The 56,933-nt window shown below is 68.9% G+C and carries 52 protein-coding genes and 1 tRNA gene (1 of these 53 cut by a window edge); 31 read left to right on the forward strand and 22 right to left on the reverse strand.

The features are described from left to right. Positions 1–103: 103 nt before the first annotated feature. The 8 genes from AVR91_RS07870 (at position 104) to AVR91_RS07905 (ending at position 8,637) form a co-directional block, all read left to right on the forward strand. Complete coding sequence (locus tag AVR91_RS07870; protein ID WP_063274612.1) at positions 104–1,027, forward strand: ABC transporter ATP-binding protein; 924 nt, start codon at positions 104–106, stop codon at positions 1,025–1,027. Next, positions 1,024–1,752 carry an ABC transporter permease gene (locus tag AVR91_RS07875; protein WP_063274611.1) on the forward strand — a complete coding sequence of 243 codons (729 nt, stop codon included), beginning with the start codon at positions 1,024–1,026 and terminating at the stop codon, positions 1,750–1,752. The genes AVR91_RS07870 and AVR91_RS07875 overlap by 4 nt, the downstream gene beginning before the upstream one ends. Positions 1,753–1,767: 15 nt before the next feature. Then, the gene (locus AVR91_RS07880) at positions 1,768–2,964 is read left to right on the forward strand and encodes a sensor histidine kinase (RefSeq protein ID WP_063274637.1); all 1,197 of its coding nucleotides are present in this window, start codon (positions 1,768–1,770) and stop codon (positions 2,962–2,964) included. Beyond that, positions 2,961–3,566 (forward strand): response regulator transcription factor, encoded by a 606-nt coding sequence (locus AVR91_RS07885; RefSeq protein WP_063274610.1) that lies wholly within the window; start codon positions 2,961–2,963, stop codon positions 3,564–3,566. The genes AVR91_RS07880 and AVR91_RS07885 overlap by 4 nt, the downstream gene beginning before the upstream one ends. 32 nt (positions 3,567–3,598) lie before the next feature. After that, on the forward strand, positions 3,599–4,231 hold the full coding sequence (locus AVR91_RS07890; protein WP_016332486.1) for a YdcF family protein: 633 nt from the start codon (positions 3,599–3,601) through the stop codon (positions 4,229–4,231). A gap of 38 nt (positions 4,232–4,269) precedes the next feature. Further along, on the forward strand, positions 4,270–5,541 hold the full coding sequence (locus tag AVR91_RS07895) for a deoxyguanosinetriphosphate triphosphohydrolase (protein WP_063274609.1): 1,272 nt from the start codon (positions 4,270–4,272) through the stop codon (positions 5,539–5,541). Between the two features lie 207 nt (positions 5,542–5,748). After that, a complete protein-coding gene (locus AVR91_RS07900) occupies positions 5,749–6,825 on the forward strand; it encodes a serpin family protein (RefSeq protein ID WP_063274608.1) in 1,077 nt (358 codons plus the stop codon). Positions 6,826–6,834: 9 nt separating this feature from the next. Beyond that, entirely contained in the window at positions 6,835–8,637 is a 1,803-nt protein-coding gene (locus AVR91_RS07905) for a hypothetical protein (RefSeq protein ID WP_063274607.1), read from the forward strand. Here AVR91_RS07905 and AVR91_RS07910 read toward each other — a convergent pair. Beyond that, positions 8,627–9,868 carry an aldehyde dehydrogenase family protein gene (locus AVR91_RS07910; protein ID WP_063274606.1) on the reverse strand — a complete coding sequence of 414 codons (1,242 nt, stop codon included), beginning with the start codon at positions 9,866–9,868 and terminating at the stop codon, positions 8,627–8,629. The genes AVR91_RS07905 and AVR91_RS07910 overlap by 11 nt on opposite strands. A gap of 183 nt (positions 9,869–10,051) precedes the next feature. On the opposite strand from AVR91_RS07910, the gene AVR91_RS07915 reads away from it, so the two are divergent. Continuing rightward, positions 10,052–10,618: a carboxymuconolactone decarboxylase family protein gene (locus AVR91_RS07915; RefSeq protein ID WP_037342876.1), complete on the forward strand. Its 567-nt coding sequence runs from the start codon at positions 10,052–10,054 to the stop codon at positions 10,616–10,618. A 49-nt stretch (positions 10,619–10,667) separates the two neighbouring features. On the opposite strand, the gene AVR91_RS07920 is transcribed toward AVR91_RS07915, so the two are convergent. Continuing rightward, positions 10,668–11,606: a sigma-70 family RNA polymerase sigma factor gene (locus AVR91_RS07920; protein WP_063274605.1), complete on the reverse strand. Its 939-nt coding sequence runs from the start codon at positions 11,604–11,606 to the stop codon at positions 10,668–10,670. A gap of 45 nt (positions 11,607–11,651) precedes the next feature. Here AVR91_RS07920 and dnaG point away from each other — a divergent pair, with 45 nt between their 5' ends. The 3 genes from dnaG to AVR91_RS07935 are packed head-to-tail and all read left to right on the forward strand — an operon-like array spanning position 11,652 to position 14,851. Beyond that, positions 11,652–13,556: a DNA primase gene (gene dnaG / locus AVR91_RS07925; RefSeq protein WP_063274604.1), complete on the forward strand. Its 1,905-nt coding sequence runs from the start codon at positions 11,652–11,654 to the stop codon at positions 13,554–13,556. 2 nt (positions 13,557–13,558) lie between these two features. Continuing rightward, positions 13,559–14,071, forward strand: a complete 513-nt coding sequence (locus AVR91_RS07930) for a hypothetical protein (protein WP_063274603.1) — start codon at positions 13,559–13,561, stop codon at positions 14,069–14,071. Between the two features lie 15 nt (positions 14,072–14,086). After that, positions 14,087–14,851 carry a trans-aconitate 2-methyltransferase gene (locus AVR91_RS07935; protein ID WP_063274602.1) on the forward strand — a complete coding sequence of 255 codons (765 nt, stop codon included), beginning with the start codon at positions 14,087–14,089 and terminating at the stop codon, positions 14,849–14,851. 12 nt (positions 14,852–14,863) lie between these two features. On the opposite strand, the gene AVR91_RS07940 is transcribed toward AVR91_RS07935, so the two are convergent. Then, entirely contained in the window at positions 14,864–15,094 is a 231-nt protein-coding gene (locus AVR91_RS07940; protein WP_228688334.1) for a hypothetical protein, read from the reverse strand. 113 nt (positions 15,095–15,207) lie between these two features. On the opposite strand from AVR91_RS07940, the gene AVR91_RS07945 reads away from it, so the two are divergent. The 4 genes from AVR91_RS07945 (at position 15,208) to AVR91_RS07955 (ending at position 17,239) form a co-directional block, all read left to right on the forward strand. Continuing rightward, positions 15,208–15,280, forward strand: a tRNA-Asn gene (locus tag AVR91_RS07945). A 122-nt stretch (positions 15,281–15,402) separates the two neighbouring features. Further along, a complete protein-coding gene (locus tag AVR91_RS42740) occupies positions 15,403–15,708 on the forward strand; it encodes a hypothetical protein (RefSeq protein WP_143253930.1) in 306 nt (101 codons plus the stop codon). 208 nt (positions 15,709–15,916) lie between these two features. Then, on the forward strand, positions 15,917–16,438 hold the full coding sequence (locus AVR91_RS07950) for an RICIN domain-containing protein (RefSeq protein WP_063274601.1): 522 nt from the start codon (positions 15,917–15,919) through the stop codon (positions 16,436–16,438). Between the two features lie 48 nt (positions 16,439–16,486). Next, the gene (locus AVR91_RS07955; RefSeq protein WP_083737454.1) at positions 16,487–17,239 is read left to right on the forward strand and encodes a tyrosine-protein phosphatase; all 753 of its coding nucleotides are present in this window, start codon (positions 16,487–16,489) and stop codon (positions 17,237–17,239) included. A gap of 17 nt (positions 17,240–17,256) precedes the next feature. Here the strand turns inward: AVR91_RS07955 and AVR91_RS07960 are convergent, their stop codons facing one another. Further along, positions 17,257–17,883 (reverse strand): winged helix-turn-helix transcriptional regulator, encoded by a 627-nt coding sequence (locus AVR91_RS07960; protein WP_063274599.1) that lies wholly within the window; start codon positions 17,881–17,883, stop codon positions 17,257–17,259. Positions 17,884–17,949: 66 nt separating this feature from the next. Between AVR91_RS07960 and AVR91_RS07965 the strand changes: the two genes are divergently transcribed. Next, positions 17,950–18,831, forward strand: coding sequence for an alpha/beta fold hydrolase (locus AVR91_RS07965; protein WP_063274598.1), 882 nt, complete (start codon positions 17,950–17,952; stop codon positions 18,829–18,831). Here the strand turns inward: AVR91_RS07965 and AVR91_RS07970 are convergent. The 3 genes from AVR91_RS07970 to AVR91_RS07980 form a co-directional block, all read right to left on the reverse strand. After that, entirely contained in the window at positions 18,828–19,196 is a 369-nt protein-coding gene (locus tag AVR91_RS07970; protein ID WP_063274597.1) for a VOC family protein, read from the reverse strand. The two genes, AVR91_RS07965 and AVR91_RS07970, sit on opposite strands and share 4 nt — an antisense overlap. A gap of 248 nt (positions 19,197–19,444) precedes the next feature. Further along, positions 19,445–20,260: a serine hydrolase gene (locus AVR91_RS07975; RefSeq protein WP_063273810.1), complete on the reverse strand. Its 816-nt coding sequence runs from the start codon at positions 20,258–20,260 to the stop codon at positions 19,445–19,447. Positions 20,261–20,356: 96 nt separating this feature from the next. Next, positions 20,357–21,151 (reverse strand): helix-turn-helix domain-containing protein, encoded by a 795-nt coding sequence (locus AVR91_RS07980; RefSeq protein ID WP_323807888.1) that lies wholly within the window; start codon positions 21,149–21,151, stop codon positions 20,357–20,359. Between AVR91_RS07980 and AVR91_RS07985 the strand changes: the two genes are divergently transcribed. Continuing rightward, positions 21,138–22,016, forward strand: a complete 879-nt coding sequence (locus tag AVR91_RS07985) for an FG-GAP-like repeat-containing protein (RefSeq protein ID WP_063273812.1) — start codon at positions 21,138–21,140, stop codon at positions 22,014–22,016. The genes AVR91_RS07980 and AVR91_RS07985 overlap by 14 nt on opposite strands. A gap of 383 nt (positions 22,017–22,399) precedes the next feature. Next, on the forward strand, positions 22,400–22,546 hold the full coding sequence (locus AVR91_RS43120; protein ID WP_158077390.1) for a hypothetical protein: 147 nt from the start codon (positions 22,400–22,402) through the stop codon (positions 22,544–22,546). Here the strand turns inward: AVR91_RS43120 and AVR91_RS07990 are convergent. Next, a complete protein-coding gene (locus AVR91_RS07990) occupies positions 22,536–25,226 on the reverse strand; it encodes an AAA family ATPase (RefSeq protein ID WP_063272636.1) in 2,691 nt (896 codons plus the stop codon). The genes AVR91_RS43120 and AVR91_RS07990 overlap by 11 nt on opposite strands. A gap of 76 nt (positions 25,227–25,302) precedes the next feature. Here AVR91_RS07990 and AVR91_RS07995 point away from each other — a divergent pair, with 76 nt between their 5' ends. The 4 genes from AVR91_RS07995 to AVR91_RS08010 all read left to right on the forward strand — a co-directional run bounded on the left by AVR91_RS07995 (position 25,303) and on the right by AVR91_RS08010 (position 29,376). After that, positions 25,303–26,667 carry an MFS transporter gene (locus AVR91_RS07995; RefSeq protein WP_063823116.1) on the forward strand — a complete coding sequence of 455 codons (1,365 nt, stop codon included), beginning with the start codon at positions 25,303–25,305 and terminating at the stop codon, positions 26,665–26,667. Between the two features lie 26 nt (positions 26,668–26,693). Continuing rightward, a complete protein-coding gene (locus tag AVR91_RS08000) occupies positions 26,694–27,545 on the forward strand; it encodes an SDR family oxidoreductase (RefSeq protein ID WP_063272637.1) in 852 nt (283 codons plus the stop codon). Next, positions 27,542–27,958, forward strand: a complete 417-nt coding sequence (locus AVR91_RS08005) for a Dabb family protein (protein ID WP_063272638.1) — start codon at positions 27,542–27,544, stop codon at positions 27,956–27,958. The genes AVR91_RS08000 and AVR91_RS08005 overlap by 4 nt, the downstream gene beginning before the upstream one ends. Before the next feature lie 164 nt (positions 27,959–28,122). Then, positions 28,123–29,376, forward strand: coding sequence for an HNH endonuclease signature motif containing protein (locus AVR91_RS08010; RefSeq protein ID WP_076857289.1), 1,254 nt, complete (start codon positions 28,123–28,125; stop codon positions 29,374–29,376). Between the two features lie 83 nt (positions 29,377–29,459). On the opposite strand, the gene AVR91_RS08015 is transcribed toward AVR91_RS08010, so the two are convergent. The 3 genes from AVR91_RS08015 to AVR91_RS08030 all read right to left on the reverse strand — a co-directional run bounded on the left by AVR91_RS08015 (position 29,460) and on the right by AVR91_RS08030 (position 33,945). Further along, positions 29,460–29,870, reverse strand: coding sequence for an IS5/IS1182 family transposase (locus AVR91_RS08015; RefSeq protein WP_063272639.1), 411 nt, complete (start codon positions 29,868–29,870; stop codon positions 29,460–29,462). A gap of 691 nt (positions 29,871–30,561) precedes the next feature. After that, positions 30,562–32,931: an ATP-binding protein gene (locus AVR91_RS08025; protein WP_063272640.1), complete on the reverse strand. Its 2,370-nt coding sequence runs from the start codon at positions 32,929–32,931 to the stop codon at positions 30,562–30,564. A 30-nt stretch (positions 32,932–32,961) separates the two neighbouring features. Beyond that, complete coding sequence (locus AVR91_RS08030) at positions 32,962–33,945, reverse strand: helix-turn-helix transcriptional regulator (RefSeq protein ID WP_063272641.1); 984 nt, start codon at positions 33,943–33,945, stop codon at positions 32,962–32,964. Between the two features lie 75 nt (positions 33,946–34,020). Here AVR91_RS08030 and AVR91_RS08035 point away from each other — a divergent pair, with 75 nt between their 5' ends. Further along, complete coding sequence (locus tag AVR91_RS08035; RefSeq protein ID WP_063272642.1) at positions 34,021–34,359, forward strand: YybH family protein; 339 nt, start codon at positions 34,021–34,023, stop codon at positions 34,357–34,359. A gap of 52 nt (positions 34,360–34,411) precedes the next feature. Here the strand turns inward: AVR91_RS08035 and AVR91_RS08040 are convergent, their stop codons facing one another. The 4 genes from AVR91_RS08040 to AVR91_RS08055 all read right to left on the reverse strand — a co-directional run bounded on the left by AVR91_RS08040 (position 34,412) and on the right by AVR91_RS08055 (position 38,329). Continuing rightward, entirely contained in the window at positions 34,412–35,146 is a 735-nt protein-coding gene (locus AVR91_RS08040) for a hypothetical protein (RefSeq protein WP_063273434.1), read from the reverse strand. A gap of 314 nt (positions 35,147–35,460) precedes the next feature. Further along, positions 35,461–36,858 (reverse strand): amino acid permease, encoded by a 1,398-nt coding sequence (locus AVR91_RS08045; RefSeq protein ID WP_063273433.1) that lies wholly within the window; start codon positions 36,856–36,858, stop codon positions 35,461–35,463. 42 nt (positions 36,859–36,900) lie between these two features. Then, a complete protein-coding gene (locus tag AVR91_RS08050; protein ID WP_063273432.1) occupies positions 36,901–37,515 on the reverse strand; it encodes a DUF2238 domain-containing protein in 615 nt (204 codons plus the stop codon). Positions 37,516–37,549: 34 nt separating this feature from the next. Beyond that, positions 37,550–38,329, reverse strand: coding sequence for an isocitrate lyase/PEP mutase family protein (locus tag AVR91_RS08055; protein WP_063273431.1), 780 nt, complete (start codon positions 38,327–38,329; stop codon positions 37,550–37,552). A gap of 114 nt (positions 38,330–38,443) precedes the next feature. On the opposite strand from AVR91_RS08055, the gene AVR91_RS08060 reads away from it, so the two are divergent. After that, complete coding sequence (locus AVR91_RS08060; RefSeq protein WP_063273430.1) at positions 38,444–38,749, forward strand: effector-associated constant component EACC1; 306 nt, start codon at positions 38,444–38,446, stop codon at positions 38,747–38,749. Between the two features lie 4 nt (positions 38,750–38,753). Here AVR91_RS08060 and AVR91_RS08065 read toward each other — a convergent pair whose 3' ends face one another. Beyond that, positions 38,754–39,998: a PucR family transcriptional regulator gene (locus tag AVR91_RS08065; RefSeq protein ID WP_063273429.1), complete on the reverse strand. Its 1,245-nt coding sequence runs from the start codon at positions 39,996–39,998 to the stop codon at positions 38,754–38,756. Between the two features lie 89 nt (positions 39,999–40,087). Here AVR91_RS08065 and AVR91_RS08070 point away from each other — a divergent pair, with 89 nt between their 5' ends. Genes AVR91_RS08070 through AVR91_RS08080 form a run of 3 tightly spaced genes read left to right on the forward strand, consistent with a single transcriptional unit; the run spans position 40,088 to position 43,322 of the window. After that, the gene (locus tag AVR91_RS08070) at positions 40,088–41,581 is read left to right on the forward strand and encodes a flavin-containing monooxygenase (protein ID WP_063273428.1); all 1,494 of its coding nucleotides are present in this window, start codon (positions 40,088–40,090) and stop codon (positions 41,579–41,581) included. Continuing rightward, positions 41,578–42,477, forward strand: coding sequence for an alpha/beta fold hydrolase (locus AVR91_RS08075; RefSeq protein ID WP_063273427.1), 900 nt, complete (start codon positions 41,578–41,580; stop codon positions 42,475–42,477). The genes AVR91_RS08070 and AVR91_RS08075 overlap by 4 nt, the downstream gene beginning before the upstream one ends. Continuing rightward, the gene (locus AVR91_RS08080) at positions 42,474–43,322 is read left to right on the forward strand and encodes an SDR family NAD(P)-dependent oxidoreductase (protein WP_063273426.1); all 849 of its coding nucleotides are present in this window, start codon (positions 42,474–42,476) and stop codon (positions 43,320–43,322) included. Before AVR91_RS08075 ends, AVR91_RS08080 begins: the two co-directional genes overlap by 4 nt. Here the strand turns inward: AVR91_RS08080 and AVR91_RS08085 are convergent. The 3 genes from AVR91_RS08085 to AVR91_RS08095 all read right to left on the reverse strand — a co-directional run bounded on the left by AVR91_RS08085 (position 43,319) and on the right by AVR91_RS08095 (position 46,625). Continuing rightward, the gene (locus AVR91_RS08085; protein ID WP_228708346.1) at positions 43,319–43,963 is read right to left on the reverse strand and encodes a TetR/AcrR family transcriptional regulator; all 645 of its coding nucleotides are present in this window, start codon (positions 43,961–43,963) and stop codon (positions 43,319–43,321) included. The two genes, AVR91_RS08080 and AVR91_RS08085, sit on opposite strands and share 4 nt — an antisense overlap. Before the next feature lie 87 nt (positions 43,964–44,050). Next, positions 44,051–45,361 carry a lipase family protein gene (locus AVR91_RS08090; RefSeq protein WP_063273424.1) on the reverse strand — a complete coding sequence of 437 codons (1,311 nt, stop codon included), beginning with the start codon at positions 45,359–45,361 and terminating at the stop codon, positions 44,051–44,053. A gap of 88 nt (positions 45,362–45,449) precedes the next feature. Continuing rightward, positions 45,450–46,625, reverse strand: coding sequence for an MFS transporter (locus tag AVR91_RS08095; RefSeq protein ID WP_063273423.1), 1,176 nt, complete (start codon positions 46,623–46,625; stop codon positions 45,450–45,452). Between the two features lie 54 nt (positions 46,626–46,679). On the opposite strand from AVR91_RS08095, the gene AVR91_RS08100 reads away from it, so the two are divergent. Beyond that, positions 46,680–47,423, forward strand: a complete 744-nt coding sequence (locus AVR91_RS08100) for an AraC family transcriptional regulator (RefSeq protein WP_063273422.1) — start codon at positions 46,680–46,682, stop codon at positions 47,421–47,423. 52 nt (positions 47,424–47,475) lie between these two features. Here AVR91_RS08100 and AVR91_RS08105 read toward each other — a convergent pair whose 3' ends face one another. After that, on the reverse strand, positions 47,476–48,630 hold the full coding sequence (locus AVR91_RS08105) for a thioester domain-containing protein (RefSeq protein ID WP_063272686.1): 1,155 nt from the start codon (positions 48,628–48,630) through the stop codon (positions 47,476–47,478). 711 nt (positions 48,631–49,341) lie between these two features. Between AVR91_RS08105 and AVR91_RS08110 the strand changes: the two genes are divergently transcribed. Further along, positions 49,342–51,432 (forward strand): tetratricopeptide repeat protein, encoded by a 2,091-nt coding sequence (locus AVR91_RS08110; RefSeq protein ID WP_063272687.1) that lies wholly within the window; start codon positions 49,342–49,344, stop codon positions 51,430–51,432. Positions 51,433–51,689: 257 nt separating this feature from the next. On the opposite strand, the gene AVR91_RS08115 is transcribed toward AVR91_RS08110, so the two are convergent. Continuing rightward, complete coding sequence (locus AVR91_RS08115) at positions 51,690–52,907, reverse strand: hypothetical protein (protein WP_063272688.1); 1,218 nt, start codon at positions 52,905–52,907, stop codon at positions 51,690–51,692. Between the two features lie 222 nt (positions 52,908–53,129). Between AVR91_RS08115 and AVR91_RS08120 the strand changes: the two genes are divergently transcribed. Beyond that, positions 53,130–56,153: an AfsR/SARP family transcriptional regulator gene (locus AVR91_RS08120; RefSeq protein ID WP_063823117.1), complete on the forward strand. Its 3,024-nt coding sequence runs from the start codon at positions 53,130–53,132 to the stop codon at positions 56,151–56,153. 639 nt (positions 56,154–56,792) lie between these two features. Here AVR91_RS08120 and AVR91_RS42745 read toward each other — a convergent pair. Next, positions 56,793–56,933, reverse strand: the end of a protein-coding gene (locus AVR91_RS42745) for a helix-turn-helix domain-containing protein (protein WP_076857281.1). The gene runs 198 nt beyond the window's last position; 141 of the gene's 339 nt are visible here — the last part of the coding sequence; its start codon lies off the right edge, out of view; its stop codon occupies positions 56,793–56,795.

The raw sequence follows: 56,933 nt of genomic DNA on the forward strand, positions 1-56,933 counted from the left end.
ACCGTTCATGGCATTCGGCAGCGGCGCACCCCTGACAACTGTCACCCTCAGGTCATGACGCGCGGCCCACGGCCGCGACGCCCCCGCGCGACATGCTCGAAGCATGCGAGAACAAGACATCACCGCGGGGGCGGCGGTCCGGCTTTCCGGGTTGCGTAAGCACTATGGCGACGTTCACGCCGTCGACGGCGTGAACCTGACGATCGCGCCGGGCGAGGTGGTCGCGCTCCTCGGCCCCAACGGCGCGGGCAAATCCACCACCGTCGACATGATCCTGGGCCTGAGCGTGCCCGACAGCGGCACGGTGACCGTGTTCGGCCGCGAGCCGGGGGACGCGGTCGGCGACGGGATGATCGGCGCGATGCTGCAGGGCGGCGCGCTCGTCGAAGATCTCACGGTCGCCGAGACCGTCGGCATGGTCGCGGCACTGCACCGCGAGCCGATGCCCGTGCGGGAGGCGTTGCGCCGCGCCGGGATCGAGGACCTCGCGAACCGCCGCTCCACCAGGCTTTCCGGCGGGCAGAAGCAGCGCGTGCGGTTCGCCGTCGCGCTGGTGAGCGACCCCGATCTGCTGATCCTCGACGAGCCGACCGCCGCGATGGACGTCGGCACGCGCCGCGAGTTCTGGAAGTCCATGTACGAGTACACGAACACCGGCCGCACGGTCCTGTTCGCCACCCACTATCTCGAAGAGGCCGAAGAATTCGCCGACCGTGTGGTGCTGATGCGGTCGGGGCGGATCGTCGCGGACGGTTCGGTCGCGCAGGTCCGTGCGCTGGCCGGGGGACGCACGATCCGCGCGGTCGTGCCCGCGGCGGCGGAACCGGTGATCGAGGGGCTGCCCGCGGTCACCGGGTTCGAACTCCGCGGTGGCCGCGCCGCGATCTCCAGTTCCGATTCCGACGCCACGCTGCGCGCGCTGCTGGCCGAGATCCCCGGAGCGCGCGACATCGAGATCAGCGCCGTCGGCCTCGAAGGCGCGTTCCTGTCCCTGACCACCAAAGCCACCGAGGAAACCGTCCGATGAACCCGACCTATCTCAAGACCGAGATCGTCCGCACCTTCCGCTCCACCCGGTTCGTGCTCTTCGCCGTCGCCTTCCCGGTGCTGATGTTCCTGTTGCAGGCCAACGTTTTCGCCTCGGGGCAGCTGAACATCTCCGGCGTGATCATGGTCAACATGATGGCCTTCGGCGCCTTCTCCGCCGCCATGACGAGCGGCGCGAAACTGGCCATCGAGCGGTCCACGGGCTGGCAGCGCCAGCTGCGGCTGACCCCGCTGACCGGCGCCGGCTACCTCGGCGGCAAGGCGCTCTCGGCGATGCTCGTCGCACTCCCGTCACTGTTCCTCGTCCCGCTGGTCGGCGTCCTGGTCCAGGGTGTCCACCTCGACGCCGCGGGCTGGCTGCGGCTGGTGCTCGGCATCTGGCTGGGCGCGATCCCGCTGGTACTGCTCGGCCTGCTGCTGGGCCAGTTCGGCACGCCGGAGTCGATGCAGCCGCTGAACATGATCGTCATGATGGGCATGGGTTTCCTGGGCGGCCTCTGGATCCCGATCGACGGGATGCCGTCGTGGATGGCCGATCTCGCCCAGGTGACGCCGACGTACTGGCTGATCCAGCTGGTCCGCCCGGTGGTCACCGACCAGCACACGGTGAGCCTCCCGGCCGCGCTGGGCGTGCTGGCGGCGTGGACCGCGGTCCTCGGGGCGCTGGTGATCAGGCGTTACCGTAAGGACAGTGCGCGGGTCTGAGAAATGGGTGAACCGGTGAGCGACTACCCGGGCAGGGTCGAAACGGGCTTGAACACCCGGGAGAACTGGTGGGCGGACATGCCGCCGCGAACCGGCCGGGGGCCCCGGCCGAGGCGGTGGGTGTTCTTCGGCCTCGCCTTCATCGTGCCCGGCTGCGTCCCCGCGGCGGTCGATCTGGCCACGGACGGGGCGACCGCGAAAGAGCTGGTGATCGCCGCTCTCCTGCTCTTCTACGGCGCCTGCTACGTGCTGTTCCCGCTCAGCCTGCGGCCTTCGCGCCGGAAGCTGACCTACGTCTTCTCCGCGCTGATGCTGCTCGTCGGTCTCACCCTGGTGTTCCTGCACGACAACAACCCGTACATCCTGATCTACGCGACGGCGGTGCTGGCCTTCACGCTGCCGCCGGCGTGGGCGCTGATCCTGGACGGCGGCGCGCTGCTGCTGGTGCTGGGTGTCCACCTCGCCATCGGGAAGGACGACTTCGGTGACCTCGTGGCGGTCGCCTCGATCACGGCGGCGATGTTCTTCATGGCGAACCTGGTCCGCGCGGTGCGGAAACTTGAAGCGGCCAACCGGGAGATCGCCACGCTCGCGGTGGCGGGTGAACGTGAGCGGCTGGCGCGGGATCTGCACGACATCCTCGGCCACAGCCTCACCACCATCACGGTCAAGGCCGGGCTCGCCCGCCGCATCCTGGAGAGCGGCAAAGACGACTCCCGCGCGCTGCAGGAGATCCGCGAGGTCGAGAGCCTGACCCGCAGCGCGCTTTCGGACATCCGCGCCACGGTGTCCGAATATCGCGAGGTGTCGCTGTCGGCGGAGGTCGCCGGGGCGCGGGCGGCGTTGCGGGCGGCGGAGATCGACGCGGATCTGCCGCACGCGGTGGACAACGTCGACCCGGCCCTGCAGCGCACTTTCGGTTACGTACTGCGGGAAGCGGTCACGAACGTGCTCCGGCATTCCGGCGCGAAGCACGTGAAAGTCCGTCTCGGCAAGACCTGGCTGGAAGTCGAGGACGACGGCGAAGGCGGCGAGGCGATGGCGGGGAACGGTCTGCAGGGCCTCACCGAACGGCTGGACGCGGTCGGCGGGACCTTGACCGCCACCACGCCGCCTGGGGGAGGATGGCTCGTCCGCGCGGACGTACCCGAGTCCGCCCTGCGGAGCGACGCGACCGCGCCGCTCTCCGAACCCGCTGGAGGCTGCGCGTGATCCGGGTCCTGCTCGCCGACGACCAGGCGATGGTGCGCGGGGCGTTGGCCACCGTGCTCGGCCTCGAAGCCGACATCGAGGTGGTCGCCCAGGTCGGCTCGGGCGACGAGGTGCTTCAGCGGGCGAAGGAGACCGCCCCGGACGTCGCGCTGCTCGACGTCCAGATGCCGGGCAAGGACGGGCTCGAAGCCGCCGCCGAACTGCACGGCGCGCTCCCGTTGTGCCGGATCATCATCTGCACCACCTTCGGGCGGCCCGGCTACCTGTCGCGGGCGATGGCGGCCGGTGCCGCGGGATTCGTGGTCAAGGACGCCCCGCCGGAGCAGCTCGTCGACGCCGTCCGCAGGGTCCACGGCGGGCTCCGCGTGGTCGATCCCGCGCTCGCCGCCGAATCGCTCGCGACCGGCGCGAGCCCGCTCACCGGACGCGAACACGACGTCCTGAAAGCCGCCAAGGACGGCAGCACGGTGGCCGACATCGCCCGCTCGCTGCACCTTTCCGAAGGCACCGTGCGCAACCATCTTTCTGCCGCGATGGGCAAGACCGGGGCGAGGACGAGGGCCGAGGCGGTGCGGCTCGCGGAAGAGCACGGCTGGCTCTGAGATCACCCCGCCGCTCTGCGAGAATCATCCCCGTGAGTACCGCCGAACGGACCAAACCCACCCGTGCGAACTGGGTGCGCCGGACCTTGGCGGGATTCCTGCTGATCGTCGTCGCGCTGATCGGCGGAACGGCGTTCCGGGTCTGGCAGGTGGCGCGGGAGGACGTGCGCGACCGGGCCGACGTCATCGTGGTGCTCGGCGCGGCCCAGTACAACGGCAGGCCGTCGGAGATCTTCCGAGCCCGGCTGGAGAAGGCGAAGGCGCTGTACGACCGGGGCGTCGCCGAGGTGATCGTCACCGCGGGCGGCAAGAAGGCCGACGACAACTACACCGAGGCGCACGCGGGAGCGCAGTGGCTGCGCAAACGGGGTGTGCCCGTGTCGGCGACCCTGCCGGTCGGTGAGGGCAGCGACACCCTGCGCAGCCTCCGCGCGGTCGCCGAGCAGGTGCAGCAGCGGGGCTGGAAGACCGCCGTGCTGGTCAGCGACCCGTGGCATTCGTTCCGGGCGCGGGTGATGGCCGACGACCTCGGGCTCGACGCCTGGACGTCGCCCACGCACCGCGGCCCGATCGTGCAGGCCCGTGAGACGCAGGCGCGCTACATCGTCCGCGAGACCGGCGCGCTGCTGTACTACCGCCTCACCAGGTTCCCCGCGGAGGTCTGAACCCGATAAGTGTCGGTGATCGCGCTTAAGCTTGGCTGGTGAGCGACACCTACACCGAGGCCGACAGGGCGCGCCTGCTGCCCGAGCGGCCCAAGGGCGCGGCGCTGGAGGGCGCGGAAGACGGGCGGAGCGCCTTCGCCCGTGATCGCGCACGCGTGCTGCACTCGGCGGCCCTGCGGCGGCTGGCCGGCAAGACCCAGGTGGTCGGCCCGGGTGAAGGTGCCGAGGTCAGCGGCGTCCCGCGCACGCGGCTGACGCATTCGCTGGAGGTCGCCCAGATCGGCAGGGGGATCGCGGACGAACTGGGCGCGGACCCGGATCTGGTGGACACCGCCGGTCTCGCGCACGACATCGGGCATCCGCCGTTCGGGCACAACGGCGAGCGCGCGCTGGACGAGGTCGCGCAGCCGTGCGGTGGTTTCGAGGGCAACGCGCAGACCTTGCGCATCCTGACCAGGCTGGAGCCCAAGGTCCTGCTCGAAGGCGGGGCGGCCGGCGGGCTGAACCTCACCCGCGCCTGTCTCGACGCCTCGACGAAGTACCCGTGGCTCCGTGAAGAGGGCAATCCGAAGTACGGCGTGTACGCCGACGACGCCGAGGTCTTCGCGTGGGTCCGGCAAGGCGCGCCGGAGCGTCGCACCAGCCTGGAAGCACAGATCATGGACTGGTCCGACGACGTCGCGTATTCCGTGCACGACGTAGAGGACGGGGTGCTGGCGGGCCGGATCTCGTTGCGGGTACTGGCCGACGCGGAGGAACGCGCGGCGGTGGCCGAGGCGGCGCGCAGGTTTTCGCACCAGTCGCAGTCCACTTTGGAAGGTGCGGCGAAGGAACTGCTCGACCTGCCCGTGGTCGCGGAACTCACCGAACCGGGGCTCGACGGATCGCTCAAGGCGCAGGTCGCGTTGAAACGGCTGACGAGTGAGCTGGTCGGCCGGTTCGCGACGGCGGTGGTCGGCGCGACGAGGGAGGTGTACGGCGAAGGACCGCTGAGCCGCTACGCCGCGCGTCTGGTCATCCCGGAGCAGGTCGCGGCCGAGGTCGCGTTGTTCAAGGCGCTCGCGCTGCGGTACGTGATGAGCGACAAACGACGCCTCGCGATGCAGGACGGTCAGCGTCAGACGCTCGCCGAACTGGTCGGCGCGCTGTGCCGCCGCGCGCCGGACGCGCTGGACGGCCTGTTCCTGCCCGCCTGGGAGGCCGCCGCGGACGACGCGGCCCGCCTGCGCGTGGTCGTCGACCAGGTGGCGTCGCTCACGGACGCGCAGGCGTACGCGTGGCACGCCTGGCACACCGGCCGCCACGGCTGAAGTCCTCGTGAGTGGTAAGGAAGCGGTAGGGCTCGGCCGTCGCCGAGGGGGTTGTGAAAGCCACTTTCGCAACGTCGGCTGTGGCCGGGCAGCGGCCGGAAGCCGGTAGGTGGCCAAGACACCCTCGGTCAGAACCGTCCTTACCGCTCACGAGGACCTACCTTCGGACAGGAGACGGACGGGCCCGTGCACGGTACGGTCTGCGGCATGGGAGCTGTCGAAAGCCACCTCCGGTTTGGTCTGGACCTCTATCGGGTGCTGGCGAGCCGCGCGGAGAACGCGTGCTTCTCGCCGTACTCGATCGCGAGCGCGCTCGGCCTGGTGATCCAGGCCGCCAAGGGGAAGACCCGCGAGGAACTGATCGCGCTGCTCGGCGACCCGGACGAGCTCGCCGACCTGCTGGGCAAGGCCTCGTCACTGCTCGAAGACGGTCCCGAACTCGCGGTCGCGAACACGCTCTGGGCCTGGGACGGGCTCCCGCTCGAAGACTCCTTCCGCGAGGAACTCGCCACCTGGCCGGGCGGGAAGGTCGAGAGCGCCCCGTTCGGCGACGATCCGGAGGCCGCGCGGCGGCTGATCAACGCCGACGTCGCGCAGGCCACCCGCGAGCTGATCCCCGAACTCCTGAAGCCGGGGACGGTCGCGCAGGACACCGTCGCCGCGATCGTCAACGCCCTGTATCTCAAAACCGCCTGGACCAATCCGTTCTCGCGTGACAACACCGCGCCCGCGGACTTCCACGCGCCGTCGGGCACCCGTACGGTGCCGACGATGTGGCTCGAAAAACAGCTCGACCACACCCACGAGGACGGCTGGCAGGTCGTCCGCCTCGGCGCCGAGGGCGGGGTGGAGGCGATCGTCCTGCTGCCGGACGGCGACCTCGACGACGCCGACCTCGACGCGGGGAAGCTCTCGGGCCTGCTGGAGAACACGCGGTCCAAGACGATCGCGCTGTCCCTGCCGAAACTCGACCTCGACGTCGACAGCCCGCTGACGGCGAAACTCCAGGAGCTCGGCGTGCGGACGATGTTCACCGCCGACGCCGACCTCACCGGTCTCGCCGACGACGACCGGCTCGAAGTCTCCGAGGTGCTCCACCAGTCCGTGCTCCGCATCGACGAACAGGGCCTCGAAGGCGCCGCCGCGACGGCGGTGCTGATGCGGCTGACGTCGCTCATCGTCGACGAGCCCCTCGAAGTCGCCGTCGATCGCCCCTTCCTTCTGCTCGTCAGGCATGCCTCGACGGGTGTGATCTACTTTCTCGCCCGCGTAGTCGAGCCGTGAGGACGGTCAGTGAGTCTTTTCCAGGCTGAGACGGCGGAGACGGACGCCGGGAAGACTCCCACGAGACCCCGCCGGTTCGCCGCCGCCGACGCCGCCATCATGGGCGGCTTCCTGCTGTTCGCCTTCCTGCTCTACAACGGGCTCTGGCTCGACCTCGAGGAAGGCTATCTCTGGAACAGCGCGTCGGATCAGAACCTGTGGGAGTGGTTCTTCTCCGTCACCGCGGACAACGTGCTGCACCTGAGGAACCCGCTCAGTTCGCACTACCAGAACCATCCGCTCGGCGTGAACCTGATGGCCAACACGGCCATGCTCGGCATCGGCATCCCGCTTTCGCCGATCACGCTCACCTTCGGCCCGACGCTCACCTGGGCCATCGCCCTCACCGGCGGTCTCGCCGGCACGGCGGCGGCCTGGTACTGGGTCTTCTCGCGGCATCTGGTCACCCATCGGGTCGGCGCGGCCATCGGCGGCGCGTTCGCCGGTTTCGCCCCGCCGATGATCTCGCACGGCAACGCGCACCCGAACTTCGTCGCGTGGTTCGTCCTGCCGTTCATCGCGCTGAAGGTCTTCAAGATCGCGCGCGGCGAACGCCCGGTCCGCAACGGGATCTTCCTCGGCCTGCTGGCGGCGTACCAGATCTTCCTCGGCGAAGAACCGCTGCTGATCTTCGCGATGGCGTTCGCGATCTTCGCCATCGCCTACTTCGCGACGAACTACCGCGAGTTCCCGCCGATGGCGAAACCGCTGGGGATCGGTGTCGGCATCGGGGTGCTCGTGGCGCTCGTGCTGTGCGCTTTCCCGCTGTGGTGGCAGTTCTTCGGCCCGCAGAGCTATCAGGCGATCGAGCACGGCCCGGTCGGGAACGACACCGCCGCGTTCACCCGCTTCGCGACGCAGTCCGTCGCCGGGCAGCCGCAGGCCGCCGCGGACGTGTCGATGAACCGCACCGAAGAGAACGCCTTCTTCGGCTGGCCGCTGATCGTGCTGATGGTGGTCATCACCGCCTGGCTGTGGCGCGAGGTGTTCGCGCGGGCGCTGGCGATCTCGATGTTCGTGATGGCCTGGCTTTCCCTTGGCGTGCAACTGATCGTGGTGCACGAGGAGACCGGGATCCCCGGGCCGTGGAAGCTGTTCTCGGAACTGCCGTTGTTCGAGTCGCTGCTGGAATCGCGGCTGGCGATGGGCTGCATCCCGCTCATCGCCGCCCTGCTCGCACTGGCGACCGAACGCGTCTACACGGTCGCGTCGAAACTGCCCGAAGTGCCGGGGGAGCGGCGGTTCCCGTTGCGGCTGGTGTGGATCGGCGTGGTCATCGCGGTCCTGCTGCCGATCGCGCCGACCCAGCTGATCGTCAAGGACCGGCCGCCCACGCCGAGGTTCCTCGCCGACGGCACCTGGCGGAGCTACGTCGCGCCCGGCGGGACCGTGGTGCCCGTGCCGTTGCCGAGTTCCGGCGAATCCGAGCCGCTGCACTGGCAGATCGACGCGGGGCTCGGCTATTCGATGCCGGAGGGCTACTTCGTGGGCCCGAGCGGGCCCGACGACAAACGCGGCCGCTACGGCGCCATCCAGCGGCCGACGTCGGTCATCTTCGACCAGATCAAGCAAACCGGCGTACCGGCGACGATCACCGAATCGCAGCGGGTGCAGGCGCTGGCGGATCTGCGGTACTGGAACGCCGACGTGCTCGTGCTGATCCCGCGCGAACACCAGGACGCTTTCCGGACCACGGTGGATCTTCTGCTGCGCAAGCCCGCCGAATTCGTCGACGGCGTCTGGGTGTGGGACGTCCGCACGATCACTCCGTGAGCCCGGCCCGGCTCGCGGACCACCGCGAGCCGGCGAACGGCTCGCCGGCGCGGTGTTCGTTGACCCGGACCGTCGCGCAGGCGAGCCGTGCCGCGACTTCGGCGGCGTGTTCCTCGTCCGCGCCCCACACCGATCCGCACAAGCCGGGCGCCGTGGCGTTCGCGAGCCCGACGGCTTCGTCCACTGTGGAGCATCGGACGACCGGAAGCACCGGCCCGAACTGCTCCTCGGTCACCACCCGCATCCCGTCGTGCGCCTCGGCGAGGATCGCCGGTGCGAAGAAGTACCCCGGCCCGTCGAGCGGTCCGCCGGTGACGATCCGCGCGCCGCTCGCCCGTGCCTCGTCGGTGAGACCGATGACGCGGTCGTGGCGTGGCCGGTTGTTCACCGGCCCGATCTGCGTTCCCGGCGTCCTTCCGTCGCCCACCACGACTTCCGCCGCCATGGCCGCCAGCGCCTCGACGACGCCGTCGTAGACCGGCCCGACGGCGTAGACCCGCTCGACCGCCACACCGATCTGGCCGCAGTTGGCGAAGGCGCTCCAGAAGAGCCGTTCCGCGATGGCGGCCGGGTCGGTGCCGGGCAGGACGATCGCGGGGTCGTTGCCGCCCAGTTCGAGCGCCAGCTGCCGCCATTCCGGCGCGGCCGCCATCCGCTTCCCGGTTTCGGCCGAGCCGGTGAAGGCGACCTGCCGGATCGCGGGATGGGCGATGAGGAGCTCGCCGAGGGGATCCTGGCCGGTGAGCACGGTCAGCACGCCCGGCGGCAGCACCTCCGCCAGCATCCGCCCGAGGTGCAGCGTGGTCAGCGGCGTGCGCGGCGAAGGCTTGAGCACCACCGTGTTCCCCGCGGCGAACGCCGATGCGAGCATCGCGACGGCCAGCTGCACGGGGAAGTTCCACGACGTGATCGCGGCGACCGGCCCTTCGGCCGCGACTCGGGATTCGGTCCGAGACCCGGCGAAATGCCGGAACCGCGCCGCCGCTCCGGCGAACTCGGCTTCGGCTTCGCGAAGCGGTTTCCCTTGCTCCTCGGTGAGAACGGGGGCCAGCACGGGCGCGGCCTCCTCGACGACGACCGCGCACGACATCAAGGCCGCGCGCCGGTCCGCCGCGCGCCAAGCGGGGGAGGCGACCTCCGCCGCGCGTACCGCTTTGTCGACCTCGGCGGGCCCGCAGTCGGGGACGGTCGTGATCCGTTGTCCGGTGGCGGGATCCTCGACGGCGAGCATGGTCCTCCTCGGTGGAAGGAAAAGTGCCGGCTCACCAGCGTAGCGTCGATGATCGACTGGCGGTTCCGGCGAAAAGGCGAAAGACGGCCCTCCCGCCGCGTGGCGCACGTCACCGACAGTGCTGTCACGTCCGCGCGGGCCGCCTCGTCCAGTCGGTGAACGCACTCGCACGAGGAGGACACCATGCCGCGCATTCCCGCCGTGAAGACCGCCGAAGCCGGTTTCCTGCTGAAGCTGTTCTACAAGTTCGCAGGCAAGCGTTTCGGCGCCGTGCCCGAGCCGATGGCCGTCTACGCGCACCACCCGGCCCTGCTGCGGGCGAACGGCATGCACGAGATGATGGCGGAGAAGGCCAGCAAGACACTGCCGTCGAACGTGCGCGAGCTGGCCGTGTACCGCGTCGCGACCCAGCTCGGCTGCTCGTGGTGCATCGACTTCGGGACCATGCTGCAGCTGCACGAGGGTCTCGACATCGAACGGCTGAAGAACATCGACGACTACGCGAAGTCGCCCGCTTTCACCGACCAGGAACGGCTCGCGCTCGCATACGCCGACGCGATGACCGCGAGCCCGGTGACCGCCACCGACGAGCAGGTCGCCGAACTGGAACGCGAATTCGGCCGCAAGGGCGTCATCGAGCTGACCTACCAGATCGGCCTCGAGAACATGCGTGCCCGGATGAACAGCGCGCTGGACATCACCGCGCAGGGCTTCACCTCGGGCGATGCCTGCAAGATCCCGCTTCCCTGAGATTCCCGCGTTTGGTCCTCTGAATGCGCATTCAGAGGACCAAACGCGGTCAGAGGCCGGCGCGGGTCCGCGCGGTGGTGAGCTTGTCCGGGTTCGCCATGTCGTAGATCGCCACGATCTTCCCGTCGCGGATGACGAACGCGTCGACGTGCTCGTCCAGCGCCCGGTACCGCTCGGAACCGGGCTGCGGCGGCAGATAGACCCCGAGGTCGCCGTTGACCAGCGCGAGCCTCGCCTTGTCCATCCCCGCCGGGTCGTACATCCGCATGAGGCCCTGGAACAGCCGGGTGACCTTGTCGAACCCGGCGACCGTGCGCACCGCGGTGCGTGCCTTGCCGCCACCGTCGCCGACGAGGACGACGTCGGGATGCAGGACCTCCGCCACCGCCTGGATGTCCCCGGTGAGCATCGCCGTCATGAACTTCTCGATGATCTGCTGCTGCTCGGCGAGCGCCGTCCGGGGCGGCGGATCGGCGTCGGCGACCGCGCGCCTGCCGCGGGAACCGTGCTGGCGGGCGGCGTCCGTCGTGCAGCCGAGGATCTCGGCGATCTCGCCGAACGGCACCGAAAACGCGTCGTGCAGGACGAACGCGACCCGCTGCTCCGGCGTCAGCCGGTCGAGGACCACCATCGCGGCCATGCGCATGCCGTCGTCGCGGACGGCGACGGCCAGCGGGTCCTCCGACGAAGGGGTGCCCAGCGGGCCGAGGACCGGTTCGGGCAGCCATTCCCCGACGTACCGTTCGCGGCGCACCACCGCCGACCGCAGCCGGTCGAGGCAGATCCGGCTGACGACGGTGGTCAGCCAGCCCTTGTGGTCTTCGATGGCCGCGCGGCGGCGTTCGTCCATGCCGCTCAGGCGCAGCCACGACTCCTGGACCGCGTCCTCGGCGTCGGACAGCGTGCCGGTGAGCCGGTAGGCGACCGACACCAGATGAGGCCGCAGCGCGGCGAAGTTCCCGGCGAGTTCGTCCAGGGCGGTGCTCATTCCCCGAGTGTGCCGCACAGCGCTCGGGGAGCGGGAACTAGAGTGATGAGCGTGGCAGGACGGATTCGGGAGAGCGACATCGCGGAGGTGCGCGAGCGCAACCGGATCGACGAGGTCATCGGTGATTACGTGGCGCTGCGCAGCGCGGGCGGGGGCAGCCTGAAAGGGCTTTGCCCGTTTCACAACGAGAAGACCCCGTCGTTCAACGTGCGCCCCACGCACGGCACCTTCCACTGCTTCGGCTGTGGCGAAGGCGGTGACGTGATCAAGTTCATCCAGAAGATGGACCTGATCTCGTTCGTGGAGGCCGTCGAGCGGCTCGCGGATCGCGTGGGTTTCCGGCTGACCTACGAGGGCGGTGGCGGAAGCGTCCAGCGTGATCGCGGCACCCGCGCCCGGCTGATCGAGGCACACCGCGCGGCCCAGGAGTTCTACGCCGAGCAGCTGCTCACCCCGGACGCGCGTGCGGCGCGGGACTTCCTGTCGGAACGGGGTTTCGACTCCGCCGCCGCGCAGACGTTCGGCTGCGGGTACGCGCCGGCGGGCTGGGACAAGCTCACCAAACATCTGCTCAACCGCGGGTTCGAGGTCAAGGAACTGCTCACGGCCGGGCTGGCCAAGGAGGGGCAGCGCGGGCCGATGGACCGGTTCAACCGGCGGCTGCTGTGGCCCATCCGCGACGTCGGCAACGAGGTGGTCGGGTTCGGCGCGCGGCGCCTGTACGACGACGACCGCGTCTCGGCGAAGTACCTGAACACCGCGGAATCGCCGATCTACAAGAAGTCGCAGGTGATGTTCGGCCTCGACCTGGCCAAACGCGAGATCGCGAAGCGGCACCAGGTCGTCGTCGTCGAGGGCTACACCGACGTGATGGCGATGCACGCCGCCGGGGTCCCGACGGCCGTCGCGTCGTCGGGGACGGCGTTCGGCGAGGACCACATGAAGGTCCTCCGGCGGCTGATGATGGACGACGACGCCTTCCGCGGCGAAGTGATCTTCACCTTCGACGGTGACGAAGCCGGCCAGAAGGCGGCGTTGAAGGCCTTCGAAGGCGACCAGACCTTCGCCGGGCAGACCTACATCGCGGTCGCCCCCGACGGCATGGACCCGTGCGAACTGCGGCTCGCGAAGGGCGACACCGCGGTGCGCGACCTGGTCGCGCGGCGGATCCCGCTGTTCGAGTTCGCGATCAAGAGCATGCTCAAGGCCTTCGACCTCGACTCCGTCGACGGCCAGGTCGCCGCCCTGCAGAAAACCGTCCCGCTGGTGGCGGGGATCAAGGACCGTGCCAGCCGGGACGGTTACGCGTCGAAACTCGCCTGGTGGGTGGGCTGGCAGGACGCGGCGCAGGTGGTGAACCGGGTGCGCGGCAGCGCCGGGGCGGCGGCGAAACGCTCCGCCACCGTCGAGGTCCGGCGGCCCGCCGCCGCGACCACCGCCACCGCCGAAGAGGACCTGCCCCGGCCCGCGCCCGGCGACCCGCGGTTCATCGCGCAGCGCGAGGCGCTCAAGGCGGCCCTGCAGCAGCCGATGCTCGCCGGAGCCGAGTACGACGCACTGCCCGAGGACGCGTTCACCCATCCGGTTTACGTCGCCATCCACAAGGCGCTGCTGTCCGCCGGGGGAGCGGGCTCCGGGCTGACCGGGCCCGCCCTGCTCGACGCGGCCGCCCCGCACTGCCCGCAGGGCACGGTGCGGCGGGTGCTGAGCGAGCTTTCGGTGGAACCGTTGCGCGCCAAGGGCGAAGTCGACTCGCGCTACATCTCCGCGCAGCTCGCGGCGGTACAGGAAAGCCTGGTCGGCCGCCAGATCAACGAGATCAAGTCGAAGCTCCAGCGGCTTTCCCCGGTCGAGGCGCCGGACGACTACCGCGCGCTGTTCGGCGACCTCGTCGCGCTCGAGCAGTACCGGAAGGCGCTGAAGGAACAGGCCATCGGCGGATTGGACTGAGCATGGGCTGGCTGCGTCACCTGCTGGGTGACCGTGTCCCGGCGGATTTCGACGGCTCGCTGGACGACGGCGAGCACGTCGTCGGGAGCGCGGCTGTCGAAGGCGGCGGATATCTGCTGGTCACGCCGCTGGGACTGTGGATCCCGGGCCCGCGCCGGGTCGGCTGGCATCTGGTCGGCAAGGCGGCGTGGTCCAGCGGGGTGCTGACCCTGACCGAATCCGAGGAGACCGGCATGGCGGGGGACGCCGTGCTGCTGGCCGACAAGACCCCGGTCCGGTTCGAGCTCGGCCGGCCCGGCAAGGTCCCGATCCTCGTGCGGCAGCGGGTCGACGGCTCGGTCCGCGGGCGGTACCGCAAGGACCTCGGGACCGGGGGAGCGTGGTTCGTCGAACGCAAGGTCCCCGGTCAGGACGGCACGGTGCTGCAGGTGCGGCCCGATCCGGGCACCGACGTCGACCTGGTCAAGGCGATCGCCGAGGAAGCGGCCAGGAAGCTGGCGAAGCCGGACAGCTAGCAGTACGCTCGTACTGTGTGGGATCCGGTCAAGTACCTCGACTACGCCGACCTACGGGCCCGGCCGTTCCACGACCTCGTCGCGCGGATACCGGCCGAGGCGCCCCGTCGCGTCGTCGACCTCGGCTGCGGCCCGGGGAATCTGACCGCCGGCCTGGCGGAACGCTGGCCGGACGCGATCATCGAGGCGAGCGACAGTTCACCCGAAATGGTCGAAGCCGCGCGATCACGAGGTGTCGACGCGCGAGTACTGGACGTCAACGACTGGGTGCCCGAGCCGGACACCGACGTGGTCATCTCGAACGCCGTGCTCCAGTGGGTCCCGGAACACCGTGAGCTGCTCCGCCGCTGGGTGGACCTCCTGCCGTCCGGGGCGACCCTCGCGTTCCAGGTCCCCGGCAACTTCGACGCCCCTTCGCACGCCCTGACCCGTGCCCTCGCGCGCACCGGCGAGTGGGCTCCGCGCCTCGCCGGCGTCGTCCTGCGCGAGAACGAGGCCGTCGACAGCCCGCTCGGCTACGGGACCCTACTCGCCGACGCGGGCTGCGCCGTCGACGCCTGGGAGACGACGTACCTGCAGCGGCTGTCCGGGGAGGACGCCGTACTCGAATGGATCACCGGCACCGCGCTGCGACCGGTCAAGGAGGTCCTCCACGGGGAGGACTGGGACCGCTTCCGCGCCCAGCTCGCACGCAAGCTGGACGAGGCCTACCCGCCGCGCCCCGACGGGACCACCTGGTTCGAGTTCCGGCGGATCTTCGTGGTCGCCGTCGTGGCCTGACGCGGCGGAGGGTCAGCGCTGAGGCCGCCCGAACCGCTCACCGACCTTGGCGCGAGCGACCCCGGCGGCGCCCTGCACCATGGGGTGGTCGGCGACCTTGCGGTAGGTCCGCACGATCTGCTCGTACCGCCCGCGGCCGGCCTTCGCGCCCAGCACATAGCCCGCGGCCGCACCCAGCAGGAACATCTTCATCCGAGTCCACGCCTCCCGTTCGATCTTGCTCCGGCTGTCATTGTCCCTCAAAACGCGAGCTTGACGAGGTGATGTCGAAAGTGGGGGGTGGGTGCACGGCCGCCGGAGGGCATGGGCTAAAGTTCTCTCATCGGTCGGAGCGATCCGGCCGGTACGGAGCACGATCCCCTGTAGCTCAACTGGCAGAGCATTCGGCTGTTAACCGGAGGGTTCTTGGTTCGAGTCCAAGCGGGGGAGCACAAGGCCCAGGTCATCGACCTGGGCCTTCTTCGTGTCCGGACGGGGCGCTCGCAGACCGTCAACCGCCGCGGCTTCAGCGCAACGAGCCGTGCAGCGTGACGGCGGATCGGGAGTACTTGGTGGACAGCTTCCGGACGGGATCGGATGCCGAGCAGTCGTTCTGCTGGAGCATCGAATTACCTGAGCTGACTGCTGAAGAGGCATCGCAAGCGGTCTCGGCCATCAAGGGTGCAGGGTTGGCTTCTGATCCACTACTTGTCGACCCGGCTGTCTTCCTGACCCTTCATCTGGATCGTGAATCAGTCGAAACTCTTTTGGCTGGCTTGGCCGTAGGTCCTGCCAACGCGGTCAGCGACAGTCTGAAGGAATCGTTCGAAGAGTGGTTGGCTTGGCGCGGCGCGGACCCGGCCAGTGACGGTGAATAGTTCGGTTGGGTGATGGAGGCCGTGGTCGCCTGGTATCGGCGCCGTCGTCGTGAGACGACAGAGGACACCCGAATGACTGATTCTCTTGGGAACTATCGCTATTCGGCGACTCTGGAAATCAAAATAGGGGCTGCGGGTTTCGCAACGGCCGGAAACCGACCCAGTCGCCTACCGGAAGGCCCGAAAAGACGTGTCCAACCTCCGCGTAATGGCCACTCTCTGCTCGGCAGCGCTGGTCGCCGGCCTGCTGACCGCCCAGCCGGCCTCGGCGGCGATCGAGTCGCCCATTGTCAGCGCGCTGAACGGCCAGTGCCTCGACGCGCACGGCAACGGGGCCAAGGTCACTCCCAATGGCGCGCCGGCGATCCAGTGGCCCTGCCATGGGGACACCAACCAGCTCTGGCACTTCTCCCAGGACTTCAACCGGGAGAACACCTTCCGGCTCCAGGTCGGAAGCGGGAACTCCAAGTGCCTTGACGTACCCGGCAAGAGCAGCGCGGCCGGGGCCGAACTCCACCTCTGGGACTGCCAATCCGACTCCGGCGGCAGCCAGTTGTGGCAGTTCCGCCACATCCGTTCCGAGAACGGCTGGCACTACCACTACATCCAGAACATTCGGTCCGGTAAGTGCCTGGACATCCCTGGCGGCTCCGTTCGTAGCGGGGTCCAGCTCATCCAGTGGCCGTGCAGCCTCGCGGCGCGCAACCAGGTCTGGCGCAACCGGGCCTGACCAGAGCCCGCCCTACCCGTCCTCATCAGAATGAGCACAAGCAGAGCAGTGACCTGGGAAGGCTTCTTCAACACCAGGGACCTCGGCGGACTGCCCACCACCTCCGGCGACATGACCGGCTATGGAGCCTTCTTCAGGGCAGCGGACCTTCGTTTCGTCACCGGGACAGGCTGGGCACAAGCGCGTGAGTCCGGCGTCCGCACGGTTATCGACCTCCGCAACCCGGACGAGATCCGGCCCGCTGAAACTCCGTTGACCGCACAGGCGGGCTCGGCGCAATTCGCTGCCGCCTCAACAGGGCCTGCCATACCGACCGGCGTCGACCGGCTCGAAGTCCCGCTCGACGACATCGACGACGTCGAGTTCTGGCAGCACGTCAACCGTGAGCGGCTCAACGGCACGCCGCTCTACTATCCGGTCTTCCTGCAGCGGAAGGCCGAGCGTTGCGCAGCCGTCATCAAGGCGATGGCCCACGCCGATCCCGGTGGGATTCTGTTCCACTGCGGCGCCGGCCGAGACCGAACCGGGGTGATCGCGCTGCTGTTGCTTGCGCTTGCCGATGTCGAACCCCAGGCAATCGCCGCGGACTACGCCCTGTCCGCCGAAGCCCTCAAGGCCCTGTTCGCCGCGACGGGAACTGCCGACCAAGAGCCGCTGATCCAGGCTGTCCTCGCGGACCGGGGCACCACGGTCGAAGAGGGCGTCTTGGCGACCCTCGAAGGCTTCGATGTCGAGCAGTACTTGCGCGCAGCCGGCGTTACCGGCAGAGAACTCCACGACGTTCGCAGCAGACTCTCTTGAGACTGGTCGCCGGCGGTTCAGGCGGCGAAGACGGTGCGGACGACGGACTCGTCCCCGTCGATCTCGACCAGGCCGAGCGCGCGGGCGTCTTCGAGGGTGAGGGCGCCGGCGGCCAGGCCGAGGACACAGGCGGGGACGGCGCGAACGGTGGCGTCGAGTTCGCGGCCGTCGTGCGGATCGACCTCGAAGCCGGAGCGTGTCGCGCGGAGCTGGTAGGGCGGGCCGCCGATCTCGAGGCCGATCGTCATCGCGGAGCGGACCTTCACCCGGGCGCCGAGCAAGGCGGGGACGGCGAGTGCGAGCCACTCCGGCCGGAACGAGTCGTCGCCGGGGCCTCGGGTCATCAGCGGGGTGGACCAGCGGATCAGGCTCTCGATCGGCTCGCGAAGTTCGGCGCCCCATGGCGTGAGGGCGTACTCGACCACGCTGCCCGAGCCGGCCAGCCGCCGCTCGACCACGCCCGCGGACTCCAGGTCGCGGAGCCGGTCGGCGAGGAGGTTGGTCGCGATGCCGGGCAAGCCGTCGAGCAGCTCCCGGTAGCGGGCGGGGCCGATGAGGAGCTGCCGGACGATGAGCAGATTCCACCGATCGCCCACGACTTCGAGGGAACGGGCGAGCCCGCAGTACTGGCCGTAGCTCCGCATGGAATCCCTCAGCTTGTTTTTCTCAAGTGTGCGTGACAAGCTCAAGTCTACCGGAAAGGGGTCGCCATGTCGGATGTCACCGCGAACGTGAGGCCCTCCTGGGTCGACGACGACTTGTTCCCGTTCGAGAGCCGTTTCGCCGACATCGACGGGAACACCGTGCATTACCTCGACGAGGGATCAGGTCCCACGCTTCTGTTCCTGCACGGCAACCCGACCTGGTCGTTCCTCTGGCGCGACGTGATCCGCGCGCTGCGTGAAGATTTCCGGTGCGTCGCCCTCGACTACCCGGGCTTCGGTCTGTCGACACCGAAGCCCGGATACCGCTACTGGCCCGAGGAGCACGCCGACGTGGTCACCGCGTTCGTCGACGCGCTCGGCCTCGAGGACGTCACTCTGGTCGGCCAGGATTGGGGCGGCCTGATCGGCCTGGCCACCGTGCAGCGACGGCCGGACGTCTTCACTTGCCTGGTGCTCGCCAACACCTGGGCCTGGCCGGTCAACGGCGTCTTCCACTTCGAGTACTTCTCCCGGATCTTCGGCGGCCCGCCCGGCCGTTTTCTGGCCAGGCGGCTGAACTTCGTCGTCAACATGTTCGTCCCCTTGGGGCATCGGCGACGCAAGCCGACGGCACTCGAAATGACCCATTACCGGCGGCCCATGGACAACCCTGAGCGACGCCGGGCCTCCGCCATGTTCCCTCACCGGGTCCTCGCCAGCCGAGCCTTCTTCGCCGAGATCGAGGCGGGGCTTCCGGGTATCGCCCACTTCCCGACGCTGATCGTGTGGGGAGACAAGGACATCGCTTTCCGCCCGCAGGAACGAGAACGCCTGGAAGCCACCTTCGACGACCACACGACCGTGATCGTCGAAGGTGCCGGCACCTACGTGGAATCCGACGCGCCCGAGGAGTTCGTCACCGCGTTCCGCGATTGGGCGGCGTCTTAAACACGGTCGTGGAGGGTGATCCGGTAGCCGTCGGGGTCGGCGAAGGTGAACGTCCGGCCGAAGGGCCCGTCGATCGGCGCGGAGACGATGGTGCGCCCGTCGGCGACGAGGGCGTCGTGAATGGCTTGGACGTCCGTGGCGTGCAGCCAGATCGCGGCACCGATGCCGGGCTGCGGGACGGAGTCGAGGTCGGTGCCGGGGATGACCTCGCGGAGCGCGAAAGCGATCGGCTTCGTCTCGAAGACGACGGCGTGCGGAGGTCCGGCCGGTGAGCGGACGAGGCCGAGGTACTGCTCGTAGAACGCCTGCGAAGCGTCGAGGTCACGCGCCTGCAGTGAGATGAAGTCCGGGCCGGTGGCGGGCAAGGTCGTGCTCCTTTTCGTCGTGTCAGCATCCTGACATAGGCGAGAGTATGTCAGGATGCTGACACGAGTCAAGGTGGTTGACCTCCAGCCGGGTCGAGGTTGGGGCCATGACACTCGAAGCGGACGAAATGCTCCTGTTCCGGAACACCATGCGGATCACCGACGGCCACCTGGAGGAGTTCACCGCCGCGGTCCTCGAGCACTGGCGGATTTCCGAGGATCAGATCAGGGTTTCGTGCGCGCCGCGGTCAGCCCTTGAAATAGCCCTCGAACAGGATCTCGCTGATCTTGGTGGTGGTCTCCTGGCCGGTTTCGTAGCCGTTCTGGATGACCTTGGTGTTGTTCATCAGCGCGAGGGTGTACCGCTCGTGCGGCCCGACGAAGCCGACCGAGTTCATGATCCAGGAGCCGTCGTCGTTGTCGTCGGACCAGCCGTTCTTGTTGCCTGGGCGAGCGGCGGGGCCGGCACCCCAGACGCCCCACTGCTGGTTGACGTCGACGGTGCGCATCTCGTGGACGATGTAGTCGCGGTGATGACGGGGCAGCTTCGTCAGGACGTAGTTCACCAGCCGGTCCAGGTCGTTCGCGGTGGTCAGGATCCAGCCCCAGTGATGCGGGTGCTGGTCGGTGAAGCGCATGTCGGTCATCCCGTAGGACGGGAAGCGTTTCGCGAACTCGGCCTCCCCGCCGTAGCGGGTCCAGAGGGTGTGGGCGGCGGCGTCGTCGCTGGAGTCGAGCATGCGGCGCATCAGGTCGCGGTCCTCCGCGGTCAGCCGGACGGCGCCGGAGTCGTTGCGCAGCAACAGATCGACCACCATGGCCAGTTTCGGCGTGGAGCAGGCCCAGATGAGCGTCCCGGCGTCCGCGCTCCGGTAGACGGCGCCGGTCCAGCGGTCCCGCAGGACGATCCCGGTGTCACCGGGCCTGCTGTCGGCGTAGGCCTGGGCGCGGGCGATGCGGGCTTCGAGCTCCCGGCCGAAGCGGGTCGTCGCGCCGGCGGGCGTGGCGGGTGTCAAGGCGAGCATCACCAGTATCGCGGTCAGGATGGCGGAAAGTCTCTTCATGCGTTCCCCAGGTTTTCCAGTGGTTCTTCCTGAGGTGCAAGACGTTCGCGGGCGGCGGAGGTTGTCATGAACAGGCGTTCGGTCACGGGCGGGCGCTCAGAGGGACATCGGCGACACGGGGTCGGCCTTGCGCACCAGTGCCGCGCCGAGGGTGCGGGCGGCGCGGGCGACGGTGTCGGACAGCGCGGCGAGTGGCCGCGGCGGTGCGAGGACGGCCGCGATCGAACCGACCGTCCGGCCGGTCGGCAACGTGATGGCCGCTTCGGCGGTGACGAGTTCGTGTTCCGCCTGCCATATCGGGCAGAAGCGGCCGATGCGTTGCGGCACGGTCGATCCGGGGCGGAAAAGGCGGTGATCCTCCGGCCGGGTGAGGCTGGCGGCGGCGATCAGGATGTGCCCGTCGCAGGGCACGGCGAGCACCGAACTGGCGCGCGTGGCCGCGGTCAGGCGCCGGAGCTCGCCGCGGGCAAGCTCCAGCAGGCGCGGATAAGGCTGCCACGATTGGCCGAGCCGGAAAGCCTGCGCGCCGACGCGATAGCGGCTTTCGCTGCGCTGGACAACCTCCAGTTCGGTCAATTGCTCGAGTAATCGATGTGCCGTCGCTTTCGGTATCGAGCACGAATTCGCCAGCTGGGTCAATCCCGCTTCACCTTGATGCCGTACCAAGGCATCCAATAGGGTGAAAGCACCTTCGAGGACGCTTCTCGGTCTTCTCTTGGTCTCCATTGAAATCCCCTCGCGCGGTCCACTGGACGGAAACCTTGCTGACAAGGCCATCCCGTCGGTGTCAGGGTGGAACGGTCCCGGTGCGTATCTTCGGTCAAAAAGCGCGAACTGGGAAGAGTGCATCCACCGAACGGAAAGAGGTTCGAGCAAAATGCGAAGATCCATTCGGCTGGGGACGGCGTTGGCCGGTCTGCTCGCCGGTCTGCTCGTGGCGCCCGGGGCGGCGGCGGACGAGGGCGATTTCCGTATCGCCGCCTCGCCCTCGTCGCAGAAGACCGCCGCGGACTTCGACGGCGACGGGTTCGCCGACAAGGCGGTTTGGCGCCCTGGTAACGGTGTCTGGTATGTGATCCGCAGCAGCAACGGCAGCGTGGTGACGCAGCAGTGGGGTGTCTCGGGCGACGTTCCGGTCGCCGCCGACTACGACGGTGACCACCGGGCCGACTTCGCCGTTTGGCGGCCGGGTAACGGTATTTGGTACATCATCCAGAGCAGCAACGGCGCGGTGGTGACCCAGCAGTGGGGTGTGGCCGGCGACGTTCCGCTGACCGGCGATTTCAATGGTGACGGCCGCTCCGATTTCGTCGTCTGGCGGCCGAGTAATGGGACCTGGTACGTGCTGGGTATCGCCACCGTGCAATGGGGCGTGGCCGGTGACGTTCCGGTCGCGGGGGATTTCAACGCGGACGGACGCGCCGACTTCACCGTTTGGCGGCCGAGCGACGGCGTCTGGTACGTACGGGGAATCGCGACCCAGCAATGGGGCGTCTCGGGCGACATTCCGGTGGCGGGCGATTTCAACGCGGACGGCCGCTCCGATTTCGCCGTTTGGCGGCCGGCTAACGGCGTCTGGTACGTGCTCGGTATCGCCACCCAGCAATGGGGTGTGGCGGGCGACGTGCCCATGGGAGGCGACTTCGGCGGCGACCCGCGGGCGGACTTCGTGGTGTGGCGCCCGTCGAACGGCACCTGGTACGGCCTGAACCTGTTCACCACCCAATGGGGGACCGCGGGCGACATCCCGGTCTGAGCGCCGGTCCGCCGCCTTCCGGGCGTGAAAGGCGGCGGACCACTCGACCGGGTGACGCCTTGACCGGCGAAGGGTGACACTTCTGCTCGAAGTGGCACTTGGGGAGTGCGGCTGCCCTGAACGTGGTGAATGTGTGTGGCGACCGGGGGCCGGAGCGCCGCGTTGGAGGCGGGTCGGCTTCGCGAGCTCACTCAAGTGTCAGGAAAGGGGCGTTCAGGACGAAAAAGGTCCTGAACGCCCCTTTCCTGACATCCGGGACCACCCGCAGGCAACAGAAATGGACCGTCCCTTTCGAACAGCGACCGGGTGATCCGGACAACCGGAGCGGGTCGTTCGTCAAGACGACCGGACCGCGTCCGCCGGCGACAAGCTCGTCGTCTTCGGTGCTCGTCTGCGAGGCGGGCGGCGTGCTCACCGGCTACGACGCCGCCACCGACGACGTCGGCGTGGTCCCGGCGCTCGTGAGCGAGTACGCCGGGATCGGGGTGGGCGAAAACGGGGCGCCGGTGGCCTACCCGGTCAAGAAGTGACCCCGGCGTCGAGAAGATCGGGCATGTCCCTCAGCTGCCTGCGCGAGGTGATGCCGAGCTTGCGGAAGATGTTGCGCAGGTGGGCGTCGACCGTGCGGGGGCTGAGGAACAGGCGCGTCGCCACCTCCTTCGAGGTCGCGCCCGCGGCGACCTGGCGCGCGATATGCGTCTCCTGCATGGTCAGGTGGTCATAGGAACGTCCGGTGCGGCTGCGCGCGACCTCCCCGGTCGCGCGCAGCTCGTCGGCGGCCCGACGGGTGAAGGCCTCCATCCCGATGTCCGACAGCCGCTCGTGCGCGGTGCGCAGGTGTTCGCGTGCCTCACGACGGCGTCCCTCGCGGCGCAGCCACTCGCCGTACCGCAGATGCGTCCGCGCCAGATGCACCGCGAGCGGACTGTTTTCCAGATGCCCCAGTGCTTCCAGGTGGTCGGCGTCCGCGTCGCTGACCAAGGCCCGCGCGGCCGCCGCGATTCCGAGGGCGAAGGCGGTTCCGGCGGGCTCCGTCCGTTCGGCCAAGGAATCCAGCGCCGACCGGGCGACGGCGGGTTCGCCGCACCGGACCGCGGCTTCCACGAGTTCGGGCAGCGCGATGCCGGTGAGGAAGAGATCGCCGCTCGCCACGGCACGGGTCGCCGCGTCCAGCGCGGCCGGGTAATCGGCGAGACCGTTGTACAGCACGGCCGTCGCCCAGTGGGCGTTCGCGGTCAGCTGGCCGTTGCCCCGCGTCGTCGCCTGGGCGAACAGGTCGAGCACATCCTCGCGGCGGCCGCGCATCGCCGCCAGATGCACCCGCGGGTAGAGCTGCGGCGCGTCGCCGACGGCGTCCGCGATCGCCTCCTCCTCCGCGATCGCGGCCATCGCCCGGCCGAAGTTCCCGGTGAGCACCGCGTGCAGCGCCACCTGGGACAGGCCGAGCCGGATGGTCATCGGCGATCCGGTGTCGTGCCCGGTCCGCACGAGCCAGTCGACGATCGTCGCGTGCAGCTCGATGTCCCACAGTTCGCCCGCGAGCACGGTGGCCAGGGCCGGCGTCCTGGCCCAGCCGTCGTCGTCGCCGGTGAGAACCCGGCGAAGCGCGGGCACACCGGCGTGATGCCCTTCGGTGGTCAGCCGCACGAGCGCGTCGAGGAGGTCCGGCGGTCCCGGAGGCGCCGAGCGGGCCGCGTCGAGGACACGGTCCAGCACTCCCGCGGCCCTGCCGACGACGAGCCCCATTTCCAGTGCCGCGACGAAGAACTCGCGCGATCGTTCCGGATCGACGGGGGCGAGCCGTTGGGCCGCCCGCAAGATGAGCTCCGGCCCCCGCACGGCTCCCTCCGCGCCTTGGACGAAGGCGATCCGCCCGCGCAGCAGTTCGACGGAAGCGTGCTGCGGCACATCCAGTGTCTCCGTGTCGACGCTGGCCAGCAGATCCGCCGCCGCGTCCGTCCCGCCCGCTTCGAGCGTCGTCCGCGCGGCCGCGAGGGTGCGCTCGGCCTGTTTCGCGGGGTCGAGCGAAAGTGCCGCCGCCCGTTCGAGGAACGCGGCGGCGGCCGCCACGCCACCGCGCGCCTGCGCCCGCGACGCCGACAACTCCAGCTCCGCCGCGACCTCTTCGTCCGGCCCGGTGGTGGCCTGGGCACGGTGCCAGGCCCGCCGGTCACCGGCGGTTTCCGGGTCGGTGACCTCGGCCAGGGCCCGATGCGCGGCATGGCGCTGCTCCGGTGCGGCCGCGCGGTACGCGGCGGACCGCGCCAGCGGATGGCAGAAGCGCGCCCGCGTGTCGAACCGGATCAGCCCGGACGCCTCGGCGGCGGCGCTCGCGGCGGGCACCGCGATGTCCAGCCGCCGCGCGGCCGCCCACAGCAGGGCTGGGTCGCCGGTGGGATCGGCGCTCGCGAGGATCAGCAGCCGTCGCGCGTCCACGGGCAGTTCCGCCATCCTGGCCAGGAAACTGCGCTCGATCCGGCTCGCGACCGGCGACGGCTCCGGCAGCGCGAAACCACCCGCCTTCGGCAGTTCGATCAGGGCGAGCGGGTTGCCGCGTGCCTCGGCGAGCAGGCGGTCACGCACCCGCTCGTCCAGCGTCACGGTCTTCTCACCGGCCAGCACGGCACGCGCGTGCGCGTCGCTCAGGCCGCCGACCGTGAACCCGGGTAGTTCGTCCAGCCCACGGACCGGATCCCGGTCGCGGGCGGCGAACACCATCGCGATCGGCTCGGCCGCGATCCGCCTCGCCAGGAACGTCAACGCCCTCGCCGACGCGGTGTCGAGCCAATGCGCGTCGTCGACCAGGCACAGCAGCGGACGCGTCCCGGCGGCGGTCGACAGCAGTTCGAGCGCGGCGAGCCCGACCCGGAACGGATCCGGCGAGCCGTCGGCCAGCCCGAAGGCGACGAGCAGGGACTCGCGGTACGGAGCCGACAGCGTGTCGAGATGCGCCAGCGCCGGAACGCACAGCTGATGCAGCGCCGCGAACGGCAGTTCGCCCTCGAACTCGGACCCGGAGGCGCGGATGAGCTGGAATTCCCCCGCGGCCGCCTCCCCGACGTGGTCCAGCAGCGTGCTCTTGCCGATCCCCGGCTCACCGCGGAGGACGAGCACCCCGCCCTCGCCCCGGCCCGCCGCGCGGACCAGGGCGAGGAGGCGATCGATCTCGTCGCGCCTGCCGACGAGCGGGCGGGAGGACGTCGTGGGCATGGTCCGAACCCTAGCGAGACGAACTAGGTGATTGTCGCCGACGCGAGCGAAGGCGGGCCCGCGCGATCGTTGCGGCATGACAGTACGAGAGACGAGAAGGATCTCGCGCGGGGTCGCGATGGCAGGCCTGGCGAGCGCCATGTTCCTGGTCATCCTCGATGCCGCGATGGTCAACCTGGCCGGATCCAGGATCCGGCAGGGCCTGGGGCTCACCGCCGCCGAGCTCACCGTGGTCGTGGACAGCTATCTGGTGACCTTCGCCGGTCTGCTGCTGCTCGGCGGCCGCCTCGCCGACGTGCTCGGGGCCAGGAAGGTGTTCATGGCCGGAATGGCGGCCTATCTCGCGGCGACGGCCTTCTGCGCACTGGCCACCGGCGGCGGGATGCTGATCGCCGGGCGGATCGGGCAGGGGATCGGGGCCGCGGTCCTGATGCCCGCAGCGCTTTCGCTCGTGCTCGGCCTCTACCCGTCGCCCGCGGAACGCACCAGGGCGATGGGGATCTGGGGCGCGGTCGCGGGGGCGGGCAGCCTCGCCGGTGTCTTCCTCGGCGGAACACTGACCGAACTGCTCGGCTGGCAGGCGGTGTTCGTGACCCCGGTGCCGTTCGGCGTCGTCGGCGCGCTCGTCGTGTGGCGGGCGGTGGCGGCAGTGCCCGGGAGACCGGGCAGGTTCGACGCGCTGGGCGCCGTCACGATCACCGTCGGGATCTCCGGGCTCGCGCTGGGCATGGTCTCCGCCTCCGACGCGGGCTGGACCGCGCCCGGCACGATCATCGGACTCGCCGCGGGCCTCGTTTCGCTGGCGGCGTTCGTGGTCGTCGAGCGGCGTTCCGCGCGGCCCCTGGTCCCGCTCGGGGTGTTCCGCCGGAAACCGGTGGTCACCGCGAACCTGGTGATGGTGCTGATCGGTGGCACCCTGACGAGCCTGTTCTTCTTCCTGCCCCAGTACCAGCAGGACGTGCTCGGGATGAGCCCGCTGGCGACCGGGATGACCCAGCTCCCGCTCGCCGTCATGATCATCGTCGGCAGTGTCCTCGCGCCGATGCTGGCGAAACGCGTCGGGCCCGGCCGCGCGCTGCCGACCGCCCTGACCGTCCTGCTCGCCGGTTTCCTGTGGCTGGCCTGGGATCCGACGACCAGCGGCTTCTCGGCGAGTTTGCTGGGCGCGTTCCTGCTGATCGGCACCGGGCTCGGGCTGGGCGCCGTCAACGCCACCGCGATGGCGGTCCGCGACAGCGCGGACGGCGAAGCGGGCCTGCTCAGCGGACTGGTCAACGCCGCCCAGCAACTGGGCGGCGCGGTCGGTCTCGCCGCGCTCGCCGGAATCGCCATCGGCGCCGCCGGAACACACGGCGACATCTCGTTCACGACCGCATTCCTCGGCGAAGCCGCCTTCGTCGCCATCGCCCTCGCGGTATCACTCGTTTCAGCGAAACGTTGACCTCCACCAGGAAAGGAAAATCCACAATGGACACCGTGTTGGTGACCGGCGCGACCGGAACCGTCGGATCCGCATTGATCCCCGCCCTGCTTGCTCGCGGAGTCGCCGTCCGCGCCATGACCCGGAACCCCGGACGTTCCGTTCCCGGCGCCGAAACCGTCGTCGCCGACCTGCGAGACCCGGAATCCGTTGCGGCGGCATTGAAAGGCGTCGACGCGGCCTTCCTCAACAGCCCCTCCGCGGCCGACGCCGCCGCACACCAGATCCGGTTCGCCGACCTGGCCCGGGACGCCGGCGTGAAGCGGCTCGTGGTGCTCTCGCAGTACGCGGCGAACGCGGACTCGCCGGTGCGATTCCTGCGCTGGCACGCGGAAGTCGAGGAATACGTCCGGGAACTCGGGATCGATCACACCGTGTTGCGTCCCAATCTGTACCTGCAAGCACTGCTCGGCTTCTCGCGCACCATCGCGCAAGGCTTCATCGCCGCGCCCATCGGCGACGCCGCCGTCAGCGCGATCGACACGAGGGACATCGCGGACGCCGCCGCGGTCGTGCTGACCGAGACGGGACACACCGGCCGGACCTACACGCTGACCGGCCCCCGCGCCGTGACCCACACCGAGATCGCCGACGCACTGTCGACGGTCATGGGACGGAGCATCGTCTTCCACGACACGTCGGCCGATCAGTTCGCCGCCGCGCTGAGCGGTGTGCTCCCGCCGTGGCAGGTCGACGGTCTCATCGAGGACTACGCCCACTACGCCCGAGGCGAAGCCGCCGAAGTGCACACGTCCGTCGCCGACCTGACCGGACACCCCGCGCGAGACGTCACCGACTTCGCCCGCGACCACGCCGCCGCCTTCGAGACAGCCCGATGATCTACCACTGCATCCGGTTCACGCTCAAGCCCGGAGTCTCCGAAGAAGAGAAAGCGGCGGGGCTCGCGCAGATGGGCGAACACATCAACGCGATTCCCGCGATCAAAGCGCGCGTCGTCGGCCCTGATTTCGGTGGTGAATTCGACTACGGCGCCGTCACCGTCCTCGAAGACATCGAGGGGTATGAGCAGTACATGAATCACCCGGCGCATCTCGCGATGGACCGGGCCGGGTTGCCGTTGATCGACCGGTTCGTGTCGTACGACGTCACCGACGACCCGGATCCGCACATCGGCGCGAAGATCGCCGATGTGCATCGGAGGCGGTTCGAAAACGTGCCGGATGTGGCGGAGTTGGTCGCGGGGCTTGGGGAGTACAGCGGTAGTGCGGCTCCTGGGCGGCATGGGAGTTGATGGTTGTTTTGTCGGTCTGGTGCTGTCGGCCTTGTCGGTCCGCCGAGTTTCGCCGAGGGTGAATGGGATTCAGGGCTGATTCACCCTTCGGTGTTGTTCGCGCGGTTTTGCCTGTTACGTAAAATTACGAACACGTGTTCGATTTCTTGGTGTATTATGGAGTCGTGTCCGAGATCTTTCTCCCCGAGTTGCCGCAGGAGCTGTGGCGTGCCGGCAAGCTGGAGCTTGCGCATGGTGTGCAGCAGTTCTTGCAGGTGATTCGCATGGCCGCTGCCGGGTTGGGGCAGTTTCTGGCGGAGATCGAGAATCGGGGCGCCAAGGACTTGTATGGGCATGGCACTACGGCGAGCTGGTTCGCGGAGCTCGCGGGGTTGTCGCGGGGCGAAGCCGGGGCGGTGGTGAAGCGGGCCCTTGCCCTGAACCCCACCCTCGCTCTGGATGGCACGGAGATTCCGCCTGTCGCTCCCTGCACTGCCGCGGTTGCCGCTCAGGGGTTGGTCGGGGATGAGCGGATCGATCAGATTCTGGAGATCTTGAAACGGCTCCCTGCCGACACCTCTGCCGAGGATCGGGCCAGTGCGGAGAAGATCCTCGGCGAGCTTGCCCCGCACGCCGGTCCCCGCCAGCTCGCCGAGGCCGAGACGAAACTGCTGGGCTGGCTGGACCCGGACGGCAAGGAACCGAAGGATCCCGAGCCCAAGGAACCACGCCGGGAGATCACGCTGGAGCGCCGGAAAGACGGGTTCTGGAAGCTGACCGGTCTGCTCGACGATGAGACTGGGGCCCGGACCGCGGCCGCTTTGGAGGCGCATGCGCAGCCGCGGCCGGTGGACGAGTTCGGGCAGGCGGATCTGCGGATGAAGTGCGAGCGCATGGGCGATGCCTGGGCCGAGCTCCTCGATCTGGCGATCGCGTGTCCGGATCAGCCGGGAACCAGTGGCTACCGGACCTTGGTGAATGTGACCGTCGGGCTTGAGGAACTCAGATCGGGTCTCGGGACCGCGTGCCTGGACTTCGTGGGGACGATGACTGCTCGGGAAGCGCGGCTCGCGGCCTGTGATTGCTTGATGCTGCCGGTGGTGATGAGCGGCTCGGGTGAACCGCTGGATATGGGGCGCCTGAGACGGTTCGTCACCCCGGGCCAAAGACGGGCGTTGAACATCCGCGACGGCGGCTGCGCGTTCTCTGGCTGCCACCGGAAACCCAAGAATTGCCACGCTCATCATATCGAGCACTGGGCAGACGGAGGTCCCACCGATCTCCGGAATCTCGTGCTGCTCTGCGGTTTTCATCACCGGCTGATCCACCACGGTGACTGGAAAGTACGGATGGCAGCCGACGGATTACCGGAGTTCATCCCACCCCAATACCGGGACCCGCTCCGAAAACCCCGACGTAACACCCTGCATCACGTCTAGGCCCCGAGGAGCCCGTTAGCCACCCGGCGACGGGCCCCTCGCCATGCCCGAGACCGGGCACGGGCTAGGAGCTGTCCTGTAAGTCAACGGAGCCAGTGGATGATGGCGGCGATGGTGAGTTCGGCCTGGTAGTGGGCGGCGCGTTTGGCGTAGCGGGTGGCCAGGTCGCGGAACTGTTTGAGCCGGTTGAAGCACCGTTCGACCACGTTGCGCTGCTTGTAGACCTCGGCGTCGAAGGCTGGTTGTCGCTCGCCGCGAGAGCCTTTGGCGACGCGGCGGGCGATCTGGTCATCGCGTTCCGGGCTGACAAACGTGATCCGCCGGTCCCGCATCGCCTGGCAGGTCGAGGGATGCGAATACGCCTTATCAGCGATCACCGTCTCCGGCCGGCACCGCGGACGCCCCGGCCCCCTGCGGGAGACACTGATGTCGTCCAGCAGCGGAACCAGCTGCGGATTGTCCCCGGCTCGGCCCGGGGTGAGCAGGAACCGCATCGGCAGGCCCGGCCGTCGACGGCCAAGTGGATCTTGGTGCTCAGCCCGCCGCGGGACCGCCCGAGCCCTTCCCCATCACCAGCGAGGGCGTCGATTCCGGCGCTGCATCCCCCTTTTTCCGGGCGCCGGCGGCATGCTGATGCGCCCGGACCACACTCGAGTCCACCGAAATGATCCACTCGAGGCCGCCGACGGCGTCTTCTTGACGATCACCCGGTCGATCACCACCCATGCCCTGTCCGTCAACTCACCGCGACCAACCACATCCGCAATCCAACCGAACCGCAGCTAGATCACCTACAGGACAGCTCCTAGGTGACCGTGTGGGTTTTGGGACATCTGACGTCCCAAAACCCACACAGTCCCTCACACCCCGAAGCCATCCCTGACCGACGACCCCCCGTGACCGGACCGGTCACGCACGACCATGTGGGTGCCCCAGTCCGCATAACCCCGCAACCAGCAGAAATCCCCGCCCGGTTCTGCCGGGAAACCTGCCTGGCCCCGCCCCGCGCATCGGCCTACGTTGGTGCCAGTCGCTCAGCGGCGACACGGAACCGAGGGTCCCGGACACGCCCATCGGTCTCCGGACCGACGTCGTCCCCGACGTCACGCACGCCGAGGCCGGCGGGATACCGGCCGATCGGCCGCTGCCCCCCGATCCCCATCCGGCCTCGGCGTGCCACACGGTTCACGGGAGTTCGCCGAGCCGATCACCGAGACCACGAGCGCGTTCGCGGTCCGCGCGGGCCGACCCCGGATCGCCCATCTCGTCGGCCAGCGCCGCTCGTTCGCCGAGCGTGTCGATCTGAGCCTGGGTCAGCCCGATGCGCTCGTAGAGTTCCTCGGCCTCGGACAAGCGGCGGTGCGCGTTCGCGTGGTCGCCCTGGCGGCGCAGGAGCCGCCCGGTCTCCTGCAGCGCGCGGGCCTGACCCATGGTCGCTCCGTGGCGCCGGAACAGGCCGAGCGCCGTTTCGCACTGGGTGAGCGCCCGATCGGGCGCGTCGAGCGCGGCCAGGTTCTGTGCCGAACGCAGCAGCACGTACGCGTAGTTCGTGTCGTCCACCGGGGTCCGCGTGCCGCCGTGCTCCTGCGCGAAATAGCGGACACAGCCGTCGAACTCCTCGGCGGCGTCGGCGAATTGGCCTTTCCTGTACCAGTAAGAGGCCCGCATCGTCCGTGCCACATGGACTCCGAGCGGGTAGCCGGCCTCTTCGAACAGTCGCACGGCTTCGTCGAAAAGCTCCGGCGACGTCGTGCTGCCGGTGTCGCGGGCATGGGCGCTCGTCAGGTAGACCCGTGCCCAGCCCTGTTCGCGCGGGTCGCCCGCCTCCACCGCGGCGTCCCACGCCAGCCGGGCCATCCGGATCGACTCTTCCGCCCGGTCGCGCAGCGAAGCCTGCACCCAGGACAGATAGTTCCGGTGCACCGCCTCGTCCCGTTTGCTGCCGAGCGCGATGGCCGAGTCCACGGCGAGTCCGAACACGTCGTACCAGACGCTCGCGGTCCCGCCGATCTCCGAATACCAGTGCATCGACTCGGCCAGGTCGAGGACCGGCTGGTGTTCGCCGCGCGCGGCGACGCTCTTGACCGCGGCGAGCCAGTTCTTCAGCTCGACTTCGAGCCATCTGCCCGCGCCGGTGTGGTCGCCGAACGACGGCGTGGCGACCGGGAGCGGGCTCACCCCGTCGCTCGGGTGGAAGTAGCGGCCCGCCGCCGTCGCGGTGCGCACCAGCCAGCCGGCCAGCCGCTTCTCCGCCGCGGCGACGACTTCGGGGGATTCCTCCAGCGCGAGCCGTTCGGTCGCGAAGACCCGCAGGAGGTCGTGGAACTGGTACCGCCCGTTCTCCTGTGACGTCTGCAGCAGGCTCGCGTCGGCCAGTTCCTCCAGGAAGACGGCGGCGTCGTCCTCGTCGGAGGCTTCGACGAGTGCCATCGCGGCGCCCACCGAGAAGTCCGCCGCCGGGACGAGCGACAGCCGCCGGAACACCACGGCGGCGTTCGGGCTGAGCTGGCGATACGACAGTTCGAAAACGCTGCGCACGCACAGATCCCCGGCGGTCAGTGTGGTCAGCCGCCTGCCACGGTCGCGGAGCTGGTCCACCAGACGCGACAGCGGCCACGTCGGACGGCTCGCCAGCCGGTTGCCCGCGATCCGCAGCGCCAGCGGCAGCCTTCCGCACAGTTCGACCAGTTCGAGTGCCGCCTGCCGTTCGCGCGCGACCCGGCCCGCCCCGATGATGGCCGACAGCAGGGCGACCGCGTCGTGTTCGCCGAACACGTCGAGCGGGAGCCTGCTCGCGCATTCCAGCCCCACCAGCATCTGACGGCTGGTGACCAGGGTGAGGCAGCGCGATCCGCCGACCAGCAGCGGGCGGACCTGGGCTTCGTCGGCCGCGTCGTCCAGGACGATCAGGGCCGCCCGATCCCGCAGGAGCGACCGGCACAGGCCCGCCCGGTCTTCCGGATCGGCGGGGATGCGGACGGCCTCGACGCCCAGCGAGCGCAGGATCAGGTGCAGCAGGTCCGCCGGGTTCGCCGGGTCGGCGGACATACCGCGCAGCTTGAGGAAAAGCGTCCCGTCGGGGAACTCTCCGGCGAGGTTGTGCGCCACGCGGACCGCGAGGGTGGTCTTGCCGGTCCCGGGTGGTCCGCTCAGGATCGCGACCCGTCCCGACCGGCGCCTGCCGTCGCCCAGATCCGCGGAAAGGGCGCGCAACGCGTCGAGATCGCTCTCGCGTCCGGTGAGATCGTCGACGTCCGCCGGGAGGACGCCGATCAGATACGTCTTGTGGATCCCGGGCGAGGGGGCGCGGCCCTGCCTCGCGGCCTTCTGCAGGCCGGTCAGCTCCTCGTCGGTCAAGGACAGCGGCGCGGCGAGCGCTTCGATCGTCCGGCGTTGCGGGCTTTTGGCGATCCCCCGCTCCATGTCGCTGATGGCGCGGACGCTCACCCCGGACCCCTCGGCGAGCTCCTCCTGCGTGAGGTCGGCGCGGACGCGGTAGCCCTTCAGCAGCACGCGGAAACTCGTGGCTGCCCGGTCCGGGGCGGCGTTCGTCATGATCGGATTATCCCGCCCCGACCTGCGGGCTCAACTTGACTTTGGTCTCACGGGGTACCGGGCCGTGATCGCCGCCGCCCTGTCCCGCAAGGAATCGCGTAACCAAGACGGGCCAAGGGCTTCCGCGTCCGCGGCGAGCTGCCACAGTGCCCATTCGGCGTGCCGGGCGTCCTGGAAGGTCACCTCCAGCCTCAGCCTGCCGTCCTCTTCGGTTTCCTCCGCGAGGACGGCCAGCGCGGTGCCCACCAGCCGGTCACGCCGAGCCGGGTCCACCCGCACCTCGACCGCGACCTGCTTCCCTCCGGAGCGGAACCGCGTGCTGCGTTCCTGCCAGGTCCGGTCCAGATCGACCCGCTCCGGTCGTTCCGCTGGCTCGGGGAGTTCCTCGGCGGCCCGCAGGCGGGACAACCGGTAAGTCCGGTCCTCGCCGGATCTCGTGGCCAGCAGGTACCCCTGGTCCCGGACGGTGACCAGGCCGATCGGATCCACCGTGCGCCACCGCGCCGCCTGGCCCGAGGCCGCGTAGTGGATGCGCAGCTTGTGCCCGGCGAACACCGCGCGCCGGACCTCGGCGACGATGGCGTCGGGCACCTCCTCGGCGACCACGCGGCGCGAGAGGAGATCGGTCTCCGGGTCGATGAGCAGACGCCGGGCCGCGCCCGCCGCAGTGTCCCGCTGCCCTTCCGGCAGCGCGTCGATCACCTTGAGCATGGCCGAGGCGAGCGCGGAGCCGAGGCCGAACGCCTGCGCGCCACGCCGGGACCCGGCGATCAGCAGCGCGAGCGCCTCGTCGTGGTTCAGACCGGTGAGCTCGGTCTGGAAACCCGGCAGCAGCGCGAAACCGCCGTTCCTGCCACGTTCGGCGTACACCGGGACACCCGCCGCGGACAACGCTTCGATGTCGCGCAGCACGGTGCGGGTGGAGACCTCCAGCTCGCGGGCGAGCGTGGTCGCGGACAGCCTGCCCCGGTGCCGCAACAGCAACACCAGTGAGACCAGCCGGTCGGCGCGCATGGGAGAACTTTAGCGGAATACACGACACAGGATGTCGTGATTCGCTGCGAGACTGTCGTCATGACAAGCAGGACTGTGGCCACTGAGCCGAACGATCTGGGCAAGCTCTTCATCGAACGAGGCAACGCGCGCGATGTCGACGGGCTGGTGGCGTTGTACGAACCGGACGCCGTACTGGCGTTCCCGCCCGGCAACATCGCGACCGGGCACGCGGAGATCCGGAAGGTGTTCGAGGAGTTCGTCGCGGCCGCGCCGGAACTCCTGCCGGGCAGGCAGCACCCGGCGATGGTGAGCGGCGACCTGGCGCTCACGGCGTCCACGCTGACCAACGGTGACGTGACCGTCGAGGTCGCGCGCCGTCAACCGGACGGATCGTGGCTTCTGGTGCTGGACCAGCCGGTGTTCGTGCCGTGACGCCGGCGGCTCGCCGGTGACGGGCCCCGTCACCGGCGAGCCGCGCACGGGGTCAGACCGTGCAGTTCCTGGCCGTGCCCGTGTTCACCTTGGCGCCGGTGAACTCCTCGATGATCGCGATGTTCTCCGGTGCGTAGTTCTTGGCGACGATCTTGGCCACGTCCGCGCTGCCGAGTTTGGCGGCGTGGGGCGCGGACTGATCCAGCCAGTAGGCCGTCCGAAGGAACTCGATGAGCACGAATTGGCGCAAATCCGGCTGTGCCTTGATCTTGGCCCAGTAATCGGGATGCTTCGTCTTGGCGACGCGCAGGTACAGCTGGAGATAGCGCAGGTTCGTGGCCGCGATGTCGCGGGAATTGCTCGCGCCCACTCCTTGGATGTACTCGGCGACGACGGTCGCCGCGGGCAAGCCCATGAGCCCGGCGTTGAGTTCCGCGACGACACCTTGCATCCGGTACGACCCCTGCTGCTGGTCGCGAAGGTAGATGTCGTCCATCGACCGCGTGAGATCGTCCGTGATCAGCGGGAGTATTTCGCGGCGGGGGAATCCGCCGTGGATCGGGACCTTCATCGCCTTGCGGGAAGCGTCGATCCAGGCGGAGACATGGACGTCCCACGAGGTTCTCGACGGATCCAGGTCCCACATGTGGGTCTCTTCGTGGATCGCCACCATCAGGGATTCGGCGAGCGCGTTGAAGCTGGTCTTGTTCACGAACTGGCTGAAGTACTTGTCCTTGGCCTGGGCGATCGCGAGGGCTTCACCGCTGGGCCAGCGCCGCTGGTACACGGCCTGGATCGTCTGAAGCCACTTCGTGGACTGGAAACCGGCCTTTATGTCACTTACATCGGCTTTCGGTTGGACGGGTTCTTCATAACAGAAGGGGGCCGCCGTCTCTTGCGCGGCGGCGGGGACGGCGAATGGGGAGAGGGACAGGACGAGGCACGCGGTCAGCACGGTAATGCGATTTCGGCGCATGAATTCCTCGGTTCACGGTAGGGTTTTCCGTGGTCGGACGGAAGTGTCCCCTACCGATCACCGTCACTTCAATGATCCGGCCCGTACTGCGGCTGGACAGGCTAGGAATTATGGCGGCGAACGGGCTATCCCGCGGCCAGCCGGGATCGGCGCATGCTGTAACCGAAGTAGATCAGCAGGCCGAGCGCCATCCAGCCGGCGAAGACGATCCAGGTGGCGCCGTCGAGGCTGAGCATCATGTAGCCGCAGCACAGCACCCCGAGGATCGGGGTGACGGGGGAGAACGGCACCCGGAACGAACGCGGCGCCTCCGGTTGCCGCTTTCGCAGCAGCAGTACGGCGACGTTCACCAGCCCGAAGGCGAAGAGCGTGCCGATACTGGTGGCGTCCGCCAGCTTCCCGAGCGGGACGAACGCGGCCAGCGTCGCGACGAATCCGGACACCACCAGGGTGTTGATCCGGGGTGTGCCGCTTTTGGGATCCACTTTGGACAGCGAGGCGGGCACCAGGCCGTCGCGGGACATCGAGAACAGGATCCGCGTCTGTCCGTAGAGGACGGTCAGCACGACACTGGAGATCGCCACGATCGCGCCGACGGCGAGCAGTCCGGCCCACACCGGGTTGCCCGCCACGACGCCGAGCACATGCGAGAGCGCGGCTTCCTGGCCGTCGAACTCCTGCCACGGCAACGCGCCGACCGCGGCCACGGCGACAAGGCAGTACAGCACGGTGACGATGGCGAGCGAGAGCAGGATCGCCCGCGGCAGGTCACGCTGCGGGTTCTTCGCCTCCTCGCCCGCCGTGGACGCCGCGTCGAAACCGATGTAGGAGAAGAAGAGTTTCGCGGCGCCGGCGCTCAGCCCGGCCAGGCCGAGCGGCAGGAACGGGGTGAAGTTCGCCGCCCGCACCGCCGAGAACGCGATCGCGCAGAACAGGATCAGCGTGCCGACCTTGACCACGACCATGATCGCGTTGGCCCGCGCGCTCTCTTTCGCGCCGGACAGCAGCAGGAACATGGCCAGCAGCACGACGACGATGGCCGGGACGTTGACGATCCCGCCCGATCCCGGCGGCTGGCTCAGCGCGTCGGGGATGGCGAAACCGAACGTCAGCCGCAGCAACTCGTTGAGGTACTGCCCCCAGCCGACCGCGACCGACGCCACCGAGACGCCGTACTCGAGTACCAGGCACCAGCCGCAGACCCAGGCGACGAGCTCGCCGAGGGTGGCGTACGCGTAGGAGTAGGACGAACCGGACACCGGGATCATGCCTGCCAGTTCGGCGTAGGAGAGCGCCGAGAACAGCGCGGTCACACCGGCCAGCACGAACGACAGCACGACCGCGGGACCGGCCACGGGCACCGCCTCGCCGAGTACGACGAAGATCCCGCTGCCCAGCGTCGCACCGATGCTGAGCATGGTCAGCTGCCCGAGCCCTAGGGAGCGCTTCAGCGCGCCGTGATCACTCTCGGTGATCAGGTCGGCGACCGGTTTACGCCGCACCGCCGCGGCTCGCAAATTCATGACGACGACCGTATCTGCCGCCTCGGGAGGCCAAGGGCCCGGCTATCGCCCGGCCAGCTGACGGTCGTGCGTTCCGCGCCAGACCAGCAAAGAAAGCACCGCGCCGCACAGGCAGAGGAACATGTCCCACTGGGTGTCCCAGACATCCCCTTGGGTACCGAGGAAGTCGTCCGCGCCAGAACCGGCGACGAGTGCGCTGGACCACTCCACCAGTTCGAAGCCGACGGCGATCGACAGGCAGACACAGACGGTCAGGAAGGCGACCCAGCCGCCGGGGCGCAGCGGTGTGCGCCGCAGCAGCACCTCGCGGACGGCGATCGCGGGGACGAAACCCTGGACGAAGTGGGCGAACCGGTCGTAGTTGTTCCGCTGGGTGCCCATCCAGGCCTGAAACCACTCCCCGGCCGGGGTCTCGGCGTAGGTGTACTGCCCGCCGTAACACAGCACGAACGCGTGCAGCACCAGCAGCCAGCAGAGCAAGCGGGTCAAGGGAAAGCGTTTGCGCAACGCCACCACCAGCGGCAGGCCGATCAGCACCCAGACGACTTCCAATAGCCACGTGCCGGGGGATTTCGCCTGGACGCCGGTCGCGACGAGTACCGCGAGCACCGCGCCGGCCTGCAGGGTCCCTTCCGTCCGGCCGACACCGCGCACCATGGAAGGGACCCTACTTCGACGGGCTCCGGCCCGCTCAGTTCAGCTTGCGCATGTCGGCTGGCAGGCCGCCGCCGGCGTAGACGTCCTCGGTGAGCTTCGCCAGCGCGGTGAGCGCGACGTTCTGGCTGAACGGCCCGTAGGACACGCGGGAGACGCCGAGCTTCTGCGCGGTGGCCAGCGGGATCGAGCCCGGGACGCCGATCAGGTTCACCTTGCGCTCGCCCAGTGCCTCGACCAGCCTGCCGACCTGGGTCTCGTCGAGTTTGCCGGGCACGAAGACGTTCGACGCGCCCGCGTCCAGGTACGCGCGGCCGCGGGTGATCGCGTCGGCCAGCACCTCCTCGGGGTCGCGGTCGCCCGCCCGGAGGAAGGCGTCGGTGCGGGCGTTGAGCACGAAGTCGACACCGGCGGCCTGAGCGGCGGCGACCGCGGCCTCGACGGCCTTGACGGATTCGGCCAGCGGCTTCATCTGGTCTTCGAGGTTGCAGCCGACCGCGCCGACCTCGATCGCGCGGGCGACCGTGCCGCCCGGGTCGCCGTAGCCCGCTTCCAGGTCGGCGGTGACCGGCAGATCGCCGGCCACCCGGACGATGAGGGCTACCTCGGAGATCATTTCGTCGCGGGGGATCACCTCGCCGTCCGGGTAGCCGCGGGCGGCGGCGATACCGTGACTCGGCGTGGCGAGCGCCTGGGTGCCAGGGGTTTCGGCGACGACCTTCGCGGTGATCGCGTCCCAGACGTTGACGACGAGCAGCAGTTCGGGGGCGGCGTGCAACTCCTGCAGCCGCGTGGCCTTCTCGGCGGTGGAAACCATGTCGCCAATCTAGAGGTTTCACCCGCATCACGACGAGGCGTTGAGTGGGCCGAACGTGTTACGCGCCGGGCCGGGGCCACGACTGGGAGGCGTGGCACGTTCGAGGGAGGCCCCATGGAGCTGACGATCAACGCCGCCGGCGACGAACAAGCGCTGACCGAGTTCTACAGCTGGCTTCGCGACGACGTCGACGTGGCGCGGTCCGCGACGATCAACCTCGCGGGATCGCCGGACTCGGGGGCCTTCGAGGTCATCTGCATGTCCATCGGTTCCCTCACCGGGCTGGCGAATCTGGGGATCGCTTGGGGCGGCTTTCTGCGCTCCCGCGAGGAAACCCCGCCGTTCACCATCACCGTCGAGGGCGAGCTGACCGCGGAACAACGCGCCATGCTCCGGAACCTGGATCTGCCGTTCTCCTGACGGCTCAAGCCCCGGTTCCCAGCCACCGCAACGTTTCCAGCGCGACGGCCACGTCAACCGCGTTCTCCGCCAACGGCCGGGGGAGCAGTTCGTCGGCCCGCGCCAGCCGCCGGACGACGGTGTTGCGGTGGGTGTAGAGCCGTTCCGCGGTCCGCGTCGTGTTGCCCAGTTCGTGCACGTAGGTCCGCACGGTCTCCCGGGTCTCGGTGTCGGCGTGCCGGAGTTCGCCGAGGGTGTCGGCGATGAACTCGTCCGCCTGCGCCGGATCACCGGTGAGCAGCACGAGCAGCTGGATGTCCTGGTACCGCGCGATCTGCCGCGGCGAGGTGAGCCGGGCGAGCATCCGCTGGGTGGCGGCGGCGTCCAGATGGCTGCGGCGGAACCCGTCGATGCCGCTGCCGGGCCGCCCGAGCGCGACGCGGACGTCGGGATGCGGTGCGAGGTCTTCGGCGAGCCGGTCGGTGTGAGGCGGTGTCCGGCCGGGCAGCCAGACCCACAACGCGGCGGCGCTCGCGACGACAGTCAGCCGGTGTGAAGCGCCGCTGGCCCGCATGAGCGTTTCCGCGGCGGTTTCGAGCTGCTGCGACGACGGGGTGACCGAGCCGCTCCAGACGATCGCGGCCGTATGCGGGCCGGCGAGTGGGTAGCCGAGCTGGGCTTCGGCGCGCGAGCGGCTGATGGGCGCACCTTCCAGCAGCAGCGTGACGGTCGCCCGCCGTTCGGCGTGGGCGCCGCGGGTCAGCTCCGTGCGTTCGGCGGCCATCCGCTCCGAAACCGCGGAGACGGTGTCCTCGATGAACGTGGTGATGGACAGCGACGAGACGTCGAGCAGTTCGCGGAGCAGCACCGGATCCGACGTGAGGTCGAAACAGATCTCGATCCACCTGCGCCAGGCCACCCCCTGCGCCCGCCGGTAGGCGTCGAGGCCGCCGGAGTCGAAGCCGCGGCGCACCATGTCGCGGGCGCCGTCGAGCACCTCCTGGTTCAGGTTGGCGGAGACGCGTTCACCGGGACGCTGCACGTTGGCGGCCGCCCAGTGCAGCAGATTGGCCAGGTTCGCGCGTTTGGTCCCCTCGGTGAGCACCGGGTCCTCGGCGACCGCGCGCATGCTGTCCCCGCCGAGGGAGGCTTCGTGCAGCTCCTCGATCCATTCGGCGCGCGGATGCAGCACGATTTCCGCACCCTGGCGGAAGAGGTCACGGGCCTCGGGGGACAGCGTCGGCCACGGCGATGCGGCACTTTGCACCATGAATGCATCATGATGGTGCAGATAGTGCTAGCGCAAATCCCCGCCGGACCCGCATCGTGGAGAGAACCGAGACGAGGCTGGAGTACCGCATGACGACGAGCACACCCGTCGAGCACCTCGACGTGGTCATCATCGGTGCCGGGATTTCCGGGATCGGGGCCGCGCGCTACCTGAAGACCGAGAACCCGGGCAAGACGTTCGCCATCCTGGAGGCCCGCGGCACGTCCGGCGGCACCTGGGACCTGTTCCGCTATCCGGGCATCCGGTCCGACTCCGACCTCCATACCTTCGGCTACGAGTTCAAGCCGTGGCGGGACAAGCAGTCGATCGCCGACGCGCCCCGGATCCTGTCGTACCTGCGCGAGACGATCACCGAGAACGGCATCGAGCCCAGCATCCGCTACCACCACAAGCTGCTCTCGGCCGCCTGGTCGAGTGACGAGGCGCGCTGGCTGCTGGAGATCGAGCGGACCGACACCGGCGAGCGCACCCGCCTCAGCGCGGGCTGGCTGTTCAACGCTGGCGGCTACTACCGCTACGACGAGGGCTTCACCCCGCGCTTCGAGGGCCGCGACCGCTTCGCCGGCACGATCGTGCATCCGCAGCACTGGCCCGAAGACCTCGACTACGCGGGCAAACGCGTCGTCGTGATCGGCAGCGGCGCCACTGCGGTCACCCTGATCCCGGCGATGGCGGGCACCGCGGCGCACGTGACGATGCTGCAGCGCACCCCGACCTACGTGATGCCGGTGCCGCGCGAGGACAAGATCGCCAACGGCCTGCGCAAGATCCTCGGCGAAGAGCGGGCGTACGCGCTCACCCGCCGCAAGAACATCCGCAAGGGGCTGGCGGTCTGGCAGTTCTGCCAGAAGTTCCCGAAGACCGCCCGCGGGCTCATCCGCTACGTCAACAAGAAGCAGCTTCCCAAGGGCTATCCTGTCGACGAGCACTTCAATCCGCCGTACGACCCGTGGGACCAGCGGCTGTGCGCCGTGCCCGGCGGCGACCTGTTCGCCGCGATCCGCAAGGGCAAGGCCGACGTCGTCACGGACAAGATCGCGACCTTCACCGAAAAGGGGATCCTGCTCGAATCCGGGCGGGAGCTGGAGGCGGACATCATCGTCACCGCCACCGGCCTGAACCTCCAGGTGTTCGGCGGGGCGACGCTCAGCGTCGACGGTAAACCGGTGATCCTGCCGGAAACCGTCGCGTACAAGGGAATGATGCTCTCCGATGTGCCGAACGCCGCGTTCGCGATCGGCTACACGAACTCGTCGTGGACGCTGAAGATCGGCCTGCTGTGCGAGCACTTCTGCCGTCTGCTGACCCATATGGACACCCACGGCTACGACGTCTGCCGTCCCGTCCTCGCCGATCCGGACATGCCGACGAAGCCGTTCCTGGACTTCGCCGCGGGATACGTGCAGCGCGCTCTTGACCAGCTCCCGCGGCAGGGTGACCGCATGCCGTGGCTTACGTCGATGAGTTACCACTCGGACATCAAACTGCTGCGCGCGGAGGACATCACCGATCCCGAGCTGCACTTCTCCCGCGCCAAGGTCCGTGAGGCGGTGGGCTCGTGACCGACAGCTTCGCCGACCTGCCCGGCGGCCCGCGGCTCTGCTACCGCGAGGACGGCCCGGCCGACGGGGTGCCGCTGGTGCTGATCGCCGGCCTGGGCCTGGACCTCACGTCGTGGCCGAGGGAGATGATCGACGGTTTCACCCGCCGCGGCTTCCGGGTCGTCCGGTTCGACAACCGCGACGCGGGCTGTTCGGATCGCATCAAGGCGCCGAACCCGGGCAAGCTCCGGCAACTGCTGGCCAAACCGCTGCCCGGCGCATACGACCTGGGCGACATGGCGGCGGACACCGTCGGCCTGCTGGACCACCTGGGCATCGAGAAGACGCATCTGGTCGGCATGTCGATGGGCGGCATGATCGCCCAGACCGTCGCCGCCCGGAACCCGGATCGCGTCCTGTCGCTGACGTCGATCTTCTCCACCACCGGGCATCGCCGCGTCGGACAGCCGGCGAAGTCGACGTTGGTGCGCATGGCGAGGCGGCCCGCCCAGACGGTCGAAGAGTCCGTGATCGGGCACCTGTCGCTGATGGGCCACCTCGGTTCGGCCTCGTTCCCGCTGGACAAGGACGTCGAAACGGCCTGGGCCGAGGGACTGTGGGAACGCGCCGGGGGACGGCGCGCCCGCAGCGGTATCGCCCGCCAGATCGGCGCGATCCAGGCAAGCGGCGACCGCACCGCCGAACTCGGCCGCATCACCTGCCCGACGGTCGTGGTCCACGGCGACACCGACCGCATGGTCCACCACAGCGGCGGACGGGCGACCGCCAAGGCCATCAGCGGTGCCCGCTACGTCGAAATCCCCGGAATGGGGCACCACATCGCCCCGGACCTCGTCGACCGGCTCGTCGAGCTCACCGCCGAAGTGGCCCTCGATCCGGCAGGAGAAACCCGATGAGCGGCGTTCGCGGCAAGGTCGCCGTCGTCACCGGCGCCGGTTCCGGCATCGGCCGTCAGCTGGCGCTCGAACTCGCGCGGCGTGGAGCCCGGCTCGCGGTGTCCGATGTGGACGAAAGCGGGCTGGCCGAGACCGTCGCCGAGGTCAAGGCTCTCGGCGCGGAAGTGCAGGGCGCGACGCTGGACGTCAGCGACCGCGCGGCCATGCGGGAGTACGCGACCACCGTCGCCGGGCAATTCGGTGTGGTGCACCAGATCTACAACAACGCGGGGATCGCCGGCGGCGGGCAGACCGTGCTCGACGCCGAATGGGAACTGTACGACCGCACACTCGCGGTCAACCTCTTCGGCGTCATCAACGGCACCAAGGCCTTCCTGCCGCATCTGATCGACTCCGGCGACGGCCAGGTCGTGAACATCTCCAGCCTCAACGGTTTCCTGGCCCAGCCGACGCTCAGCGCCTACTGTGCCAGCAAGTTCGGTGTCCGCGGGTTCACCGAGGCGCTGCGCACGGAGATGATCGCGGGCAGGCATCCGGTGCGGGTCACGGTCGTCCATCCGGGCGGCGTCAAGACCGGCATCGCCTCGGCGGCGTTGAAGGAAGCCGAGGCCCGTGGTATCGAGCCCACCCCCGAACAGCGGGAACGTGTCCGCGTGTACAACGAAAAGCTGCTGAAGATGCCGGCGGATCAGGCCGCTCGCATCATCGTCGATGGCGTCGAAGCGGGGAAACCGCGTGTGCTCGTCGGAAACGACGCGAAACTGGTCGACCGGCTCGTCCGGCTGCTCCCGCGGCGGTATCCGAAACTGATCGTCGACTTCGAGCGGCGGCGTCTCGCCCGCTAGCCCTCGACGCTCCGGTGCCCGAACAGGCCGAGCAGCCAGGTGTAGCGGACGGCTTCGCGTGCCTGCTCGTAGGCCTCGGGAGTGCCGATCCAGATGGCCTGCGTGATCAGCTCGATGGTGGCGGCGACGACCGTCCGCGCGGTGAACGGCGGCGGTGACGGCAGCGCGGGATCGGTGGCGCGCAGCCATTCCGCCGTCCGGTCGAAGACGGCTTCCCCGGCACGCAAGGTCTTCTCGCGTGCTTCGAGCCCCGCGTCGCCGAGCGCGTAGATCTCCAGCAACGCGGCGCGGACGGCGGTAGGACGCCGATGCACGTAGTCGACGAGGAAGTCGCAGCAGACGGCGACCGCGTCCAGTGGAGTGGCGGCCTTGGCTCCCGCGGCGACACCTTGCGTGATGAACTCGGTGGTGATCTCGCGGTAGGCGGCGAGGAACGCGTCCTGTTTGCCGGTGAACTGCTCGTAGAACGAGGTCCGTGACACGCCCGCGGTGGTGGTGATGTGGCCGACGGTGGTGGCGACGTAGCCGCGTTCGCCGGTGTTCTCCAGAACCGCGTCGATCAGCCGGGCCCGCTGGGTTCCGGCGACCTCGTCGCGGCTGAGGTTGTGCGGCCCCTTCGGCAGCTTGCGGTGCTCGGTCACGTGCGGCACCGTACCGGTCCCCGAAATCCGTGAAGGCCTCCTTGAGGGACCCAGAGTCCCTTAAGGAGGCCTTCACGGACCGAGCGGTCAGCTGACCGGCACCTCCGGGGCGAGGGAGTTGCCGGGCGCGATCTTCCCGCAGCTGGACGGCGCGGCCTTGCCCGCGAACCGGTCGTTGAGCCAGCCGATGGCCTGCGGCGCCCAGGCGACGGCCGCCCCGACGTGGCTCAGCAGGTTGTACTGGTCGTACTTGATCGACTTGTTGCCGGTTTCGCAGTACTGCCGGGCGAGCGATCGCACGTCACCGGCGACCATCACGCCGTCACCGGTCCCGATCCCCGGCGGATTGCCGAAAGTGCCTTCCACGACACCGTTGTTGCCCTGCGCGATGTAACCGGGCACGGTGGGCGTCGGCGCGGAACCGAGGTTGATCTTGTTCACGGCCTCGACGTACGGCAGCACCTTGTTCGGGTTCGTGTACTCGGGCTTGACGAATTTCTCCCACGTCAGGCCCGGATAACGGCCGAGCGCGTCGACGATCGACGCCTTCTCCATGTCCTTGAGCACCTGGAGCCCGTACGAATTCGCGTACGGCTTGAGGTCGATGCCGAACGACCGCGAGACCCCGATGAGCGCCATCGGAATGACCCCGGTCCACGCGACACTCCCGTTGACGTATTTGAGATTGTGCGACGGTTTGACGAGCACTCCGCCTTCGGTGAAACCGACGAGGTTCTTGTTGACCTCGGGCGCGTAATCCGGCGCGAGCGCGGCCGCCCAGCCGGTCGCGATGGCACCGCCCGAATAGCCGATGAGACCGAACCGGGTCTTGTCGTTCATTCCCGTCCCCGGCGACCTCGTCGCGGCGCGGATGGAATCGAGGGTGTTCGTCCCGTATTCCGGCCCGGCGGCGAAGTTCGCCTTCTGGCCTTCGGTGTCTGGGATGACGACGTTGTAGCCCAGCAACAAGGCGGGCGCGATGAACAGCGACTCCGCGTTGGCGATGAGTCCGCCGAGCGAGACGCCGCCGGCGATCGCCCTCGACGGGCCGTGTTCGGGATTGAGCGAATCGTAGAACGATTGGTACGAAACGGCTTTGGTGCTGTCGCCGGTCAGGCTGCGCAGCACCGAGGTGACGTTGGCGGACGGCTTCCCCTGCGCGTCGGTGGACCGGTAGAGCAACTGGGTCACCTTGAGCGGCGTGGAAATACCGAGGACGTGGTAATTGAGCGTCCTGGTCTTCAGCACGGTGCCGGGGCTGTACGAAGACAACGGTTCGCTGCCGTCGTAGCTGTAGAACGGGTCGGTGGCGGGGGCGGCGGAGGCGGCGGGCGCGGCGGCGAAACCGACGATGAGGGCGATCGCGACGGCCAGCAGACGAGCGGGCTTTCGGGTCATGACTCCCCTTTGAATCATGAAGTGGATCACGTTTGGATTCCCGGAACCTACCAGCCGGTAACCGATGGTGTACAGGGCCGTACATCATTTATTGGCGCGACATTGACACTTCTTTCGCTCCGGTTTGGACGGAGCACGGCTCGGACAGGGTGCGGGTTGTGATCCAGCACAAAAGCGGCAGCGCGATCAGTGGGATCAAGGCCGTCCGCAGAGACGTGTGGTCGGCGATCGTCCCGATGACAGGGCTCGCGAGACCGCCGATGCTGACCGTCAGGCCGAGGGTGACGCCGCTGGCGGTGCCGACCCGCGTGGGCAGATAGTCCTGGGAGAGGGTGATCTGCAGGGAGAACGGGATGTACAGGCTCACCGCGGCCAGCAGGACGAACGGGAAGAACGCCGGGCCGGGTACGAACACGACTCCCGCGACCGTGACGACGGTGGCCAGATACGACCAGCGGACCACGGTGACCCGGCCCCGGCGTCCGGCCAGCCTGCTGCCCAGCAGGGTGCCCACGGCGCCGCCGAGATAGAGCAGGAACAGCGCGGCGCTGCCCGTCGTCGTGCCGCCTCCGGTCCGCTGTTGGGCGTAGAGCGAGACGAACGTGCTGAGCCCGACGAACACGATCGACCGGAAGACGACCGACACCGACAGTTTCGCGAACGACCTCCAGTCGTCGACGCCGACGACGTCCGATCGCGAGCCGCCGGCGCCTGCCTTCCGCGTGAGGGCGCGCAGCACGGGCAGGCAGAGCACGGATCCGGCCAGCGCGGGGACGACAAGCAGCGGTGACATCCGGAGCCCGCCCAGCGCCATGACCGCGGCCACGAGTACGGGGGCGGCCGCGAAGCCGATGTTCCCGCCGACGGAGAACCAGCCCATGGCCTTGTGCCCGCCGCCGCCCGCGATCCTCGCGACCCGGGCGGCTTCGGGGTGATAGGCCGCCACCCCGATTCCCGACACGGCGACGAAAGCGAGTGTCAGTGTGTACGAATCGACCAGCCCGCCGAAGCCGATGCCGAGTCCGCCGAGGAGCGTGGCCGACGGCAGCAGCCACGGCATCGCCCAGCGGTCGGTCAGCGCGCCGAACAACGGCTGGGCCACCGACGAAAGCAGCGAGGCGGCGAGCACGATGCCCGACACCGCCGCGTATCCGTAGGCGCGTTCGGCCGCGAAGAACGGCACCAGCGCGGCCACCGAACCTTGATAGACATCCACACAGGCGTGCCCGGCCGAGAGCAGGGCGATCGCTTTGATCTTCGGCATTCCGCCATGCTCGCCGCGGGCCTCGGTGTCGCGCTTCCGATAAAATGACAAACAATGACGGAAATCCGCCACCTGCCCGAAGCGCCCACCCAGGTCCGGTCACTGGCCTCGGGGGCGATCGTCGACGCGCACCGCCACGACGAGCATCAAGTCGTCTACGCCGCCCGCGGCGTACTGGCGATCACGACCGACAAGGGCTCCTGGGTCGCGCCGGCCACGAGGGCCATCTGGGTGCCTGCCGGGACCGTGCACGCCCATCAGGCGCACGGCGACCTCGAACTCCGCCTCGTCGGCCTGCCCGCGACCGTGAACCCGTTGCGGCTGAACGAACCCAGCGTGCTGGCCGTCGGCCCGCTCCTGCGTGAACTCCTCCGCGCGTACACCGATCCGCCGCACGACGACACCCCGGAACGCCGTCGGCTGCGCGCGGTCCTGCTCGACCAGCTGCGCGCGTCGCCGCAGCAACCCCTGCACCTGCCGACGCCGGACGACCCGCGGCTGCGCGCACTGTGCGAGATCCTCAGCGCCGATCCGGCCGACAACCGGACACTGGCCGCCCTCGGCGCCCGGGTCGGGGCGAGCGATCGCACCCTGGCCCGGCTCTTCAAAGCCGATCTCGGCATGACCTTCCCGCAGTGGCGCACACAATTGCGGCTCTACCGCGCGTTGGCCCTCCTGGCCGAAAACACTCCGGTCACCGCGGTGGCGCATGCCTGCGGCTGGTCGTCCACCAGTGCCTTCATCGACGTCTTCCGTCGCGCCTTCGGGCATACGCCGGGCACGCACTACGACCGGTGAACACCAAAGCGGGGCCGGTCCACAATGGACCGGCCCCGCTTCGCTTCGCTTCTTACGCCTCGCTACGGCGACGGCGCACCAGCAGCACCATCAGCACACCCGCGCCGAGCAGCGCGCCGCCGATCACCAGCGGCATGGTCGCGGAGGCACCGGTGTTGGCCAGCTCGTCGCCGCCACCCGACTCGGCACCACCGGGGGTGGTGGGCGCCGGGGTGTCGGTGGCGGGCGCGCCACCCTGCTTCCAGGCCGCGGTCGCGTTCGCGACGACCGAGGTCTTCTCGGATTCCGCCACGATCAGGGACTGCGCGGGCACCTTGGCGTAGTTCTCGCCCACGAACAGGCGACCGGTGTCGAGGTGGCCGCTCACCTTCAGCGAGAACGAGCCGTTGCCGTCCTTGGCGTCCTTGGGAACGTCGACGTAGACCTTGGTGCCGTCCTTGATGGCGGCGGCCTTGATCTCCTTGCCGTCGGCGTCGGTGACCTTGACGCCCTCGGGCAGCTTGCTCGTCATCTCGGTGATGTCGCCGTTGGTGGCGATGCTGAACGGACCGATCTTGGAGCCGGTCGCGCCCGAGGCCTTGGCCGGGCCGATGTCGAGGGTCGGCTTCGGCTGTGCCCCGATGCCGACGTTCTTCTCGCCGGTGAGGTAGTCGTAGACGGCCAGCACGTCGGCGGACTCTTCGGCGCTCTCGAACGGCAGCGGCTTCTTGCGGTCGAGGTTCTTGCCGTCACTGAAGTGCCAGACGGCGGCCTGCGTCGCGGTCACGGCTTCCTGGACCGACAGGCCGTCGGTCAGCTTGACGTCCTTGCCGAGCGCGCCTTCGAGCGCCTTCACGGCGACGGCCGGGTAGCCGTGGTGCAGGACCCAGTTGATCTTCGAGTTGTTCTTGTTGAACGGCGAAGCGGCGTCCGGGTACTTGTTCCACGGACGCTCGATCATGTCCTGATCGGTGCGCATGCCGACCTCGACCTGCACGCAGTACATCTTGAGCTTGCTGCCGTCGGAGAGCTTCAGCCCGAACAGCTTCGTGACGTAGTGCTGCCCGCCCTCGAAGTTGACGCTGAAACCCTCGGTGCCGGAACCTTCGACGACCCGGCCCCGCGCCGCGCCGTCGTCGGCGAGGGCGGCCGGAGCGGCCATCGTCAGCGCGACGGCCGCGGTGGCGACCGCGATCCCGCCGCGAACCAGAACTGACCTGCCGTGCATGTGTCTCCCATCCGAAATACGGACCACGAATGCCAGTGCCGCGTGCGACCACAGGCCCCGACCGCAACGGCTCGCCCGGATGGGGGATGACTAATCCCATCGAGCGAGAGCGGAGCATACAGAAGTCACACAAGTGGCTACTCGGGGGTATGGCTGATGTCCGAATTGCCCTGAAAGAAGGGTGAACGGCAAGAAAACGATCTTGGGCGAGTAGACGACCGCGGGCCCGGTGGTGGTCACGCTCCGTGTGAGGGGTCCGCGCTCGATCGCCTGCCGGAAATCAGGTGAGTGCGGGCCTTCGGATTATTTCCGGTGCTATTCTTCCGCGGCGGCTGATTTCCGTTCTTGATTTCCATTGTCGCGGTAATGGAAGTGGTGGAGATCACTGTATGTGGCGACGACGTCGGCGCCTCCTGCGAACAGGCGTATCCGGGGCTCGGAGGGCCGATGTCTTGGTTCTTTCGGGTAGATGTTCCGTGCGCGACGGGAGCGACGCCGCTCGGCGAGGTAGACAGGGAGGTTCGGGCATCGCCGGGAGTTCGCGGGTGAGGCGATTGCGCGGACGAAAGAAAACGGTCGTGTGGGGAGGCACGAGCATGCGATCTTCGACGCGTGAACCACGATTCTGTTCATCGTGGATTTCCGTTCTCGAACGGGATGAATCGCGGCCGCGCAATTCGCGCCCGGATCGCCGCCCGCCGGGGTGCGGTCATGGGAGATGACCTCGGCACGGTGGCCGTCGCCCGGTCACCCTCCGACACCCCCGTTCCCCGTCAGTTGCCTCCGGTACCCGCGTATTTCACCAGCCGGACCGCGGAACTCGAAGCGCTCGACTCGGCCGCCGCCGGTCAAGAGGACGACTCGGCCGACCGGTCGCCCGCGGTGACCGTGGTGGTCGGGCCCGGCGGCGTCGGCAAGACCGCGCTCGCGGTCACCTGGGCGGTCCGGAACGCCGGACGGTATCCGTCGGGTCAGCTTTACGCGGATCTGCGCGGGTTCTCACCGGAGACGGCCGTGCCGCCCGAGGAGGCGCTCGGAGCGTTCTTGCGCGCGCTCGGCGTCCCTCCGGAACGGGTGCCGGTCGGGCTGGCCGAGCAGGCGGCGCTGTTCCGGACCACCACCGCGGGGATGCGGCTGCTGCTGGTGGTGGACAACGCGATCTCGGCCGCGCAAGTGCGGCCGTTGATCCCGGCCTCGTCGGGATGCGTCGTGGTGGTCACCAGCAGGCTGCGGCTGGACGGTCTGCACGCGGAGGGCGCGCGATTCGTCGACATGGCGCCACTTCCGGAGGAACACGCCGTCGAGCTGTTGACGCGATCGGTGGGCGAATCGAGGGTGGCGGGCGAGCTTTCGGACGTGACGAGGCTGGCGGCACTGTGCGGACGGCTGCCGATCGCGCTCCGGGTGGCGGGCGCGAGGCTGGCGTCGCGGCCGAAATGGCCGGTGGCCAGGATGGTGGCGGAGCTCCGTGACGAACGGGTGCGGTTGACGAAGCTGTCGCCGGTGGGTGAAGCGTCGTTGACGGCCACCTTCGACTCGTCCTATTCGGCGTTGTCCTCGCACGCGGCCAGGCTCTACCGGTTGCTCGGCGAGTACCCGGGACCGACGATCGAGGTGGGAGCGGCGGCCGCGGCGGCAAGGGTCTCCGAGAACGAGGCCGCGGACGGGCTCCAAGAACTGGCGGACGCCAGCCTCCTCGAGGAAGTCGGAGAGCGCGGTTACCGCTTCCACGATCTGGTGCGGTTGCACGCGCGGGCGCTGCCGGACGACGAACGGCTCGAAGTCGTCGCCCGGATCGCGGACTGGTATCTGCACCGGATGACGCGGGCGAACCTGGTGGTGATCCCGATGCGCTGGCGGGTCGGCACCGTGCGCGCCCGGTACGAGGGCGCGCCGGCGTTGTTCGACACGGGCGCAGAAGCCCTTCAGTGGCTGGACGAACGGCTGCCGGACATCATCGAGGTGCTCGAAGAGACGTCCGCGCTGGGGCAGGACGAACTCGCCTGGCAACTGTGCGAAGCCCTCTGGGAACTCTTCCTCTATCGCAAGCACTATCAGCTGTGGCTCCGGACGCACGAGGTCGGCGTCGCCGCGGCACACCGGTGCGGCCACGCGGTCGCCGAAGCCCGGTTGCGCTGCCAGCTGGCCCGCGCCCACCTGGATCTGGGACGGTTCGAAGCCGCCGAAAGCGAATGCCTGAAGGCCGCGGAGCTGGCCAAGGGCGCCGGAAGCCGGCACAACGAGTCCGTCGCCCTGGACCAGCTGGGCATGGCGGCGCAAGGCCGTGGCGACTTCGAGCGGGCGGTCGAGTTCTTCGGCCAGAGCCTCGTGATCGAAGGGGAACTCGGGATCGACCGCGGCGTCGCCCAGCGGCACCGCCGGATCGGCGAGGCGTTGCTGCAGGCGGGCCGGACCGCCGACGCCGCCCGGCATCTGCGTCTCGCGCAAGAGCTGTTCGACGACATCGGCGATGTGAAGGGCGAGGCCGAGGTCACCCTGTCGCTCGCGCGGATCGACGCGCGGGCGGGCGAGATCACCGCGGCGAAACGGGAACTCGCCCGCGCCGCCGCGGTGCTCGACGAGTCAGGTTCGGCCGCCTATCAGTCCGATGTGCTCGTGGCGTTCGCCGAGGTCGCTGAGCTCGAGGGTGATTTCGGTGCCGCCCGTGCCCGGCTGACCAAGGCTCTCGACCTCTGTGGCCCGACCGGCGGGCTGCGGGCGGAGCGGGCCCGCGCTCGGCTGGAGGCCTTGGCCGCGCGGCGCGACCATTCGCAGCAGCCGGAGCCGACGGCCGGCGAGTAGCCACAGATAGGCCCCCGCGCCCGCCAGTTCGGCGGACACGCACGCGACGACGACCACGTCTCCCGTGCGGTCGCCGACGAGACAGCGGCCGGGGGAGTACGCGACGGCGACGATCGTGAGTCCGGGCAGCCGGTCGAAGTCGCTCGCGATCACGGCGCGGGCGTCGGCGACCGCACACGGTCCTGAGTGGACGAGCACGTCGGCGAGGGACGCGCGGGTTCCGCCGTTCGCATCGGACAGGAGGAACGAGCTGCCCGCTACAGAGGCCGCCACGGCAGCACCTCCGCCATCCGCACCGGGGACACCGGGACCGCCCTGGTGGGCTCGGGCAGGCCGAGGAGCCGGTACATCTCGGTGCGCAGGATCGCGCCGGTGCGGCCCGGCCGCGACGAGAGCAACTCGCGGACCTGCCCGGCCACGCCGATGGATTCCGCCTCGTGCAGCAAAGGCAGAAGGGAACTGCCGGGCGTCCACCGGGGCGCGTGCCCGGCGACGACCGCGCTGGGCGTGCCCGGCAGCAACGGTTCGGTGCCGTCCCCGGCCAGGAGCACCGGTTTGCCGATGCCCGCCGCGTAGCCGGTCACGGAACCGTAGTCGCCGATGACGTGGTCCGCGGCGATCAGGGCGGCCCGCCAGCTCCCTTCGGGGCGCAGAAGCTCGAGCCCGGACCGCAGGCAGTCGGCCAGCCAGGTTCGGATCTGCCAAAGGCTGTGGTGCGACCAGATCTGGGGGTGAAGGACGCCGAGTACCCGGAAGTGCTCGGGCGGGAGTTCGCCGAGTACCCGCTCGAACAGGTCGTGGTGACGGCCGAAGGCCGACCGGTCGGACCAGGTCGAGGTGACGACCACCAGGCGCCGGTCGTCGGTCACGCCGAGCCCTCGCCGGTAGTGATCGCGAAAGGGAAGGCTGGCGGTGAGCCGGTCCAGCGCGATGTCGCCCGCGACGACGGCGGCGGGCACCGCGCGAGGGCAGGTCTCGGCCAGGACGTCCAATTCGCGGTCGTGGACGAGCACGATCGAGTCGGCGCGTACCCGCCCTTCCCGCATCAATTGGCTCGCGTCGAGCCCGACCTCGGGGCTCCAGCCGGGGCCGGCACCCGGAGGCCGCAATGGCCGGTACTGGCCGAAACCGCCGCCGTGCGGAACCAGCAGGACCGGTCCCGAGACTTCGTCGATGCCGCGCTGGCTGGCGGCGAGGACGAGGTCGTACGCGCCGCGCTTCGCCTGCGCCCAAGGGAGGACTATGCCGCCTTGCGCCTCCACGAAGTCGTGCGTGGCACGCCAGGATTCCCATTCCGGGACGGTGAACACCGCCTGGACGCGGTGGTCGGCTTCGAAGAGCGGCAGCAGATCGAGGAGCCGGTTCCCGGCGACGATATGCGGGATCATCACCAGCACGGATTTGACGCCCTTGCGTGTCGCCCAGTGCTGATCGGAATCGCCCACCGGGCCGCGGACCCACGATGACTCGGTCATGAAATTCCCCTCGCTCGAACTCCGGTATCCGCAGTCAGCATGGGAGCGAGCGTGGAGAAAACGGCTTCGGCGGGTGGTCAGTTCATTGACAGATGATCAACGGTGATCGCCGAAGTTTGACAATTAAGCCGGTGACCTGGCCTTATGCGCGAACGGGTGGAAAAATGATCCGGCGGGACAGGGGTGGCGAACCCGGGTTCGCCATGGGGAAGGGGCGCACTCGTGGAAATCGCTTTCGGAATTCTCGGGCAGACGGCCATGCTAATGCACGGGAATGTGGATGTGAACTGGGCGGGGCCTCGGCCGAGGCAGGTGCTGACCGCTTTGCTGACGGCGCCGAACCGCCGATTGCCGCTGGACGTCGTCGTGGACTGGGTGTGGCCGGAGCACGAGGGCGCGCCACAGGACGCGCATTCGACACTTCACCAGAACGCTACGAAGCTGCGCCAGGCTTTCGACAAAAACACTGTGCCCGCGAAGGTGAGTGTAAGCAAAGCCGGTTGCCTGCTGGAGATCGAGCCGGCATTGATCGATCACTTCGGCTTCCAAGCCATGATGGACAAGGCCCGCCGGTTCCGTGAACTCGGACAGCACGATCGCGCGCTCGTCGAAGCGCTTTCCGCTGTCCGGTTGTGCCGGGACGAACCCTTGGCCGATCTCCGGACCGAGCGTGCCGACGCATGGCGTGCCTTATGGGAGCGCACTGTGTGGATACCCGCCAACGGATTCGTCGTGGCGGAGCAATTGGCGACCGGAAAAGCCGACGCCGCGGTGCGAAAACTGGCGGAACTCGAACAGGCGCATCCGGGAGAACTGAGTTTCGAGAAATTGAAGATCCGGGCGCTGGCCGAAGCCGATCAGCCCGCCGAAGCCGCCGACTTCTTCCGGGTGACGTATGCCCGTTACCGGGAGGCGGGGGAGACGAGCGCCGCGGACGAACTGCGGGCGGTCAACGACAAGGTGCTGATGCGGCCGGAACGGGTGGTGCCCCGGCGCAAACCGGCTCCGCTCGATCCCGCGAACCAGAACGAACACGTGATCCGGCATTTGCCGCCGGACGTCGACGATGTCGCGGGAAGAGTCGATCTGATCGCGCTGCTCGACGCTTACACGACCGATTCCGCGGGTGCGCCGAAACGGGCCGCGGTGGTGGTGACCGGAGGACCCGGGGTCGGGAAGACGACTTTGGCGGCGAAATGGGCCCATCGCGCGGAACGACGGTACCGGCACGGCGCGGTCATGCTGGATCTGCGCGGGGACAGCCAGGCCGCGAAGGCCGACGCCGGCGAAATAGTCGACACACTCTTGTCGTTGCTGGACTTCCCGGTCGACCAAGTGGTCAACCCGATCGCCCGCGCCGCGAAACTGTCCGCGCTGCTCGCCCGGCGCTCGATGCTCGTGATCCTCGACAACGTGCGCAGTTCCGATCAGGTCGCGCCGCTGCTGGGCGTCCTGTCGTCGTGCACGGTACTGATCGTCTCGCGATGGCGCCTGAAATCCTTGTCGGCGAAGCTGACTCCGCCGGTGATCACGGTGTTCCCGCTCGCCGACCAATACTCCTCAGCTCTGCTGACCCGGCGAATCGGTCACCGCGCGCGAGACGACGCGGAGGGAGTCGAAGAGCTGGTGCGGCTCTGCAACGGTAATCCGTTGGCGCTGACCCTTGTGGCCGAACGGGCCATCTCCCGGGCGGGCACGCGGATGCGGACCTTGGCGAGCCAGTTGCGCGACGCCGACCTGTTGCTGGACCTCGGCGACGAGGGGGACTGGCCGGGGATGAGCCTGAGGTCCGCCTTCGCTCTTTCGTATCAGGACCTCGAACCCGCCGAGCGGCGTGTGTTCGCCCTGATCGGCCTGCACCCGAGCGCCGAGATGACCACCGCGGTGATCGCCGCCGCGGACGGGCGCCCGGCATCGGAGGTGCGGCGCTCACTCGACATACTGGTCGCCGCGCATTTGATCGAACATCCTGCCGACCTCGACCGCTATCGCGTACACGACCTTCTCCATCTGTACGCCGCGTCCCTGGCCACTCAACTGTCCGATGTGGACGCTGCTATACGGAGAATGTCCGAATACTACTTGCTCATGGTTTTCGACGCGTATCGGCTGCAGTATCCCCACAAGGTCCCGCCTGACCTGCCGGACATTTCCCTGGAAGTGGCTCCGCCCGGATTCGGCGACGCCGTCGAGGCGCGGCAATGGGTTCTGCGGGAAAGAGTGGCGTTGCTCGCCGTGGTCGCCATGGCCGAAGAGTTTCACCTGTATCCGATAGCCTATACCATTCCGGCGCTGGTCACGGAATTCCTGCTCATGCAAGGAGATTTCCCCGAGGCCGTCGAAGGTTTGACCATCGCGGTCCGGTCGGCGGCGGCTCAAGACGAGGTGGCGCCATGGGCATCGTGTCTGAATGACCTGGCCGTGGTGCACATGCTGGCGGGTGATGATGACAAAGCGGAAGATTGCCTTCTGCGAGCGTTGGAATTGGTCGACGCGCACGGGATCTTGATCGGCAGGGTGACGGTCTTGCTGAATCTGGCACGCGTTCATCTGCACGCCGGACGCGCGGCCGAGGCCGCCGGAATGTATCGAGAAGCGCTGCCGCTGACTCGCAAGCTGGGAGAGCCGACCCTTTGTGCCAGCGCCGAACACCGGCTCGCCGACGCGCTGAGCGAAATGGACGGCCAGGAGCAAGAAGCTCTCGATCTGTATCGGAGCGCCTTACGGAGCCGGGGCGCGGCGGGTGACGCCACAGCGCTGATGCGAACGCATATCGCACTGGCAGCCCTGTTGGTTCGCTTGGGGCGACTGGCGGAGGCGGACAAGGAGTGCCGCGCGGCCTCGGCCCTGATCGACAAGAGCCAGGACCTCCCTGTGGTCATGAAACTGAATACGGTCCTTGCCCGGCTGCGGCACGCGGAAGGGGACGATCGGGCGGCACTGCGGCATGCGCACAAGGCGGTCGGGTTGGCGGATCGATCACAACACGCGACGGGGCAGGCGCGTGCGCTGTCCGTCCTCGCGCAGATCGTTTGCGACCACGGGAATCCTGAGGCCGCTCGGAGCCTGTGGGAAGAGGCCGCGGGGCTGTATCGCGGTCGAGCCAAGTGGTCCAAGGCCGCGGCGATCGAGGCCTTGCTGGCGGAACTCGACGCGCGTGGGCCGCTTGTCCCGTCGGCTCGTGAAGGGGACACCGTGGCGATGCCTTCTCCGCATCTCCGGATCCTGCCCGGAAGACGGAGTTGAGAGGGCGGCGAGTAGAGCTACGCCAGAGATACTGCGCAGTAGGCACTAGATGGTGTGAATAATCTGCCTTGCTTGCTACGTGGAGACTCTGAATGCCTGGGTGTCGGCACTCGCAAGTATGAATTCACGGCGGTTGGCAGGGCCTTGTCGTCACCTTCTGATCAGGTCGCGTGCGTCTGCTCGCAGGCAAGGCGGATGAGGTCATGGCTGTGGACCCCCGTGGCGTCGGCGCGGTCCACTTCCGGGTCCCCGTTTGCGGCCCGGATAATCCGGCCGCGCAAGGCAAACCTGCTGTTCAAGCCTTCGTGTGGCGTGTCGTTGAAGTCAACGGGACCGGGGAGGTCGGGTCGGCGCGTACGGGTGATCCGCAGCCGCTACGCTGCTGTCGTCTCATCGCCCCACGGATAGGTCAGATCGAACGCGCGCCGGTGATCCGGCCTTTTTTCGGAGCGTTTTGATCCGCCCTCGTCCGAGCTTTGAGACTTCCATTAACGCAAGCCGAGTGAGGAGCGGTCAACCTATGCCGAACCACATGGACTGGTGGATCGTTTACAGCACGTTGCGGGGGCAGTAGTTCTCGTCGCGAGCCTTGCTGGTTCTCCGGGCGGATGTACCGCTCGGAGAACCAGGTGAGCGTGGCTAATGCCGCCCTCTCGGGCGGAGGACCACGCCTTCTGCCAGGAGAATCCGCCTCGTCTGGCTGTAGGTCATGCCATAGGTCTCCGCCAGCTGCCGAATGTTTCGGCCCGACAGATAGGCGTGGACGAGTCCCGGCGGTGT

This window comes from Amycolatopsis keratiniphila subsp. keratiniphila, from assembly GCF_001620365.2.
Classification (GTDB): domain Bacteria; phylum Actinomycetota; class Actinomycetes; order Mycobacteriales; family Pseudonocardiaceae; genus Amycolatopsis; species Amycolatopsis keratiniphila.

Excerpts from the sequence above, each read along its gene's own strand:
- AVR91_RS07870 (WP_063274612.1), top strand. The coding sequence starts at position 104 with ATGCGAGAACAAGACATCACCGCGGGGGCGGCGGTCCGGCTTTCCGGG.
- AVR91_RS07875 (WP_063274611.1), top strand. The coding sequence starts at position 1,024 with ATGAACCCGACCTATCTCAAGACCGAGATCGTCCGCACCTTCCGCTCC.
- AVR91_RS07900 (WP_063274608.1), top strand. The coding sequence starts at position 5,749 with ATGGGAGCTGTCGAAAGCCACCTCCGGTTTGGTCTGGACCTCTATCGG.
- AVR91_RS07910 (WP_063274606.1), bottom strand. The coding sequence starts at position 9,868 with ATGCTCGCCGTCGAGGATCCCGCCACCGGACAACGGATCACGACCGTC.
- AVR91_RS07915 (WP_037342876.1), top strand. The coding sequence starts at position 10,052 with ATGCCGCGCATTCCCGCCGTGAAGACCGCCGAAGCCGGTTTCCTGCTG.
- AVR91_RS07920 (WP_063274605.1), bottom strand. The coding sequence starts at position 11,606 with ATGAGCACCGCCCTGGACGAACTCGCCGGGAACTTCGCCGCGCTGCGG.
- dnaG (WP_063274604.1), top strand. The coding sequence starts at position 11,652 with ATGAGCGTGGCAGGACGGATTCGGGAGAGCGACATCGCGGAGGTGCGC.
- AVR91_RS07930 (WP_063274603.1), top strand. The coding sequence starts at position 13,559 with ATGGGCTGGCTGCGTCACCTGCTGGGTGACCGTGTCCCGGCGGATTTC.
- AVR91_RS07950 (WP_063274601.1), top strand. The coding sequence starts at position 15,917 with ATGGCCACTCTCTGCTCGGCAGCGCTGGTCGCCGGCCTGCTGACCGCC.
- AVR91_RS07960 (WP_063274599.1), bottom strand. The coding sequence starts at position 17,883 with ATGCGGAGCTACGGCCAGTACTGCGGGCTCGCCCGTTCCCTCGAAGTC.
- AVR91_RS07965 (WP_063274598.1), top strand. The coding sequence starts at position 17,950 with ATGTCGGATGTCACCGCGAACGTGAGGCCCTCCTGGGTCGACGACGAC.
- AVR91_RS07975 (WP_063273810.1), bottom strand. The coding sequence starts at position 20,260 with ATGAAGAGACTTTCCGCCATCCTGACCGCGATACTGGTGATGCTCGCC.
- AVR91_RS07985 (WP_063273812.1), top strand. The coding sequence starts at position 21,138 with ATGCGAAGATCCATTCGGCTGGGGACGGCGTTGGCCGGTCTGCTCGCC.
- AVR91_RS07980 (WP_323807888.1), bottom strand. The coding sequence starts at position 21,151 with ATGGATCTTCGCATTTTGCTCGAACCTCTTTCCGTTCGGTGGATGCAC.
- AVR91_RS07990 (WP_063272636.1), bottom strand. The coding sequence starts at position 25,226 with ATGCCCACGACGTCCTCCCGCCCGCTCGTCGGCAGGCGCGACGAGATC.
- AVR91_RS07995 (WP_063823116.1), top strand. The coding sequence starts at position 25,303 with ATGACAGTACGAGAGACGAGAAGGATCTCGCGCGGGGTCGCGATGGCA.
- AVR91_RS08000 (WP_063272637.1), top strand. The coding sequence starts at position 26,694 with ATGGACACCGTGTTGGTGACCGGCGCGACCGGAACCGTCGGATCCGCA.
- AVR91_RS08005 (WP_063272638.1), top strand. The coding sequence starts at position 27,542 with ATGATCTACCACTGCATCCGGTTCACGCTCAAGCCCGGAGTCTCCGAA.
- AVR91_RS08015 (WP_063272639.1), bottom strand. The coding sequence starts at position 29,870 with ATGCGGTTCCTGCTCACCCCGGGCCGAGCCGGGGACAATCCGCAGCTG.
- AVR91_RS08025 (WP_063272640.1), bottom strand. The coding sequence starts at position 32,931 with ATGACGAACGCCGCCCCGGACCGGGCAGCCACGAGTTTCCGCGTGCTG.
- AVR91_RS08030 (WP_063272641.1), bottom strand. The coding sequence starts at position 33,945 with ATGCGCGCCGACCGGCTGGTCTCACTGGTGTTGCTGTTGCGGCACCGG.
- AVR91_RS08045 (WP_063273433.1), bottom strand. The coding sequence starts at position 36,858 with ATGAATTTGCGAGCCGCGGCGGTGCGGCGTAAACCGGTCGCCGACCTG.
- AVR91_RS08050 (WP_063273432.1), bottom strand. The coding sequence starts at position 37,515 with ATGGTGCGCGGTGTCGGCCGGACGGAAGGGACCCTGCAGGCCGGCGCG.
- AVR91_RS08055 (WP_063273431.1), bottom strand. The coding sequence starts at position 38,329 with ATGGTTTCCACCGCCGAGAAGGCCACGCGGCTGCAGGAGTTGCACGCC.
- AVR91_RS08060 (WP_063273430.1), top strand. The coding sequence starts at position 38,444 with ATGGAGCTGACGATCAACGCCGCCGGCGACGAACAAGCGCTGACCGAG.
- AVR91_RS08065 (WP_063273429.1), bottom strand. The coding sequence starts at position 39,998 with ATGGTGCAAAGTGCCGCATCGCCGTGGCCGACGCTGTCCCCCGAGGCC.
- AVR91_RS08070 (WP_063273428.1), top strand. The coding sequence starts at position 40,088 with ATGACGACGAGCACACCCGTCGAGCACCTCGACGTGGTCATCATCGGT.
- AVR91_RS08080 (WP_063273426.1), top strand. The coding sequence starts at position 42,474 with ATGAGCGGCGTTCGCGGCAAGGTCGCCGTCGTCACCGGCGCCGGTTCC.
- AVR91_RS08090 (WP_063273424.1), bottom strand. The coding sequence starts at position 45,361 with ATGACCCGAAAGCCCGCTCGTCTGCTGGCCGTCGCGATCGCCCTCATC.
- AVR91_RS08095 (WP_063273423.1), bottom strand. The coding sequence starts at position 46,625 with ATGCCGAAGATCAAAGCGATCGCCCTGCTCTCGGCCGGGCACGCCTGT.
- AVR91_RS08100 (WP_063273422.1), top strand. The coding sequence starts at position 46,680 with ATGACGGAAATCCGCCACCTGCCCGAAGCGCCCACCCAGGTCCGGTCA.
- AVR91_RS08105 (WP_063272686.1), bottom strand. The coding sequence starts at position 48,630 with ATGCACGGCAGGTCAGTTCTGGTTCGCGGCGGGATCGCGGTCGCCACC.
- AVR91_RS08110 (WP_063272687.1), top strand. The coding sequence starts at position 49,342 with ATGGGAGATGACCTCGGCACGGTGGCCGTCGCCCGGTCACCCTCCGAC.
- AVR91_RS08115 (WP_063272688.1), bottom strand. The coding sequence starts at position 52,907 with ATGACCGAGTCATCGTGGGTCCGCGGCCCGGTGGGCGATTCCGATCAG.